Raw genomic sequence first — 56789 nt, forward strand, 5'->3', positions numbered from 1 at the left:
GCGGGGCCGGAGTCAGGAGCGGGGCCGGGGCTGGGGTTGGGGCGGGCGGGGGCGGCGGTCGGCGTGGGGTGGCGGGGCTGGGGTTGCGGGTGCTGCCCGGCGGGGGCCCCGCGAACACGGCCGTGGCGCTGGCGCGGCTCGGCACGCCGACCCGGTTCCTGGGCCGCGTCTCCGGCGACGTGTTCGGCGCGCTGTTCCGCGAGCACCTCGCCTCCTCCGGCGTGGACCTGTCGCACTCCGTCGTGGCCGGCGAGCCCAGCACCCTGGCCGTGGCCGCGCTGGACGCCCAAGGCCAGGCCGAGTACACCTTCTACGCCGAGGGCACCGCCGACTGGCAGTGGACCCCGCAGGAGCTGACCCGGGAGCGGCTCGGCCCGGTCTCGTGCCTGCACACCGGCTCGCTGGCGCTGGTCAAGCGGCCGGGGCGGACGGCGGTGGAGCAGTTCGCCCGCGCCGCCGCCGGGCACGCCACGATCTCGGTCGACCCGAACGTCCGCCCCAGCCTCGCCACGATCGACGACTACCAGGTGGCCCGGTGGTGCGAGTGGGCCGACGTCCTCAGGCTCAGCACCGACGACCTGGCGTTCCTGCTGCCCGGCGTGCCGATGGAACGCGCCTGCGACACCTGGCACGCCGCCGGCGCCCGCCTCATCGTCATCACCAGGGGCGCGGCGGGCGCGCTGGTGTCCCTGGACGGTGAACGGGCCACCGTACGGGCGCCGGAGGTGGAGGTCGTGGACACGGTCGGCGCGGGCGACGCCTTCACGGCGGGCCTGCTGCACCACCTCGACGAGCAGGGCCTGCTCGGCGGCCGCCTGGACGGCCTGGACCTGGCGACGGCGGTGGCAGCGGCGGAGTTCGCGGCCCAGGTGGCGGCGCTGACCTGCACCGTCCCTGGCGCCGACCCACCCTGGGCCGCCGAGCTCACGAACCGGCCGGCCGGCGGATCTGCCGAAAGCGGTAGTGGCTGATCCCATGCTCGTGATGTCCCGGGCACCGACGTACGCGACGATCTCCTGCTACGGGGTGTGACCTCCCCGCCGGGGCTTCACGGGCCGCACGCCAGGTCGTCGAGCAGCCGCTCCGCGACCACTTCCTCCGGGACCGCCAGCCCGCGCGACCGCATGGCCGGACCCAGCTCGGGATCCCACGGCGCGTCGGTCACCCGCCCCACCCCCGGCCCGCCGGCCGGGCCGGTGGGAGCCCGGTCGTCGAGGGCCCCCAGGTAGTCGGCGGTGGACATACGCCACGGCTCGGCGCCCGTCTTGGCCATCGTGTAGGCGGCGATCCGCAGCCCCTCCCCGTCGAAGTCCCCGTGATAGCGCAGCCGGGTGCCCGGCAGCGAGCGGAGCAGGCGGATGACGGCGCTGTTCGGCCAGCCGGAGGTGCACACCACGGGCGGGCACGCCGTGCCGTACCGCTGCCAGGCGAGCGCCAGCACGGTCGGGTTCTCCACCACGAACACCTCCGGCTCGGGCAGCCGCAGCTCGGGCACGTCCCCCAGCTGTGCGAGCGTGATCACGCTCGGTCGCCCGTCCCAGACGCGCAGCACCCGGGCCAGCGCCTCCTCCCCCGCCGGCCGTAACCCGGCGGTCAGCACGGTCGTGGACAGGGCGTCGCAGGCCACCCCCGCCCGCTCCCACAGGGCCCGGCGCGCCTGCGCCCCCTCCGGGGCCGGCACATCGTAGAGCACCGACAGGGCCTTCATGACCAGCGACGACAACCGGGTGCCGTCGTCGAGGGCGTGCGGGTCGCCGGTGACGCCGGCCGCCAGCGCCGCGAGCGGGCGGCCGGCGGCGGGCAGCGCGGCGAGCACGTCCAAAGCCTGCCCGAGCAGGTCACGGCCGGCCCGTGCCGCGAACAGCGCCAGCAGCGCGGGCTCGGCCACGACCACCGGGTGGGAGGCGAACCACTCGGCCAGCTCCTCGCGTTCGACCTGCCGCTCCGCCCGCCTGCGCCGCCGGTCGTCGAGCGGCCCGGCGATCCGCTCGGTGACGGTACGTACGTCGAGCCCGCCCAGCACCCCTTCGAGCCGGGCCACGTCGAGCGTGACCGACGGCCCGGGATAGCGGTCGAGCCCGAGCAGGTCGGCCACGGCGGCCTGCTCCTCCTCCCCCAGCCCGGTCACCCGGACGCGGCTGACCGGGTGCCCGGAGGACAGCCGCTCGTGCAGCGCCCGCCACACCGGCCGCAACCCCGCCACCCGCAACCGCTCGGGAACGCCTGTCCCGCTGCCCGGGGGCGGCGGCTCCGGTGCGCTCATTCCGTGGGGACCGTTCGGTAGCCGTTCCACACGAACCGCGCCGTCGTCACGGCGTCGTCCCCGTCCCCCGTGATGAGCTGGTGGATGGCGATGCCGTCCAGCTCGCGGTATTCGCACCATTCGTGATCGGAGGTCAGCACGAGATCCAGCCCCAGGTCCACCAGCAGGTCGAACACCTGCCCCCGGTTGGTCCTGTCCACCCCCACGAACACCTCGTCCAGCAGGATGAACCGCGGGCACCCCGGATCGGTCTGGTAGTGCGCGGCCACGGCAGCGAACAACGGCAGGTGCAGCGCGATCGCCTTCTCCCCGCCCGACAGCGCCCCGTGCAGCTTCCTGGTGAGGTCCTGCCAGCCCTGCCCGTCCCCGCGGTCCAGCTTGACCGTGAACCGGTGCCAGGACGTGTAGTCGAGCACCTTCATCAGCTGGTCCTCCCAGCTGGCGGAGGAGTTGTCGGCACGGGCCTCCTCCACCCGGTCCCGGAAGAAGACGTAGAGCGCCTCCTTGTCGGCCGCGCTCAGCCCCGCCGGGTCGCGCAGCAGCAGGTCGCGGGCCGCGCGGGTGCCCGGCGACTGGGTGGCGTCCACCTGCCACACCAGCCGTACCGCCACCCGGGAGGCGGTACGGACCCGTTCGAGGCGCTGGTTCATGCCCTCCACCAGAGCCGTCGCCTGCCTGATCCGGTCGGCGAGATGCCGCCGCGTGTCCCCCGCCAGCGTCCGGTCGAACAGGTCCCGCTCCGCCTCCGTGATGTCAGAACGCCGGTCGTCGCGCTCCTTGCGCAGCGCCGCGCTGAGCGCCGCCGCCCCCGCCCGGACGCCGTTGACGGTGGCGGTCAGCACCTGCACGTCCTCATCGGGCGCCAGCTCCAGGTCCGCCCGGTCGGCCAGCACCTCCCTGGCGTGGTGGAAGGCGTCCTGCAGCCGCGCCTCGGCCTCCCTGACGTTCTTGTGCTCGTACGGCACCGCCGCCAGCTGCTCGGCGACGGCCCTGGCCGACTCCAGCACGGCCCGCACCCCGGCCCCGGCGGCCAGCTCCACCGTGACCCGGGCGTCGACCGGCAGGTATCCGGCCGCCAGGCGGCGGAACCGGTCGGACACCTCGTCCCGCACCCGCCCCGCCTCGGCGTGCCTGTCCTCGGCGATGCCGAGCTCGCCCTTGAGCTGGCCGAGCTGGGCGTTGAGCCGGGCCAGGCCGTCGTTGACCGACTTGATGAGGCGGCGGCAGGCCTGGTAGGCGCTCTGGGCCTGCTGGAGTCGTTCGAGGACGCGCAGGTGCTCGACGCCGACCGTGGACTCGACGGCGGCCAGCTTCTCGGCCAGTACGACGGCGGCGGAGGCGGCCTCCTCGGCGCGTTCGACGGCCGAGACGGCGAGCTCCTGGTATTCCAGGGCGGTCTCGGCGGCGTGTCCGGCGCGCTCGGCGGCGGCCCGGGCGTCGGCGCGCCGGTCGTGCCAGACGGTGCCGGTCGTCTCGGCGGTGCGCAGGGCCTCGTCCAGGTTGTCGAGGGCGGTGTGCGCGGTGGGCAGCGCGTGGGCGGCCGCCAGCTCGGTGAGCCGCCGCAGCGACCGGCCGACCGCCTTCTCCCGCTCGTGCAGCCGTTGCTCGCACACCCTGAGCTGGTCGTCGAGCAGCGCGACCCGCTTCACCGCGCTGTCGAGCGCCCGCACCGCCTCGGCGTACGGCTTCCTGTCGGGTCTGCGCCGCAGCTCGGCGGCCAGCGTGTCGCGGTCGCCCGCGGCTACGGCGAGCAGGTGGTCGCACTCGGCGATCCGGCCGGCCAGCTCGCCGAGCAGGTCGTCCAGCTCGGCGATGCGGCGCCGCCTGGCGCGTTCGCGGGCGGTGGCGCCGATGTAGGAGGGCTCGGCCTTGACCCAGCGGCCCGCGGCGGGACCGAGCCGCCAGGTGCCGTCGGCGCCGATGGCGGCGGGGTGGTCGACACCGATCGCGGAGGGCGCGAAGGCGATCCCGGACAGCACCGCGTCGGCGTCGACCGGCGCGTCCGCCTCCGTGAACAGCACATGGGCCAGGCTGTAGCCGGGCGCGGGCCTGGACAGCGCGGCCACGGCGAACGCGTCGTGCTCGCCAGGGTCGAACCCGCCGTCCGGGCGCAGCCACAGGTCCAGCAGCCCGGCGGCTTCGAGCGCGGCCTCCACCCCGGCCTGGGCGACGGGGTCGAGCCCGGACCTGAACGCCACCGACCGCCACAGCGGCGCTCCCGGGCGGCCCTGCCGGGCGGCGGGGTCACGGGTGTGCGAGGCGGGGGGTTCGAGCAGGGTCTGGTCGTTGAGGCCCTCGCGTTCGCCCGCCAGCTCGGCGCGCTCGGCCAGCAGGCTCTCGCGCAGGCCGGTCAGGTGCTGCTCCCGGGCGGCCAGCTGGACGGCGGCGGCCGTACGGGCGTTGCCCACCAGTTCGTCGGCCTCCTCGAACCGGTCCGCCGCACCCGCCAGCTCCTCCGGGTCGAGCCGCAGCTGGACGCACCCGGCGGCCCACTCCTCCAGGGCCGCGGCCAGGTTCCGCAGCTGCTCGTCACGGAGGCGCTCGGCCTGGTCGTGGGCGGTCTGAGCGGCGGCGAGGTCATCGCGGGCGCGGTCGCGGTCCTGCTCGGCGACGGTACGACGGTCGATCGCCTCGTCGTGCGCCACCGCCGCGACCCTGACCTCCCTGACCTGGGCGGCGCGGCTGATGACGGCGGCCCGCAACAACTCCCGCGCCCGGTGCACGCCCTCCTCACCACCACGCCCGCCCCCAGCCGCGTTCCTCCCGGCGTCACGCCCACCGTTGGCAGCGTTCTTCCCGGAGTCACGCCCGCCATCGGCAGCGTTCCTGCCGGCGTCACGCCCGCCGTCGGCCGTGTCTCCGGTGCCGTCCTGTCCGTCCGCGGTCGTGTCCGGGGCCGGGGCGGAGGCGGCTCGTTCGCTCTCCTCGTGCACGCCGAGCAGCCCCGCGCGTTCTGCCGCCTGGCGAGCTTCGGTCCTGGCGCGGTCGGCGAGCCGGGCGGCCGTGCGGGCGTCGGCGGCGGCGTGGGCGGACAGCTCCTGCTTGGCGCCGGCCGACCGGGCCGCGACCCCGGCCTGGTCACGCAGCCGGGCGGCCCCCTCGTGTGCGGTGGCGGCCTCGGTGCGGAGCCGGTGCAGCTCGCCGCCCGCCCGGTAGGCGTCGCTCTCCTTCAGCCCGTCGATCTGCGCGGCCAGGGCCAGCTCCTGCGCCTCCTCCTCGCCCAGCCGTACGGTGGCCTCCTGGAGCTCCTCGTCGGCCTCCTTGAGCGCCTCCCGCTTGGCCTTGGCCTCGGCGGCCAGCGAGTCCATGGTGTATCCCGCGGACGTCACAGCCGCGGCGGCTGCCCGCAGGACGCGCTGGGCGTAACCCCGCTGCCGGGTGGCGAGCCGCTCGGCCTCCTCCACGTCGCGGTCGAGCAGGCGCAGCTCCTCGCGCTGCCGGTCGAGGCGTTCGAAGCCCTCGGCGATCTCGTGGATCTCGCCCTCGCCGAGCGGCGGCAGGGCGCTGGACAGCAGGTCGGACAGCAGGCCGGGGTCGAGCCGCTCGGACAGTTTGGGAGTGCGGAGCTGGCGCAGGGCGGTCAGGAGCGAGTCGTAGCGCTGCTCGTTGAGCGCCCGGTAGAGCGTCTGGCGTACGACCGTGCGGTAGGCCTCGGCCGACTCGTGGACCTTGCCGGACGCGCCGAGCTCGTCGATGAGCTGGGCCTTGCTCAGCGGCTGGCCGCCATCGCCGCTGAGCCGGATGCCGTCGGGGGCGTCCACGCGGCATTCGGTCGTGAAGTAGGTGGCGGTGACCGTCTTGGTGTGAATGGTGGCCTGGAGCCGGGCACCGCAGGTGAACCAGCGGCCGTCGGCGTGCCGGAACTCCAGCCACACGTATCCGACCCGGGTGGTGCCGCCGGCGCCGTCGCCCATCAGGTTCCAGTGCATGGTGCGCTCGGTGCCGCCGAACGTGGACAACCTGCTGGGTTTGAGGCTGGCGTCGAGCACGTACGGCAGCAGCAGCTCCAGGACCTTGGACTTGCCGCTGCCGTTGGGACCGCGCAGCAGCAGCCTGCCCCGGTGGAACTCGAACACCTCGTCGTAGTAGCGCCACACGTTCATGATCCCCGCGCGTACGGGCGTCCAGCGCTGGTCCATCCCCTGCGCGGCGCGGGTGGGGGACGGCTCGGTAACGGTCATGCATCCTCCTCGACGGCCGTGCCGCGCTCGACCCGGTAGCGGGCCGCGGCGGGCAGGGCGGCGACCTGGTCACCCGTACGGCGGGCCAGCCCGAACAACGCGAGCACCTCCAGCGCGTCGGCCGCCAGCCGCGGCCCGCCGCCGTCCGACTGGTAGGCCTTGGCCCACTGCGGGAACCGGCGCAGCAGCTCGGCCGCCTCGGCGTCGAGCCGGGCGGCGGTCACCGGCCCGGCCGAGACGAGCAGGTCGAGCAGGAGCAGCGCGGCCACCTTGGCGTGGCTGCCGTCGTCGGGGAACTTGGTGTCCGTGGCGGTGGCTTCGGCGTCGATGAGCAGGAGCCCCTCGGCGCGTTCTTCGAGCACGAACCCGGCCTCCTCTGCGGCCCTCCGGATGATCTGGCGGCCGGTGAGCGAGGCGGCGTAGGCGGCCTGGGCCGGGGTCAGCTCGTCGCGGTAGACCACCGGCTCGTCCAGCAGGCGGCGGATGAGGGAGTGGCGGGCCCACAGGTTGCGCTGGGTCTCGGTGGGCTCGTCACCGCCGTAACGGGCCTCCACGGTGAGCGCGGCGAGCAGCCCGGGGCTGGCCGGGTCGACAAGATCCACCGCATCGGCGGAGGCGCCTGGCTCGGTGGTGGCGGCGATCCGGGACGGGGGCACGGGGGCGGCCAGCAGCCGGATCACGCGGGTGGTGTCCACCCGGTAGAGCACCTTGGCGTCCTCGTCGGCGAGGTAGGAGTCGGTGGCGCCGTCCATGGCGGTGACGGCGCCGTAGTGTTCGAGCAGCTTGAGCGCGTCGACGAAGGCCGCCCGCTCGTCGGCTCGTACGGGGTCGAACCCGGGCACCCCGGCCTCCACCGCGGCCGCCTGGACCACGCGCTGGGCCAGCATGCCGATCGTGGTGACCGGCGAGGTGAGCAGCTCGGCCGCGCACAGGCACAGCAGCGTGTAGCGGCGGCGGTCGAACGGCGCCCTGGTGCTGCGGCGGCGCCGGGCGGGCCGGGTGGCGACGGGCTCAGACCTGATCTTGACGAGCCGGGCGTAGCCCTGGCGCGGCTCCACGACCAGCCGCCAGCCGCAGAAGTAGTCGAACCACTGCGTCAGCGGCTGCCGCCGTTTCCTGATCAGGTCGAAGACGGCGGGGTCGTCGTGCAGGGAGACGAGCGGCTGCCCGAGCAGGGTCCTGATCGCCCGCGCGATCTCCTCCTTCTCGGCCCTGACGAGCTGGTTGGCCAGAGTGCTCATGCGCCCGCCGCCTCCTCGCGCACGGCGCCCAGCGAGCGCACGTCGATGAGGTAGTCGGGACCTCGGAACCACCCCTCCGAGGTGCGCAGCACCGCCACCGTGCCGTCGTCGGGGGGCCGCAGCACGATCTCCACCCGGCCGTCCGAGGTGACGGCCCGGCGGAACCCGGTCGAGTCGGGGCGCTCGGCCAGCGCCCGCCCGAGCAGGTCGAGCAGCCGCCCGAACGCTTCGTGATCGAGCTCGCCGAACTGCGACAACCGGGTGGCCCCGGTCGTGGCCAGCGCGGCCCAGGCCGCCTCCAGCTCGGCGCGCTCCTTCTCGGCGCGGGCCCGGCGCTCGGCGCGCAGCGCCACCACGTCGCGGACCTTCCCCGTACGTCCCATCCGCTCGGTGCGCCCCCGGGAACGCAGCAGGGCCGACACCGCGACGGGCTCGGCCTCCGCCCATGGCATCCCGGCCGGGATCAGCTCGGCGTCGGCGTGCCCGAGATGCGCGTGCCGGGCAGGCCCGAGCCCGAAGGCCGCGTCCCACAACCGGTGCGCGTCGTCCTCACCGGGCGCGGTGGCGAACCACCGGGCCAGCGTGCGGAAGTCGGCGGCGGCGCTGGAGGAGCGGCGGCGCGAGTCGGTGATGCGGTCGAGCACCTGCAGCAACGCCACGATGGCGCGGCGCGCCACGTCGTGGAGCTGCCGCACCCGCGGCACGCCGCCATGCTCCAGGCCGTCCTGCGGGGCGAACCAGAGCAGCAGCCCCTCCCAGCGGGCCGCCCGGGCCGCGAGCCAGGGGGTGGCGTGGTCGGCGCCGGGCACCCTGGGCAGGTCGGCCCCGTCGAGCGCCCGCGCGTGCAGCACGCTCACCCCGTGCCCGGCCACCCCGTCCAGCGCGGCGGCGATGGTCTCGCCCCGCTGCTCCAGGTTGGTCACGAACTCCTGCAGGTAGGCCACCGTGGCGGCCTTGACCTCGTGGAAGGTGGTCAGGTCGGTGCCCTCGACGCGCAGGAGCCGTTGCAGCTCGCCGTTGAACTGCTTGGTGTTGCCACGCAGCCCGTCGAGGTGCCCCTCCAGCTCCTGGAGGCTGGTGAAGATCCGCCGGTTGCGGCCGGGGTCGGGATCGCGCAGCAGCTCCTCCAGCTCCCCCAGCCGGTCGGCGATCGCGTCGAGCACCGCGGTCTGGAGCGCCCCGGCCGAGGCCAGCATGGCCATCGCGTGCTGTACCCCGGCGAAGGCCGCCTCGCCCCGCTTGGTCAGCGAATATTGCAGGTTTTTCCGCTCGTATTCCTCGGCGGTGGCGAAGCTGCCGGCGTGGTTGAAGATCACGTCGAGCAGGCCCCAGCCGACGAGCTGCTTGAGCGTGCCGGCCAGCTCCTGCTCGGCGGCCGGCGCGTACCATCCCACGGCGCGCAGCCGCTCGCGCACCTCCTCCACGGTCAGCGCCGTCTCAAGCCGCTCGTTGGCCTCGCCGAAGGCATAGAGGACAGCGGTGTGCAGATCTGCCCGGTCTGTGGTGGTGAACCGGAACATTTCCGGCGGCACACGCGGCAGCTCCGCCATCGCCTCGCTCCCCTCGGCGCACGACTAACGACAACCGCCACGGTAGCGGGAGACTCCGGCGTCCCGGCCCCAGTTTGCGAGCGGATCACCCGGGTACTGCGGGCAACGGGAGAACGGGGGCTGGGATGGCGGAGTTCGAGGCGACGCGGGGAATGCCGGCGAGCAGCACGATCGTGTACGGCGTCGCGTCCGATGTGGACATCATGGACCGGTGGCTGCCGCAGGGCCTGTCGGTGCACGACAGCGGGCCGGGCCGGTTGGAGGCCGGGGGCGAGTTGATCCCCGGCGGCGGGCGGCACGAGGGCCTGTTCCGCGCCTCCCCCGACCAGCTCAGGGTCGAGTGGGGCGGCCGGGACCACCCCGGCTACGCGGGCTGGCTGCAGGTGTCGGACGCGACCGCCGGGACGAGCGAGGTGACGGTGCACCTCTCCCTGCTCGACGAGCCGGACACGGGTGCGCGGGCGGACGAGGTACGCGGCCTGCTCGACCGCTCCCTCGACCGCCTGGCCGACGAGGTGGCCGCCCGTTCCACCTGAGAGCCCTACCGGTGACCGTCGCGGGGCACGGCCAGGGGCAGGCCGTGCTCCAGGTAGAGCGTCCGTCCCGAGTCGCGGGCCTCGGCGGCGGCCTTGATCCGGCGGGCCAGCCGCTCGGTCAGCAGCCCGTCCAGCTCCTCGACGGCGCGGAACTCGTACGCGCTGAGCTCGGCGTCGGGGAACGTGATCCGCCCGAGCGTCCCGGCGTCGAGAATCCCGCCGTCGAACACGAACAGCACCATGTCCCCCCGCCCGGGATATGGCGCCCAGTCGACGACGAGCAGCCGGCCGACGGGCGGCCGGATGCCCAGTTCCTCGCCCACCTCACGCACGCACGCCTCATACGGCGTCTCCGCCGGCTCGACGAGCCCGCCCGGGATGTCCAGTTCAGGCTTGTACGTGGGCCGCACGACCATCACACGCCCGCCATCGTCGGAGAACAGCGCCCCGGCGGCGACTCCGGGCCGCGCGACCGGCGGCCATGCTTGATCACTCACGGCCTCGACCCTACGCGAGCGGCCCCCGCCCGCGGGACCGCCGCGCAGAGCCGTCACCCGAACGCCCGCCGCTCGTAACCGGCCGACCAGCGTCCCCGGCCTTAACCGGCCCCCGACCGGCATCCCCGGGGCTCAACCGGCCCCCGACCGGCATCCCCGGGGCTCAACCGACCCCCGACCGGCGTCCCCCGGGCTCAACCGACCCCCGATCGGCCCCCGGCCTTAACCGGCGCTCAACCGGCGCTCGCGACCGGCGTGCACGGTTGCACCGGCGCGCCCGCGCGGGCCAGGAAGGCGCCGAGCGTCCAGGGCACGTCCGAGTTCTGGTTCTCGCGGAACTCCAGCACGAGCGTCTCGTTCGGCTGGATGTGCTCCGGGTGGATGCCGATCGTCCGGACGGAGATCGGCCGGGTGGCCTTGGCCGAGCGCCAGCCCTCGTGGGCTCGCCGCATCTCCTCCGGCGTGTCGAAGGGCGGCCCGTCGTACTTGCCGTCCACGCTGGCGAACCGGGGCCCCTCGCACCGCGTGTTCGGTGCCAGGTAGGTCACGTCGGCCTTGATGCCGGCCGCCTCCAGGTCGGCTTCCAGCCCCTCGGGGTCACGCAGTTCGTTGACGGTCACCGTGATCGTGCCGTCGGGGTTCTCACCCACCGCGTACGCGGGCGTCCCGGGGGTGATGACCGCCGACGCGACGCTCACCGCCGCCACCACGCCAGCGGCGACCACCAGCCGCGGGACGGTGACGACGCGCCGGCGGGCGGTCCCGGCGCCCGGGCGGGCGCGCATCCCGTCGAGAAGCCGCTGCCTGGCTCCGGCGAGGTCGTCCGGGGTGGCCGGCGGCACGGTCGCCCACATGGCCTTCAGGGAATCCATCGTCATTCTCCTCTTTCCAGTGCTTGCCGGATCTGGGCACGGGCCCGGTTGAGCCGCGAGGCGACGGTGCCCGGCGGGATGGCGAGCGCGCCGGCGACCTCCTGGTAGCTGAGCTCGGCCCAGGCGACGAGGAGCAGCACGTCGCGATCGGCCGGTTTGAGCCTCAGCAGCGCCCGCGCCAGCGGCCGGTTGACGGCCAGGGTGTTGAGCCCGTCCTCGACCTGCGGGCCGTCCGCCGGGTGCACGCCGCTGCGGACGTAGGCGCGGTAGAGGGCCGCCTCGGCCCGCCGCCGCTTGCCGATCAGGTTGGAGGCGATGCCGTACAGCCACGGGCGGGCGTCGGAGCGGCCGCTGTCATAGCCGCCCCGATGCTGGAAGGCGGCCAGGAACGTGTCGGCCACGACGTCCTCGGCCTCGCTCGGGCCCAGCCGCCTGGTCACGTAGCGGTGCAGCAGCGGCGCGTGCCGGTCGAACAGCAGGGCGAAGGTCTCGGGCTCGCGCAGCGACCGCTCGATGAGGGTCGCGTCGTCGAGTTCGACATCGCGCGGGGTTGTCATGCATGCCGGCCTTTCTTGGCGAACGCGGTCATCTGTACTTACCGCGCCGGCTCGAAAAGCTTCATGGGCGAGCCAGGACCGCTCAGGGACGGGCCGCCGGGCGGGCGGCCCGGGCACCGGGTTCTCGCTGGTAGCCTTCCTGATCCCCGGCCATTCCCCCGGTCCGTCGCGCACCCCGCCGGGCTCCTTGCAGACGATCTATTCCAGCGCACTTAAAGGACGCCGCAAGGTTTTTCCCTTGTATTTTCGATATGCGACGATTTATCACGATCATTTGCCCCGTCATCGCAGGCGTGATCGCCGCTGCCGGTCTGACCGGCACGGCTCGGGCCGCGGCGCCTGAACAGGTCTCCGACTATTACGGCCAGCGGCTGTCCTGGTCGGCCTGCGGCAACGGGTACGAGTGCACCACGTTGAACGTTCCGCTGAACTATACGAAGCCCGCCGGAAAGCGGATTAAGATCGCCATGATTCGGCTTCCCGCGACCGGAAAGCGAATCGGCTCGATCGTTCTCAATTTCGGTGGCCCCGGCGCGTCGGGGATCGACAGGCTGGCGGCCGACAAGACCTTCATGTCCGACTCCATCCGCCGGCGGTTCGACGTCGTGAGCTTCGATCCGCGCGGCGTGGGCCGTTCGTCCCCCGTACGGTGCCTGGACACCCTCCGCATGGACGCGATGCTCTCCAGCGACCGGACGCCCGACGACCGCGCCGAGGTCGCGCTGCGGAAGCTCTGGGACAAGGAGTTCGCCAAGGCGTGCAAGGCCAACTCGGGCAAGGAACTGCTCGCGCACGTCGGCACGTACGAGGCCGCCCGCGACATGGACGTGATGCGCTCCGCGCTGGGCGACCGGGGCCTGACCTACCTGGGCCTGTCGTACGGCACCTACCTCGGCGCCAGGTACGCCGACCTGTTCCCGACCAGGATCCGCGCCATGGTCCTCGACGGCGCCATGGACCCGTCCCTGACCAGTTCCGAGGAGAGCCGGGCGCAGACCACCGGCTTCGGGGTGGCGACCGAGTCCTTCCTGCGCGACTGCTTCAAGGCCGACGACTGCCCGTTCGGGAAGCACTCGGTCAGCGCAGCGGAGAAGCGGCTGGCCGCCCTCCTCAAGCGGGCCGACCGGGCGCCGCTGCGCAACACCTACGACGGCCGCCAGGTCACCGAGGCCGTGGTGCGCACCGGCCTGAACGCGGCGCTGTACTCGACGGCCGGATGGCCGCACCTGCGCGCGGCGCTGACCGACGCGTTCAAGGGTGACGGCACGAAGCTGCTACTGCTGGCCGACGGGTACAACGGGCGCCTGCCGGACGGCACCTACGTCAACGAGACCGAGGCGTTCCTGGCCATCAACTGCGTCGACCACCCGGAGATGCGCTGCCCGCACTGGCCGGTCAAGGGCACCACGTTCGCCAGGAAGGTGCACGCCAAGGGCTCGCCGCCGATCGTCGTGGTGGGCACGACCCGTGACCCGGCGACCCCGTACAAGCAGGCCCGGGCGCTGGCGGCCCAGCTCTCGAAGGGTGTGCTGCTCACCAACGACGCCGACGGCCACACCGCCTACAGCGGCGGCGCCTCCTGCCTGGACCGGCAGATCGACCGCTACCTGATCACCGCCAAGGCGCCGAGGCCAGGCGCCTGCGCCGGGCGCGGCGGCAGGGCCTGAGAGCACCGTCACCAGTCCCGCCCCAGGGACTGGTGACGTTCGGGTCAACCCGGGCCGTGCCTGCGTGGCGGCGCCGCCGCGGCGGGAGAGATTGGGCGGGCGTAGCCGGAAATACCCGCCCGAGAAGCCGTGGAGCTCATGGAGTCGCTGCTGGTCCTGCACGCGGTGGCGGCGATCAGCGCTCCCTGGCTGGCCCGGCGCCTCGGGCGCGTCTGCCTCGTGCTGCTCGCCCTGCCCCCGGCCGCCGCGTTCCTCGCCACCGGCTGGGTGGCGGCGGGCGGACTGCCCTGGCGGGAGAGCAACCCGTGGGCGCCCGTACTGGGCATCGAGCTGTCCTTCCGCGCCGACCCGCTCGCCGTGCTCATGATGGCGCTGGTGAGCGGGATCGGCGTGCTCGTGCTCTGCTACAGCGCCCGCTACTTCCCCGCGGGCGAGGCCGGGCTCGGCCGCTACGGCGGCGCGATGGTGGCCTTCGCCGGGTCGATGCTGGGGCTGGTGACGGCCGACGACCTGCTCCTGCTCTACATGTTCTGGGAGCTGACCACCGTCTTCTCCTACCTGCTCATCGGGTACGACCCGGACAGCCGGACGAGCAGGCAGGCGGCGCTCAAGGCGCTGTCGGTCACCACGTCCGGAGGCCTGGCCATGCTGGCGGGATTCGTCCTGATCGGCCAGGGCGCGGGCACGTACCGGATCTCGGAGATCGTCGCGGACCCGCCGCGGAGCCCCGCCGCCGTCGCGCTGGTGCTGGCCGGGGCGCTGGCGAAGTCGGCGATCTTCCCGTTCAGCACGTGGCTGCCGGCCGCGATGGCCGCGCCCACCCCCGTCTCCGCCTACCTGCACGCGGCGGCCATGGTCAAGGCGGGGGTCTACCTGATGGCCAGGCTGGGGCCGGCGTTCGGCGACGGGGCGCTCTGGCGGGCGGTGGCGCTGCCGCTGGGCGTCGTGACGATCCTGCTGGGCGGCTGGCGGGCGCTGCGCGAGACGGACCTGAAGCGGCTGCTGGCCTATGGCACGGTCAGCCAGCTCGGCCTGCTGGTCGTGCTGTTCGGCGCGGGCGAGCGGGGCGCGGCGCTGGCGGGGGCGGCCATGCTGCTCGCGCACGCGCTGTTCAAGGCCGCGCTGTTCCTGGTGGTGGGAATCGTCGACCGCGCGGCCGGCAGCCGGGAGGTGGGCGAGCTCAGCGGCGTGGGCCGGGCGATGCCGTGGGTGTGCGCGGTGGCGGTGGTGGCGGGCGCGTCGATGGCGGGGCTGCCGCCGCTGGCCGGGTTCGCGGCCAAGGAGGCGGCGCTGGAGTCGCTGCTGGGCAGGCCGGTCGTGCTGGCGGGCGTGGCGCTGGGGTCGGCGCTGACGGCGGCGTACACGCTGCGGTTCCTGTGGGGGGCCTTCGCCGCCAAGCCCGGGCTCGCCGGGCGGCGGACGGAGCCGGTGCCCGCGACCCTGTTCTGGCCGGCCGTGCTGCTGTCGGCGCTCGGCCTGCTCACGCCCCTGGCCTCCTGGTACGCGGGCGCGATGACCGGCTACACCCGCACCTTCCGCGAGCCCGGCCACGACGCCCACCTGGCGTTCTGGACCGGCTTCACCCCGGCGCTGGCGCTGTCGGCGGGGGCGCTGGCGGCGGGCGCGCTGCTGTTCCTGGCCAGGGAGCCGGTGGCGCGGGCCGGCGCGGCCCTGCACCTGGTCGACTCCGGCCAGGTCTTCTGGTCGATCGTACGGCGGCTGGACCGCTTCGCCGTCCGGGTCACCGCTCTCCTCCAGCGCGGCTCCGTGCCCGACTACCTGATGGTGGCGCTGCTGGCCACGGTCGGCGTCGGCGTGTTCGCCGTCGTCTACGGCGGCCCGCCCCGCCTGGACCTGCGGCTCGTCGCCTGGCAGCGCCCCGAGCAGCCGGTCGTGGCGGTCCTGGTCGCGGCGACGGCCGTGCTGGCGCTGTTCGCCCGCGCGTACATCCTCACGGCCGTCGTCGTCGGCCTCACCGGGTACGGCACCGCGCTGCTGTTCCTCGCCCACGGCTCGCCCGACCTGGCGCTCACCCAGTTCCTGGCGGAGACGCTGAGCCTGGTGGTGTTCGCGCTGGTGCTGCGGCGGCTGCCGCTCGGCCCGGTCCGCGGGCGGCTGCCGCTGGCGCTGCGGCTGGCGCTGGGGCTCGCCGTGGGCGTGGTGGCCACCGGCGCGGGCATGCTGGCGATGAGCGCCCGCGACAGCGTGCCGGTCGGCGCGCTCATGGGGCCGGCGGCCACGGAGGCGGGGGCCCGTAACATCGTCAGCGCGCTGATCCTCGACATCCGGGCCTGGGACACGATGGGCGAGAGCGCCGTGCTGATCGTGCTGACCCTGGGCGTGACGAGCCTGGTGTTCCTGCGGCGCCGGGCGTTCCACATCGAACCGGCCGAGATCCGGCATCCGCCCGGGCGGCAGCGCTGGCTGGCGGCCACGCTGCCGCGCGGGCAGCGGGCGCTGGCGTTCGAGGTGGCGGCCCGGCTGACGTTCCACACGGTGCTGGTGCTGTCGGTGTTCCTGCTGTTCATCGGGCACAGCGCGGTGGGCGGCGGGTTCGCCGGCGGCATCGTGGCCGGGCTGGCGATCACGGTGCGCTACCTGGCGGGCGGGCGGAACGAGCTGGCCGTGGCCGTGCCCGTCCACGCGGGCGTGCTGATGGGGGTGGGGCTGACGCTGTCGGCGGGCACGGCGCTGGCCGGGCTGCTGTCCGGCGGCGCGGCGCTGGAGATGCTCGCCACCGACGTGGACGTGCCGCTGGTGGGGCACCTGCACGTGTCCACCGGGCTGGTGTTCGACCTCGGCATCTACGTGTCGGTGGTCGGCATGGTGCAGGACGTGCTGCGCGGCCTCGGCGCCGAGCTGGACCGGCAGGTCGACGCCGAGGAGGGCGCGTGACCCTCTCCCTGCCGCCGTTCCTGGCCTGCTGCGTGCTGATCACGGTCGGCGTGACGCTGCTGCTCGAACGCAGCCTGGTACGCGCGCTCGCCGGCGTCGTCGTCCTGAGCAACGGGGTCAACCTGCTGATCGTCACCGCGAGCGGCGCGCCGGGCCGCCCGCCCTTCACCGGGACCGCCGCGCCGGCCGACCCGCTGCCGCAGGCCATGGTGCTGACCGCCATCGTGATCACGCTGGGCGTGACGGCGTTCGTCCTGGCCCTGGTGCACCGCTCCTGGCAGCTCACCGGCAGCGACGAGGTGCGGGACGACACCGAGGACCGGCGGGTGCGGCTGCGCTCCCGGCGCGGCGCGGACTGAGCCCATGGACCGCCTGGTCTGCGTGCCCGTGCTGCTGCCGCTGCTGGCCGCCGGCGTCAAGCTGGCCATCGGCGCCCGGCTGCGGCACCTGCAGTCGGTCATCAGCCTGGTCACCCTGGGCCTCACGCTCGCCGTGTCGGTGCTGCTGCTGCTTGCCGCCGACGCCCGTGGGCCGCTGGTGACCGACCTGGGCGGGTGGCCGTCGCCGCTCGGCATCTGCCTGGTGGCCGACCGGCTGTCCACGCTGGTGCTGGTGGTGTCGTCGGCGGTGACGCTCTGCGTGATGGTGTACTCGGTCGCCAGCGCCTACGCCGAGCAGGAGCACGACGCTCCCATGGCGATCTTCCATCCGGCGTTCCTGGTGATGGTGGCGGGGGTGGCGGACGCGTTCCTGTCCGGGGACCTGTTCAACCTGTTCGTGGCGTTCGAGCTGCTGCTGAGCGGCTCGTACGTGCTGCTCACGTTCGGCGGCACCGAGTCCAGGATCCGGGCGGGGGCCACGTACACGCTGATGGCGCTGGCGTCCTCGATGTTGTTCCTGATCGCGCTGGCCGTCACCTACGCGGCGGCGGGGACGCTGTCGATGGCGCAGCTCGCCCTGCGCTTCACCACGCTGCCCGGTCACGTGAAGCTGCTGGTGGAGCTGACGCTGCTGCTGGCGTTCGCGATCAAGGCGGCGATCTTCCCGATGTCGGCCTGGCTGCCCGACTCCTACCCCACCGCGCCCGCCCCGGCCACGGCCGTGTTCGCCGGGCTGCTCACCAAGGTCGGGGTGTACTCGATCATCCGGCTGGAGGCGCTGCTGTTCCCCGGTGGGCCGGTGGGCACGCTGCTGATGTGGGTGGCGCTGGCGACCATGCTGACGGGGGTGCTCGGCGCGGTGGCGCAGACCGATCTCAAGCGCATGCTCTCGTTCACGCTGGTCAGCCATATCGGGTACATGGTGTTCGGGGTGGGCCTGGCCACGGTGGCCGGGATGGCGGGCGCGATCTTCTACGTGGTGCACCACATCACCGTGCAGACGAGCCTGTTCCTGGTGGCGGGGCTGGTCGAGCGGCGCACCGGGACCACGTCGGTGACCAGGCTCGGCGGCCTGATGCGGGCCGCGCCGCTGCTCGCCGTGCTGTTCTTCGTGCCCGCCATGAACCTGTCGGGCGTGCCGCCCATGTCGGGCTTCCTGGGCAAGCTGATGCTGGTGCAGGCGGGCCTGGCGGCGGGCGGCCGGCTGCCGGCCATGCTCGTGGCGGCGGGCCTGGTGACGAGCCTGCTCACCCTGTACGCCGTCGCGAAGGCGTGGAGCGCGGCGTTCTGGCGCGGCCCGCGGGCCGTCCTGCCGGGCACGGTCGTGGAGAGCGAGGAGTACACCGGCGAGGACCCGACCGTGACCACGACGGCGATGCCGGTGGCGCTGCCGGTGTCGGTGGCGGCGCTGGTGGCGCTCGGGTTGTCGTTCACGGTGCTGGCCGGGCCGCTGTCGGCGCTGGCGCAGCGGGCGGCCGGCGAGCTGATGGCCCGCGAGCCGTACGTCGTGGCCGTGCTCGGGAGGCCGGCGTGAGCCGGGGGCAGCCGGCGCCGCGGCTGTTCGGCCGGCGGGTGCCGCTGTCACTGGTGTGCTGGCTGGCGCTGGTGTGGGTGGCGCTGTGGGGCGAGCTGAGCGTGGGCAACGTGCTGGGCGGGCTCGCGGCCGGGCTGGTGGTGACGTGGCTGATGCCGCTGCCGATCCTCGATCCGGGCATCCGGCTCCGGCCGGTGGCGCTGCCGCGGTTCCTGCTGTGGTTCGGCCGGGACCTGGTGGTCTCGACCGCGCGGGTGGTGGTCTACGTGGTGCGGCCGGGCCCGCCGCCGACGCGGATCGTCCGCGTGCGACTGCGTACGTCGTCGGAGTCGATGACGGTGATGATCATGATCACGCTGTCCACCGTGCCGGGGAGCCTGGTCGTCGAGGTCGACTCCGAGCGGCGGGAACTGATCGTGCACGTGCTGGGCCGGCCGGGCGAGATCACCGAGGCGGTCCGGGCGGACGTGGCCGGGCTGGAGTCGCGGATCGTGGCGGCGTTCGGCACCCGGCGGGACCGGGAGGAGCTCTCGTGACGGCGGTCTACCTCGTGGCACTCGGGCTGCTCGGGTGCGCGGCGGCGGCCACCCTCTACCGGGTGGCACGCGGGCCGTCGATGCTGGACCGCGCGGTGGCGGTGGACGTGCTGACGTCGTTGTCGATGTGCGGGGCGGGGGCGTTCGCCATGGTCACGGACGACTACTCGGACCTGCCGGTCCTGCTGGTGCTGTCGCTGCTGGGGTTCGTCGGCTCGGTGTCGCTGGCCAGGTTCTTCGCGGGCCGGGCCCCGTGAGTGCCCCGTGAGTGCCCCGTGAGCGCCGCGGTGGTGTCACGGTGAGTGCGCTGGACGTGGCGGCGTCCGGCTGCCTGCTGCTGGGCGCGGCGCTGGCGCTGTCGGCCGGGGTCGGGCTCGTCCGGTTCCGCACGACGCTGGACCGGATGCACGCGGGCACCAAACCGCAGGTCCTGGGCGTGCTGCTGGTGCTGCTGGCCATGTGGTTGCACCGGCCGACCTGGGCGAACGCCGGGCCGCTGCTGCTGGTGGGCTGTTCGCAGGTGATCACCGTGTCGGTGGCCGCCTACATGGTGGCGCGGGCGGCCTACTCGCGGGCCTCGCGAGCCGGCGACGACGGCACGGCGCTCCCGGCCGAGACGGGGTCCGGGGAATCGGCGGAGTCTCCGGAGTCCGATGAGTCCGCGGAGTCGGGCGGGGACTGACCGTCCGAGCGGCTGAGGGCCGCCTGGCCGAACCACGTCCACAGGGCCAGCGCGGCGAGCACGCCCGCGGTGACGACCGCCAGCGTGGCGTGGAAGAGGTAGTCGATCACGAGCATGGTGGCCGTCGTCATCGACACGGCCAGGGCGAGCGCGCCCAGGAGGCCGTAGGAGTTGGAGCGGCGTACCAGGGTCTCCTTACGGCCTTGGCGGAACAGCACGCGGTGCTGCGCGGTCGGCGCGATGTAGCAGATCGACGCGATCGCGGCGCTGACCAGCGCCACGAAGAACAGCCACCGGTCCGTCAGGTCGAGCCGGCCGAAGCCCGAGGAGAACGGCACGGTCAGCAGGAACGCGAACAGCACCTGCACCCCGGTGACCGCCACCCTGGCGCCCTGCAGTAACTCCACGAAGTTACGGTCCGCCCGCTGCTGATCCGACTCGTTCTTCAATGTGGCCTCCCAACTTGAGAGACTCCTCCTTCCTCGTCAAGGGAGGCTAAAACCTCGGCATGAGGATCTTGGCGGGCGTGATGGGCAGGTCGCGTACGCGGTGGCCGGCGGCGTGGAAGACGGCGTTGCCGATGGCGGCGGCCGTGCCGACGATGCCGATCTCGCCGATGCCCTTGCTGCCCATCGGGTTGAGCTCCTCGTCCTCCTCCTCCAGCCAGACGGCCTCGAGGTTGGGCACGTCGGCGTTGGCGGGGATGTGGTATTGCGCCAGGTCGCGACGGAGGAACCCGCCGAACTCCTCGTCGGTGTACGTCTCCTCCATCAGCGCCATCCCCAGCCCCATCGTCATGCCGCCGATGAACTGCGACCGGGCGAGCGTGGCGTCCATGATGTGCCCGGCGGCGAACACCCCGAGCAGGCGGGACACCCGCACCTCGCCGGTGACGGCGTTGACCCGAACCTCCGCGAACTGGGCGCCGAAGGCGTGCCGGGCCAGCTCGGCGTCCTTGGCGATCTCCTCGGCGGTGTCGGCGTGGCCCTCCTTGCCGTCGCGCTGGAAGTCCTCGCAGGCCCGGAAGACGGCCGAGCCCCACGAGGCGGTGCCCATGGAGCCGCCGGCGAGGAAGGCGTCCGGCAGGTCGCTGTCGCCGATCTCGACGTGCACCTGGTCGGGGGCGACGCCGAGCGTCTCGGCGGCGATCTTGGTGAGCACGGTGCGGGCGCCGGTGCCGATGTCGGCGGCGGCGATCTGGACGAGGAACTCGCCGTCCTGCGCGGCGACCACGGCCTTGGAGGGCATGCGCCTGGCCGGGTAGGTGGAGGCCGCGACCCCGGTGCCGATCAGCCACTCCCCGTCGCGGCGCACGCCGGGCTGCGGGTCGCGGCGCTCCCAGTCGAAGCGGCGGGCGCCCTCGCGCAGGCAGCCGACCAGGTTGCGGGAGCTGAACGGCCGGCCGCTGCCGGGCTCGGTCTCCGGGTCGTTGAGCACGCGCAGCTCGACGGGGTCGAGGCCGGCGGCGTAGGCCAGCTCGTCCATGGCGGACTCCAGCGCGTACATGCCGGGGCACTCCCCCGGGGCGCGCATCCACGAGGGGGTGGCCACGTCCAGCCGGACCAGCCGGTGCGCGGTGCGCAGCGCGGGCGTGCCGTACATGACGCGGCCCGGGACCGCGGTCTGCTCGGCGAACTCCTCCACCGTGGAGCTCTGCTCGTAGGCCACGTGTTCCAGCGCGGTGAGCCGGCCGTCGGCGTCCGCGCCGAGCCGCAGCCGCTGGATGGTGGGCGTGCGGTAGCCGGTGACGTCGTACATCTGATGCCTGGTCAGCGCGATCTTGACGGGCCGGCCGACCTCCCGGGCTGCCATGGCGGCCAGCACGGCCTGCGGCCTGGTGGTGCCCTTGGAGCCGAAGCCGCCGCCGACGTGCCTGGCCACCACCCGGACCGCGTCGCGCGGCAGGCCGAACGTCCTGGCGATGATGTCGCGGCCGCTCGTGGCGCCCTGTGACGCGTCGTAGACCATCAGCCTGCCCAGGTCGTCCCAGTAGGCCAGGCTGGCGTGCGGCTCCATCGGGTTGTTGTGCAGGACCGGGGTGGTGTAGGTGACGTCGATGGTGGTCGCGGCGGCGGCCAGTCCGGCTTCGACGTCGCCGTGCCCGGTGTCGGTGGGGAAGCCGGGGTTGACGGTCTTGGGCCGGTAGAGGCCAGGGTGCTCGGTGCTGAGGTGCACGTCGTGGGCCTGCGGCTGGTATTCGACGCGCACCACCGCGGCGGCGGCGCGGGCGTTCTCGTAGGTGTCGGCGACGACGGCGGCGACGATCTGGCCGCGGTAGGCGACCTCGCGGCTCTGGAACAGCGCCAGCTCGCCCTCGGCCTCCGGGGCCAGCTCGGGCGGCCGCTCGCTGGACAGCACGGCCAGCACGCCGGGCATGGCCAGCGCCTCGCGGTCGTCCACGCGGGCGATGCGGCCCTTGGCCACCTGCGACTGCACGGGGTAGGCGTACGTGACGCCCTCGACCGGGTACTCGGCCGCGTACGTCGCCAGCCCGGTGACCTTGACGCGGCCCTCGATGCGGTTCACGAGGCCAGCTCCTCCAGCGTCCGGACTATCAGGTTGCGGGCCAGCGGCACCTTGAAGGCGTTGCGCGGCAGCGGCCGGGCGAGCTCCAGCTCGGCCTCGGCGGCGGCCAGGAACGCCTCGCCGGTCGCCTGCCCGCCGATCAGCGCCTGCTCGGCGCGTTCGGCCCGCCAGGGGACGTGGGCCACCCCGCCGAGCGCGATGCGGCAGTCGCGGACGACGCCGTCGCGCAGGTCCAGCGCCGCGGCGATGGAGACCAGCGCGAACGCGAACGACGCCCGCTCGCGCACCTTGCGGTAGATGGACGGCCCCGGCGGCGGCGCGGGCAGCTCCACGGCGGTGATCAGGTCGCCGGGTTCCAGCACCGTGTCGCGCTCGGGCGTGTCGCCGGGCAGGCGGTGCAGGCCGGGCATCGGGATGACGCGGTCGCCGCCGGGGCCTGTCACGTGCACCTCGGCGCCCAGCGCGGCCAGCGCGACGGCCATGTCCGAGGGGTGGGTGGCCACGCAGGAGTCGGAGGCGCCGAGGATGGCGAGGTTGCCGTGGTCGCCCTCGATCGCCGGGCAGCCGCTGCCGGGCCGCCGCTTGTTGCACGGCCTGGTGACGTCCTGGTAGTAGCCGCAGCGGGTGCGTTGCAGCAGGTTGCCGCCGATCGTCGCCATGTTCCTGACCTGGCCCGAGGCGCCGGCCAGGACCGCGCGAGCGAGCATCGGGTAGCGGACGCGGACCAGCGGGTGGGCGGCCAGGTCGGTGTTGCGCACGGCGGCCCCGATGCGCAGCCGGTCGCCGTCCTGCTCGATCGCGTCGAGCGGGAGGTGGCTGACGTCCACCAGGCGGTCGGGCTGGGCCACGCCCAGCCGCATGAGGTCCACCAGGTTGGTGCCGCCGCCCAGGTACATGGTGCCCGGCTCGAAACGGCGCACCGCGTCGGCCGGGCTGGCCGCGCGGGCGTACTCGAACTGCTTCACGCCGCCACCTCTCTCCCGCCCGGCCGGTCCGCGGAGCGCGGGGTCACGGCGCGACCTCGGCGATCGCGGTCACGATGTTGGGGTAGGCGCCGCATCTGCACAGGTTGCCGCTCATGCGCTCCCTGATCTCGGCGGGCGTCAGCTCGGGGTCGGCGCGCAGGTCCTCGGTGACGGCGCTCGGCCCCGGCTCGCCGAGCATCCCGGCCGCCGAGCAGAGCTGTCCCGGCGTGCAGTAGCCGCACTGGAAGGCGTCGTGCTCGATGAAGGCGGCCTGCAGCGGGTGCAGCGCCTCACCCTCGGCCAGCCCCTCGACGGTGACGATCTCCGAGCCGTCCATCGCCACGGCCAGCGCCAGGCAGGAGTTGGCGCGCCGCCCGTCGATCAGGACCGTGCAGGCCCCGCACTGTCCGTGGTCGCAGCCCTTCTTCGGACCGATCAGCGCCAGCCGTTCGCGGAGCAGATCGAGCAGCGACATCCGGGGATCCACGTCGACCGCGCGGGACACGCCGTTCACCTGCAGGGTGATGTCCATAGGCGCTCGCCTACCCGACCTGCCGGTGGCACAACCTCTGAGCAGGGTAAAGCCCGGCCAGTCTGTTCGTACGGATACGTCCGTTTTGCGAAGTCGGTGGGGGGTAGCGATGCCGCGGAGGAGGGCCATGAGCCGAGCGATGGACGAGCAGGTGACGGAGTCGGCGGCGATACTCACCGTCAACGCGGGCTCGTCCAGCCTGCGCCTCGATCTCGTCCAGGGCGGCTGCGTGCTGGACAGCGCCCGCGCCGAGCGCGCCATGGACCCGGGGGCGGCCGGGGAGGAGCTGTCGGCGTTCCTCGGCGGCCACTTCGACCGCGACATCAGGGCCGTGGCGCACCGGATCGTGCACGGCGGCGACGTCGTACGCGTGCCGACCGTGGCCGACGACGAGACCGCCGCGGCGCTGCGCGGCGTCACCGATCTCGCGCCGCTGCACCTGCCGCCGGCGCTGGCGCTGCTGGCGGCGGCCCGCGAGCAGCTGCCCGCCGTGCCGCACGTGCTCTGCCCCGACACCGCCTTCCACGCCGGGCTGCCGGACGTGGCGGCCGTCTACGCCCTGCCGCAGGAGTGGCGCGAGCGGTACGGCCTGCGCCGCTACGGCTTCCACGGCCTGTCCTACGCCTGGGCCGTCGACCGGGTGGCCGAGCTGCTCGGCCGACCGGCCACCGAGCTGAACCTGGTGCTGGCCCACCTGGGCGGCGGCTGCTCGGTGTGCGCGGTGTCGGGCGGGCGCAGCCTGGACACGTCGATGGGGTTCACGCCGCTGGACGGGGTGCCCATGAGCAAGCGCTCGGGCAGCGTGGACCCGGGGATGCTGCTGTGGCTGCTCACTCGGGGCCACCTGTCGGCCGCGGAGCTGGCCGAGGGCCTGGAACGGCGGTCGGGGCTGCTCGGCCTGTCGGGCGGCCGTTCGGGGGACACGCGCGAGCTGGTCGAGGCCGTACGGGCCGGGGACGCGGCCGCCGGACTGGCGCTGGAGGTGTTCAGCCACCGGGTGGCCCGCGAGATCGCCGCCGCGGCCACCTCGCTGGCCCGGCTGGACGCGCTGGTGTTCACCGGGGAGATCGGCTGGGACCAGGCCGAGGTACGCGAGGCCGTCTGCCGCCGGCTCGGCCTGCTCGGCGTCCGTCCTCCCGTGCACGGCAACCGGGCCGACGACGGCCCGGTCAGCGCGTACGACGCCGCCGTCCCCGTACTCGTGGTCCAGGTGCGGGAGGAGCTCCAGCTCGCCCGCGAATGCCTGCTGATGCTCGCGGAGGAGGACGAATGACCGATCTCGACGTCCGGCGGTCCGCCCTGCCGCTCAACGGGGTCAAGGACCTCGACCCGCTGCTCGAACGCGCCGCGGACGCGGAGTTCGTACTGATCGGCGAGGCCAGCCACGGGACCCACGACTTCTACGCCTGGCGGGCGGAGCTGACCCGCCGGCTGATCGCCGAGCGGGGGTTCGGGTTCGTGGGGGTCGAAGGTGACTGGCCCGACTGCGAGCGCGTGCACCGGGCCGTCACCTCCGACGTCGACCCCTTCGAGGCGATCTACGACTTCCGCCGCTGGCCCACGTTCATGTGGGCGAACGAGGAGGTCGTCGAGTTCTGCCGGTGGCTGCGCCGGTGGAACGCCGAACGGCCGCCGGCCGAGCGCTGCGGCTTCCATGGCCTGGACGTCTACAGCCTGTGGGACTCCCTGCGCGCCGTACGCCGCTACGCCACCGCCAACCTGCCGGGCGAGATGGAGGCGGTGCTGGAGGCTTTGTACTGCTTCGAGGCCCACGGCCACGACCCGCAGCAGTACGGCCCGGCCACCCGGCTCGTCCCGGAGTCCTGCGAGGACGAGGTGGTCAACCTGCTCTCCTGCGTCGCCAGGACCGCGCCCGCCGACGAGGGCGGCTTCGGCGTACGGCAGAACGCCGAGGTCGTGGCCGGGGCCGAGCGCTACTACCGGGCCCTGGTGCGCGGCGGCCCGGAATCGTGGAACGTCCGGGACGTCCACATGGCCGACACCATGGCCAGGCTGGCCGCCTTCCACGGGACCAAGGGCGTGGTGTGGGCGCACAACTCGCACGTCGGCGACGCCCGCGCCACCGACATGGCCGCCGCGGGCATGACCACGCTCGGGCAGCTCGCCCGCGAGCGGCACGGCCGGGACACGATGCTGGTGGGGTTCGCCTCCTACCGGGGCAGCGTGGTGGCGGCCGAGCGGTGGGGCGGGCAGCACCACGTCATGCGGGTGCCGCCGGCCCGCCCGGCGTCGCTGGAGTCGCTGCTGCACGAGGCGCTGCCCGGCCGCGCGTCGCTGTTCCTGGTCCCGCCGCCCGGTCTGCGGCCCGACTGGTACGACGAGCCGCTCGGGCACCGCGCGATCGGCGTGGTCTACCACCCGGAACGGGATCGCACGGCCAACTACGTGCCCACGGTCGTGGGCCGCCGCTACGACGCGCTCATCTGGGTGGACGAGTCCAGGGCGCTGCATCCGCTGCACGGCGAGCCCTGGGACGACGCCGAGCCGGCGACCTACCCGACCGCGATGTGACCGTTTGTCGGTCGCGAGTGGTTGGATCTCTGCTGTGGAGGCGTCCGTCGAGCAGCTCGTCTACGTCCGGGAGGACGAATACACCGTCGCGCGCATGAGCGCCGAGGGGATGGCCGACTTCGTGGCCACCGGGCGCGCCCTGGCAGGGGTGCAGCCGGGTGAGACGTTGCGGCTGTTCGGCGAGTGGAGCAGGCATCCGCGGCACGGCAGGCGGTTCGCGGCGACCGGATGCGAGCGGGTGACGCCGTCCTCGGTGCGAGCGATCCGGATCTACCTGGGGTCGGGGCTGGTCAGGGGGATCGGGCCGCGGCTGGCGTACGCGATCGTCGACCACTTCGGCGAGGCCACCCTCAAGGTCATCGACGCCGAGCCGCAGCGGCTCACCGAGGTCGTCAACATCGGGCCGCTGCGGCAGGCGCAGATCGTGCAGGCGTGGCAGGAGCAGAAGTCGATCGCCGCGCTGATGGTGACGCTGCAGGGGCTCGGGGTCAGCCCGCTGCTGGCGGCGAAGATCTACCAGGTGTTCGGCCAGGACGCCGACGAGGTGCTGGCCACCGACCCCTACCGGCTGATCGGCCGGGTCAGGGGGATCGCCTTCCGCATCGCCGACCGGATCGCGCTGCAGGCCGGAGTGCCCGAGCGCAGCCCCGAACGGGTCAAGGCGGCGCTGCTCGACCGGCTGGAGACGGCCGGCAGCCGCGACGGGCACTGCTTCGTGCCGGTGTCCACCCTGGTCAGGGAGGCGGCCGAGCTGATCGAGCAGGAGCAGGACCTGGTGCGGCCGATGGTCGACGCGCTCGTCGCCGACCGCCGCGTGGTCCTCGAAACCGCCCCTTCGGGACATCCGGCCGCCTCGGGGCAGGCCGAGCAGATCGTGGCCTACGCCAAGCACGTGCACAGCCGGGAGGTGGCGCTCACCGCCGAGCTGACCAGGCTGGCGCGGGCCCGCTCGACGCTGCCGCTGCGGGTCTTCCGCGACGACCCCACGCTCCACGACGACCAGCGCGCGGCCGTCAACATGGCGCTGACCAGCACCGTCTCCATCCTCACCGGCGGGCCGGGGGTGGGCAAGAGCCACACGGTCAGGGCCATCGCGACCACCGTCAGGGCCGCGGGCGGCACGGTCACGCTCGCCGCGCCCACGGGCAAGGCGGCCAAGCGGCTGTCCGAGCTGACGGGGCTGCCCGCGATGACCGTGCACCGCATGCTCGCCCAGCCGCCCGATCCCGACCCCGAGACGTTGTTCGACGAGCGGCCCTCGCAGGCCGACCTGATCGTGGTGGACGAGGCGTCCATGCTCGACCTGCACCTGGCCACCCGGCTCGCCGCGGCCGTGCCGTCGGGCAGCCACCTGCTGTTCATCGGCGACAGCGACCAGCTCCCCAGCATCGGGTCCGGCGACGTGCTGGCCGACCTGCTGCGGGTGGAGCGGATCCCGCGGGTCCAGCTCACCCACGTCTTCCGGCAGTCCGACGGCAGCGGCATCGTCGAGGCCGCCCACCGCATCCGCGCCGGTCGCATGCCGGTGACGCCGGGGCGGGGCGGGTTCTGGTTCGAGGAGCTCGACGACCCCGAGCAGGTGGCCAGGCGGGTGGCCCACCTGGCGATGGTGGCGATCCCGCGCAAGCAGCAGGTCGATCCCGACCAGGTGCAGGTGCTGTGCCCGATGCGCAAGGGCGACACGGGCGCCACCGCGCTGGGGCGGCTGATCCAGGACCGGCTCAACCCGGCCGCCGACGACAAGCCCGAGCACTGGTCGGGGGCGTCGGTGTTCCGGGTGGGCGACCGGGTGATGCCGATCCGCAACAACTACGACAAGGGGGTCTTCAACGGGGAGACGGCCACGGTGACGGCGGTCGATCGGACGGAGCGTACGATCGAGATCCGCACCGACGACGGGGAGACCGTCGCCTACGGGTTCGACGAGCTCGACGACCTGACGCACGCCTACGCGATCAGCGTGCACCGCTCGCAGGGCAGCGAATACCCGTTCGTGGTGGCGCCGATCGTGGCCGAGTCCGGCGGGATCATGCTGCGCCGCAAGCTGCTCTACACGCTGGTGACCCGGGCCAAGGCGTGGGTCGTGCTGGTGGGGCAGCGGGAGGCGCTGGAGGTGGCGGTGCACCGGCTGGGTCACCGCCGCAACACGGGCCTCGCCCGCCGCCTGGCCCTCAGCCTCGACTCCTGACCGCCCCGAAAGCAGGTCGCCGGGCGGGCCTAGACCCCGAGGAGGTCGGTGAGGTCGTCGGCGTGTTCCTCCTCCTCTTCCAGGATCGACTCCATGAGCCGCCGCGTGGTCGGGTCGCCGCTGCCCAGCCAGCGGATGATCTCCTGGTAGGTCGAGATGACGATGCGCTCGGCCCAGAGGTTCGCCTCCAGCAGGGCGCGCAGGTCGGTGTCGGCGGGGGCCTGATAGTCGGTGTGGGAGCGCTGAACGAGGCTCGCCGGGTCGAAGTCCGGCTCCCCGCCGAGCTGGCTCACCCGCTCGGCCGCCCGCAGCGCGTGGTTGAGCTCCTCCCTGGCGTGCTCGGTGAACTCCTGGGACACTTGCGCCCGGTCGATGCCCTTGGCGGAGATGGCGTGCCTGGTATATCGCAGCCAGCACACCACCTCGGTCGCGATCACGTCGTTGAGCACCTCGATGACCTTCCGCGGGTCGTGCCCGAACGTCTGCGTGATCGGCCCCTCATCCATCTTCTGCCGCACCTGGTCGCGGATCCTGGTGACGTCCAGCACGAAGTCGTCGGCCTGAGTCATGTGTCCCTCCCTTTCCCCGGAGAGGAGTTCTCCCTGGTCAACCGTAACTTTGAGGCGCCTTCCAACCGGGCTGCGACACCCGGGACGGTCTCGCGGCCGGGCCGGCGTGCCGGCCGCCCGGTAATCGGCTGGAAAGCGGGCCGGCGGGTGCGGGACCATGGCGGCGATGGACGAACGTCGGATGATACGGATCTCCAAATACCTCGCCCGGCACCTGCGGCACGACCCGCGGCGCATCGGGATCACGCTCGACGCCAACGGCTGGGTGCCGGTGGACGTGCTGCTGCGGGCCGCCGCCGCGCACGGGTTCCCGATCACGGCCGCCGAGCTGTGGCACGTCGTGGAGCACAACGACAAACGGCGTTACGCGCTTGAGAACGGCAGGATCCGGGCCAGTCAGGGGCATTCGGTGCCGGTGGAGCTCGGCCTGCCCGCGGTCGAGCCGCCCGAGGTCCTCTTCCACGGCACCGTGGCGCGGTCCCTGGGGGCGATCAGGCAGGAGGGGCTGCGGCCGATGTCCCGGCAGCACGTGCACCTGTCGCCGGACCGCGAGACGGCGACCCGGGTGGGGGCACGCCGGGGCGTCCCCGTGGTGCTGACGGTCAGGGCGGCGGCGATGCACCGCGACGGGCACCCGTTCCGGCTCAGCGCGAACGGCGTCTGGCTGGCCGCCCACGTCCCGCCCGCCTACCTGCGCTTCCCCGCCTGAGGCGGCCGTTCGCCGACGCGGAGTTCGAGCAGGGCCCGGCCGCCCTGCTCGCCGGGCACGAGCGGTGATCGGGTTCGGGCCCTCTACCGGGCGGCCAGTGTGTCGCGGGCGGCCATCAGGGCGAAGCCGAGCAGGTTGAGTCCGCGCCAGGTGACGGGCGAGGCGGCCCGCTCGTCGTCGGCGGCCAGGCCGATGCCCCACACCCGGTCCACCGGGCTGGCCTCCACCAGCACCCGGTTGGAGGTCCCCAGCAGGAACTCCGCGAGCTCGGCATGCTGCCCGAACTTGGCGAGGCTCCCCCGCACCACGATGTCGAAGCGGCGCGCCTGCCACACCGCCTCGTCGAAGCCCCGCACGACGCGGCCGAGCTTCTTGGCCTCACCCGGATGCCCGGCCGCGAGAATCTCGCCCGCGCACTCCTCGTCCCCGAACAGCCATGCCTTGTGCGCCATCATGTAGTGCTCGGCCGAGGCGAACGTGTGTCCGTCCGCCTCGAAGGTGACCGGCCACCACTGGCTGAGGCAGCCCGGCCCGACCCCGCCGGCCCGCGGAGGCTGATGCCCCCAGAAGTACAGATATTTCAGCCTTTGTCCCGCTTTTTCCGCCGCGATGGCCTCGTCAACCGCCATGGGCAGGGGGAGTTCGTCGGACATGCCCCCTATGGTGCCCGCAGGAAGGCCCACGCCGGAACCCGGACGCGGGCGGTGCCAGATGGCAAAGAAAACCATGCCCGGTCCGGCGGCTGTGCGGGAGGCCGGCGGGTAGCGCGGTCGCATGGGCAAGAAGAAACGTGAGCCGTCCGAAGGCGACGAGGTGAGCTGGCAGAGTCACGGCTCCACCGCGAAGGGCAAGGTGGAGAAGAAGGTCACCAAGCGGCAGCAGGAGGCCGGCCGTACCGTGGCGGCCTCCCCCGAGGAGCCCCAGTACGTCGTACGCAGCGAGAAGAGCGGCCGCAAGGCCGTGCACAAGCCGTCGGCGCTGCGCAAGGAGCGTAAGTGAACGACGACAGGCACGCGGTCGCCGCCGAGTTCGGCGACGCCGTGAACATGAGCGCCAAGGAGCTGGAGCGCTGGCTGACCAGCGACGAGTCCAGGTCGGTCGGCCAGAAGGACGGGGGCGGCGAGTCGGTCGGGCACGAGTCCGGCAGGAAGATCGTCGACCTGCTCCGGACGCGGAAGTCCGACTGGACGGACGGGGACTACGCCCACATGCGTAAGGTGGTCGGCTACATCCGGCGGCACCTGGCCCAGCGTCCCTCCGGGGACGTCACCGAGACGCGGTGGCGTTACTCGCTGATGAACTGGGGTCATGACCCGCTCAAGTGAGCGCGACAGGGTGGGACCCACTCGGGGAGCCGGAGCGGGCCTGGGGCTGAGCGCCCGTCCGGGGTTCAGCGCATTCGGGCCCAGCCGTCGAGCCCCGGAGCTGAGCGCGGGCTCGGATCAGGGCGTTGAGGACCAGGTGCGGGCGTCAAGGGCGCGTGGCTTTCGCGTCAAGACGGCGTAAGTGCACTGGCACGCCCCGAGGCTGTTACGGTAGTGCGCGGTGCGCCGGGAAGTCGGGTCGGCAAGGGTTGTCGGCCGCGGGTTCCGGGAGGCGTTCTTGTTGCGTGTGCCGAGTGGCGGAGCCTGTTGATGAGCGTGCTACCCCCGTTCTTCGCCAGGTTCCGGCATCCCGCCCAGGTCGTGGCCGTGGGGTTCGGCCTGGCCATCGCGATCGGCACCGGCCTGCTGTCGCTGCCGATCGCCACCGCGGCCGGCGAGCGCGCGGACTGGGTGGTCGCCTTGTTCACCGCCACCTCGGCCGTCTCGGTGACCGGGCTGGTGGTGGTGGACACCGAGTCGCACTGGTCGGGGTTCGGCGAGGTGGTGCTGGCCGGGCTGGTCCAGATGGGCGGCCTGGGGATCATGACGATGGCCACCCTGTTCACCCTGCTGATCTCGGGCCGCTTAGGTCTGCGGGCCAGGATCGCGGCCCAGGCGGAGACCAAGACGCTGAGCATGAGCGACGTGCGCCGGGTCGTGACCAAGGTGGTGAAGTTCAGCCTGGTGTGCGAGACGGTGACCGCCGCCGTGCTCACCGCCCGGTTCGTCATCGGCTACGGCGAACCGTTCGGCCGCGCCGCCTACTTGGGCGCCTTCCACTCGATCATGGCCTTCAACAACGCCGGGTTCGCGCTGTGGCCGGACAGCCTCGTCCGGTTCGTCGCGGACCCGTGGATATGCCTGACCATCGCGGCCGCGGTCATCGTCGGCGGACTGGGCTTCCCCGTGGTGTTCGAGCTGGCCCGCTCCTGGCGGCACCCGAGAAAGTGGACGGTGCTGACCAAGGTCACCGTGGGCATGACCGTGACGCTGCTGGCGCTGGGCACCCTGGTCTTCCTGCTGACCGAGTGGCGCAACCCCCGGACGCTGGGGGCGCTCGACGACTCCGGCAAGCTGCTGGCGGCGTTCTTCACCTCGGTCATGCCGCGCTCGGCCGGGTTCAACAGCCTGGACATCTCCCAGATGCACCCGTCGAGCTGGCTGGCCACCGACCTGCTCATGTTCATCGGCGGCGGCAGCGCGGGCACCGCGGGCGGGCTCAAGGTGACCACGTTCGGGCTGCTGGCCTTCGTCGTGTGGGCCGAGATGCGCGGCGAGAGCCGGGTGAACATCGGCCACCGCAGGCTCCCCGAGGCCACACAGCGCCAGGCCGTCACGATCACGGTGCTGGGCGTGACGCTGGTGGCCGTCTCCACGTACGTACTGCTCGCGATCACCCCGCACGGGCTGGACCAGGTGCTGTTCGAGGTGGTGGCGGCGTTCGGCACGGCGGGGCTGTCCACCGGCATCACCGCGAGCCTGGGCACGGCCGGGCACCTGCTGCTGGCGGTGCTGATGTTCGTCGGGCGGATCGGCCCGCTCACGGTGGGCTCGGCCCTGGCGCTCAACAGACGCAGCCGCCATTACGAACTACCCGAGGAGCGAGTGATCGTTGGCTGAGCACAATCCCGTCGTCGTGATCGGCCTGGGCCGGTTCGGCACGTCACTGGCCCTGGAGCTGGTCAGGCGCGGCACCGAGGTCCTGGCCATCGACCACCGGCCCAAGATCACACAGGCGCTGGCGGGACAGATCACCCAGATCGCGACCGCGGACGCCACCGACATGGAGGCGCTGCGCCAGCTCGGCGTGCCCGACTTCTACCGGGCGGTGGTGGCCGTGGGCAGCGACATCGAGGCCAGCATCCTGACCACGTCGCTGCTGACCGAGCTGGAGATCAACGACATCTGGGCCAAGGCCGTGAGCACCCAGCACGGCCGCATCCTGAGCCGTATCGGCGCCCACCACGTCGTCTTCCCCGAGCACGACATGGGCGAGCGGGTGGCCCACCTGGTGAGCGGGCGGATGCTCGACTACATGCAGGTGGACGACAACTTCGCGCTGGTCAAGACGACTCCGCCGAAGGATTACGTGGGGGTCCCGCTCGGCCGCTCCAACCTGCGCCGCAAGTACGGCGTCACCATCGTGGCGGTCAAGCCGCCCGACGAGGAGTTCACGTACGCGACCGCCGACACCGAGCTGTCCTACGGCGACGTGATCATCGTCTCCGGCCGGACCACCGACGTCGAACGGTTCGCGGAGCTGCCCTGACAGGGCGCGGCGACCGCCATGACGCCCGCTCCGAGAGGTCGGTCGCTAGGCTTGCCCCGGAGGTCACTGATGCGCGCACGCGATCTCGCCGTCGAGTTCCCGACGGTCACCCTGGACACCCCCGCGCTGGAGGCGGCCAAGCTGCTGGCCGAGCGGGACCTGCCCGGGCTCATCCTGGTCGACGGCGACGGCCGGCCGCTGAGCATCCTGCCCGGCACCCAGGTGTTGCGGCTGGCGGTGCCCACCTACTGCCGGGACGATCCGGCGCTGGCCCGGGTGGTGGACGAGGCGCACGCGGACCAGTTCCTGCGGCGGCTGGGGGGCCGGACGGTGCGCGAGTGCCTGCCCGAGCAGCCCCGCGAGCTGCCGGTGGCCGACATGAAGGCGACCGTGCTGGAGCTCGCGGCGATGATGGCGCGCACCCGCAGCCCGCTGGTGGCCGTGGTCGACGATGGCCGCTTGGCCGGGGCGGTCACCCTGCAGTCGCTCCTGGACCACGCGCTGCCGCTCTGACGGCCGCTGCGGTGGATCTCGCGGGGGCGGCACGACCGTGACTTCCGCACCGATCTGCCCCTGCCCTGGCTGGTGACGACGTTCTTCTCGATCGTGCACAGCGCCGCGCAGGAGCGGGAGGCGGGCCGGCCGGCGCCGGAGGACGTCGAGCCGGTGCTGGTCGAGACGGTGTCGTCCCTCCTCGCCCGCCCGGGGACGTGATCGCGGCCCGGCGGCTCCGCGGGACACGCCTTTCCGGCGGCTTACCGGGCTTGTGAAAGCGGGATATCGCCGAGGACTCCACCGGTCTATCCTTCATTGATGGTCACGTTCCCCTGTCGAGAGCGGTGAGGTCATACATGCCGGCACTGACGCTGGCGCATCAGCGCCTGTCCGGCGTGATGGTGATCTCCGTGAGCGGCGAGCTCGACGCCACCAACCGCGCTCAGCTTGAGACCTACCTCCGCGGGATCCGGCCGGGGCACGGGGCGCGGCTGGTGTTCGATCTGTCGCAGGTGCCGTTCATGGACAGCTCGGGCCTGCACGTGCTGCTGATGTGCACCACCGACTGCCTCAAGAACGGCGGCACCGTGCACCTGGCGGGGGTGCAGCCGTTGCCTGCCCGTCTGTTCGAGATCACGGGCGTCCTGGCCCACGTGCCGGTGCACGACACGCTCGAAGAGGCCATCACCACCGCCACGGAACGCTCCATTTAGGCATCAAAGCGGCACAGAGATCTTCGACCGGCCACAGAACCCGAGCCGACCTCACAGCGTCAAACTAGGCATGCGCCTGATGACCTTCCCACCGTGAGCAGATCCCGTCCCGGCGAGGAGAGGAGCCCGGTGGCCGGGGCGAGCGACTGCGTGACCAAAACGGTGGACGCCGGCCATCTCATCGAACGGATCCAGCACTGGCCGTCCCCGGCCTGACGACCTCGTGAGGAGCGGCGACGTGCACATTCCTTCGGACGACGCGCCTTTCCAGGGCGGCACCCCTCGGAACGGCTCCCCCACCGTCGGGTCCAACACGGCCGAGTCCACCGCGGCCGAGTCCCCCACGGGGGAGTCCCCCATGGGCGAGTCCACCATGGGCGGATTCAGCACGGCCGGGGCCACGGATGGCGGGGGTCCCGGCGCGAGCGGGGGTCCCGGCGAGAATCCCGGTGCGGGCGAGGGGGCGGGTGCCGGCGAGGGTCTGGGTGCTGGCGAGGGTCTGGGTGCGGGCGAGGGTCTGGGTGCCGGCGGGGCGGACCTGGGCAGGCTGGTGGCAACCGTCGAGCGGCTGCGGCGGGAGGTGGTGGAGGCTCGCCGTGCCGCCGACGAGCGTGCCCTGGTCGAGCTGGCCAAGGGCATCCTGGTCGAGCGGCTGGGCTGCGGGCCCGCGCAGGCGGCCGAGCAACTCGCCTCGCTGGCCGCCCGCGCCGGGGTGTCCCGCCTCGAACTGGCCACCGACATCATCAACCAGAGCGCGCACGACGGCATCAGCGCCACCACCACCCAGCAACCACAGTCCCCCGGCCCAGAGGCGAGCCGCCCCCACCTGGGCACGGGCGTGGTCCCCGGCGAGGTGGCACGCCCGCACGCCACCGAAACCGCCCTCGACGCCATCCCTCCGGTGAGCCCGCAGGCCACCGGGAGCACTCTGGATGCCGTCTCCGGGGTGAGCCCGCAGGCCGCTGAGACCACCCTCGCCGCCGTCTCCCCGGTGAGGCTGCGCGCTGCCGAGAGCGCCGCGCTCGACGCCTCCGACACCCAGACCGTGGCCCGCTCCGTGCTGGAGCACGCGGTGGCCCCGCTGGGCGCGACGGCGGTTGCGGTGTGGGCGGCCGGGCCGGGGGGATCGTTGTCCCTGGCCGGATACGCCGGGTTCCCGGACGAGGAGGCCAGGCGGTGGCGGCACGTACCGCCGGGGGCGGTCACGGCCGCGGGCCGCACCCTCACCGAACGCCGGACGATCTGGCACGCCGGCACCGGCCTGCCCTCCATCGGCCGCCAGATCGCGGGCGGCGGCCGGGTCACCGCCCCCATGACCGTCGCCGGGCGGGTGCTCGGCGTGCTGGAGATCTGCTGGCCGCAGGCGCTGCCGTCGGCGATCGCCCGGCCGCCGCGGATCGAGCGGCAGATCGACGCCTTGGCCGAGCTGTGCGCGCACACGCTGGACGCTCCCTTTGAGCCGTTCGAGCCGACCAGGACGACCAGGCAGACGGGGCCTTTTGAGTCGGCCGGGGCGACCAGGCAGCCCAGGGCCACCGAGTCGACCGGGCGAACCAGGCCAACCGGGCCAACCGCGCCGACCACTCCGGCCGCTCCGACCGCGCCGACCGGGCCGACCGCTTCGGCCGCTTCGGCCGGGTCGGCCAGGTCGGCTGAGTCGGCCGGGGCGGAGATCGTGGACTTGGCCGACACGCTGGCCGATCCCGCCCTGGTGTTGCGGGCGCACCTGGACGCCCGGGGCGAGCTGGTCGATTTCCGGATCGAGCACGCCAACAGCCTGCTCAGTGACGGTAACCGGCCCTACCCGCTGGAGGCGGGCCGGCTGCTGTTGGAGGCGTATCCGGCGGCGGCGGGCGGGCTGTTCGCGCGGATCGAGGACGTACTGGCCACCGGCAGGCCGTTCCGGGCCGAGCGGATGCCGCTGGGCCTGAGCGCGACGGGCGTGGCCGACGTCGGCATCACCCGGCACGCCGACAACGTGCTGCTCGTGTGGCGCGACCACGACGAGGACGCGCGGCTGGCCGGGCTGCTGGAGCACGCCCAGCGGCTGGGCCGCATCGGCGGTTTCGAGGAGAACGCCGTGACCGGGAAGATCACCTGGAACGCGCAGCTCTACGCCCTGTACGGCCTGTCGCCAGGCGACCCGCCGATCCCGCTGGAACGACTACGCGACCACGCCCACCGCGACGACGAGATCGCCGTCGGCCGCTTCCTGCGCACGGTGCTGCACCATCGGCGCGTCGCCGCCACGGCGTTCCGGCTGAGGCGCCCCGACGGGGTGGCCCGGCACATGCGGGTGGTGGCCGAGCCGGTGTTCGGGCCCGACGGGCAACTGATGGCGATTCGTGGGGCGTACCAGGACATCTCCTCGCAGCACTGGACAGAGGTCGCGCTGTCCGTCACCCGCGACCAGCTCGCCCACACCGAGCAGCAGTCCGCCGAACGCAATCGCCTCGCCCTGCAGTTGCAGCATGCGATCATGCCGCCCTCGCATGGCACGATGGACTCCTTCGGCCTGCACATCGCCGTGCGCTACCGGCCGGCCCAGAAGGAGCACCTGGTGGGCGGCGACTGGTACGACGCCGTCGCGCTCCCCTCCGACCAGGTGCTGCTGTCGGTGGGCGACGTGGCCGGGCACGGCGTCGAGGCGGCCACCGGCATGGTCATCCTGCGCAACGCGCTGCGCGGCCTGGCCACCACCGGCGCGGGCCCCGCCGAGCTCATGACCTGGCTGAACCTGGTCGCCCACCACCTCGCCGACCGCATGACCGCCACCGCCATCTGCGGCCTGTACGACCCGCCCACCCGGGTCCTGCGCTGGGCCAGGGCCGGCCACCTGCCGCCCATCCTGCTGCGCGAGGCGGAGGGCTCGGAGCTGCCGATGATCAAGGGGCCGCTGCTGGGCGCGTTCACCGACGCCCACTACGAGGAGGGGCGGTTCCAGCTACAGGCCAGGGACACGCTGCTGCTCTACACCGACGGGCTGATCGAACGCCGCGACCACAACCTGCGCCACGCCCAGGACCGCCTGCTGGACATCGCCACCCGCGGCGGGGCCAGCCTCGACCACCGACTCGACGACCTGCTCATCCACTGCAACTCCGACACCGACGACGACACCTGCCTCATCGGCGTCCATCTCCGCTGACCGTGTCACAGGGCGAGGGCGGGAGCCACCCGGGCGGATCCGATCTTGCGGTCGGGCCGGCCGAGCCGGAAGCGTACCTTGCCCCTGAGCACCGTGCCGGACTCGGCCATGCCGGCGATCAGTCCCTCGCCGGGGAACAACGTGAACGTCCAGCGTGCGTTCACCTCGCTGTCGGGCAGCTCGGAGCCGCACTGCAGGAGCCGCGCCCCCCAGAGCTGGCGGATCATCAGCGTCCTGGTGTCGGCGCCGGCGACCGTGAACTCCTCCGCCGGGGCGTTGACGATCTCGTTGTGGCTCCCCAGCGACGGCCCGTAGCGGCCGATGACGGTGGCCACCGGGGTCCAGGGCGCCCCGCCGCGCACGCCGAGGACGCCGGCGGGCAGGCGGTCGTCGAACACGTCGGCGGTCGGCGTGCCGAGCTGGTCCCTCCGGGTGCCGGGGGGCACCGGCCGCCGGGTGTCCAGGTTGTGCGGGTCGGGCACGAGGAGGAGGCCGTAGTCCGTCTCGTCGGCGAAGCGCGCCGAGGCGAAGTGCTCGCGCAGGGCGCGCACCGCGTGCTCGGCACGCGCCCAGAGGTCGTCGCCGAAGGCCTGCTCCAGGTAAACGTGCGAGATCGCGGGGAGCCCCGCGGCCCGCACCGCCGCGGCCACCGACGCGCACCGGGCCCAACCGGACGCGGCCAGCCGCGCGATCTCCTCGTCCTTGAACGACATCCGATCCCCCCGCTCGGTCGCCTTCAACGGACCTTACCGACCGTCACCGACCATAAACGCGCAGATCAGTCACGAGCCGACAGCCCAGGCGCGACCATGAAGCACCGGACGCGAGCCGGCCGATCGGAAGCGAACCGGCCCGATCGGAAGCGAACCGGCGGGATCGGGCATAGGTCGGCCGCCCGGGCGTGGCCGTGCTGCCCGAGCGGGGGCGTGCTGCCCGAGCGGGGGCGTGCTGCCCGAGCGGGGGCGGATCGGTGGTCAGCCTGCGCCGAAGCACACGAACGCGGCGGCGGGTTCGTCCGCCGAGGCCGCCGCCAGGGCGTCGGCCGGGCGCGCGCCCGCGGCGACGTTCCTGTGGTAGGTCATCATGATCCGCCCGGCGGTCTCGTCGGGCACCCGGGTCAGGCTGGAGATGACGGTGGACGTGCCCAGATAGAGCAGCGCCGCGGTGAACCCGAGCAGCTCGTCCCCCGCCCGTACGACCGCCTGGCCCACGTCGCACGCCGACAGGACGACGTGTCCCGGCGCCCGGCCGAGCCGCTGCAGGTCGTAGGCCATGAGCGGGCCGTCTGCCAGGTCGAGGCGGGAGAAAAAGACGTTCTCGCGCTCGTGGTGCCCGTGCGTGGCGAAGTGGGCGAAGGACGCGCCGTCGAGTGCGTCGAGTGTGGCCGACACGGTGGCCAGCCCGCCCCTGAGCTGCTTCGCCTTGGGGTGTACGGCTCCGAGCTGCTCGATCTCCGCCTCCGCGTGCTCAAGGTCGGGCCCGGCGACCAGCACCGCGGACCCCGCGTCCGGCTCGTACGACGAGCGCGCCCGCCGCGCCGACGACCAGGCCAGCGCGGACGGCGCCACCATTAGCGGCCGGCCGCGCAGACCCGGCAGCAGTCCCCAGGGCACCGCCGACAGGCCCCTGGTGGGCACGATCACGATCCCGCGCGCCCCGGCCAGCTCCGCCCGCAGGGGCGTGACCACCGCGTCGGCGATGATCCCGAGCTGCCGCCGGGCGGAGGCCTCGATCACCGCCCGCATCGCCGGCCGCAGGATACGCCCGGCCTGCGCGTTGAGGTCTCCCGCCAGCCGCCGAGCGGCCTCGGCCACCGGCTCGTACGCGCTGAGCTCGTGCAGGCGGCACCGCCCGTTCCCGAGTGTCAGGGCCAGCAGCCGGCCGTCCACGGCGAAGAGGCTGACCATGACGCAGTCGTCGGCCGCCAGCTCCCCCTCGACCTCGCGGGTGGAGGCCAGGGCGAGGCCGGGACCGGCACCGGAGAGCTGCCAGCCCCGCTCCCTGATCACCTGTTCGAGTTCGAGGCAGCGTTTGCGCAGCTCGGGCCGGCGCTGCCCGGCGGCCTCGTCGGCGTGCATGCGCTGGGCGAGCTGGCGCAGCTCGGCCAGGGCCTCGGCGGTCCGCTCGTCCTCGGGGGCGTGCGGCGGGCGGTAGCGGAAGGCCTGCGCGCGGCACCGTTCCGACCAGGTGAAGACGTGCCGCGCCGAGCCGCCGGACAGGGCTGTCGTCAGGCCGCGGGCGGCCAGGTCGGCGCCGAGTGCGGTGACGCCGGTGAGCATGTCGAGACTGCCCAGCGTGCCGCGGTGGGAGTGGATGAGGGCCAGGCCCGCCCGCACCCTGCGCAGGTCGAGGCCGCGCTTCCCGTGCGCGCCCGCCAGTTCGGCCGCCGTGAGGTGGCGCATCAGGCGCACGTCGAGCGGCGCGCCGCGGGCGGCGGGGCTCGCGGCCGCGGCGGCGACCGCCTCGGGCAGGCGGCCGGCGGCGACGAGCGCCCGGATCGCGACCAACCTGGCCATCTCGGCCTCGCCCGGCATGCCCAGCCCCTCGAACCGGCCGGACAGGTCGGCCGCCCGCCGGGCGACGGAGCCGGGCCTGGCCGTCCGCGCGAACTCGCCGCGCAGGCGCATGAGGACCGCCCGCAGCGCCCAGGCGGTGCTGTCGCGGCGCCAGAAGTGCAGCTCCGCGCGCCGGGCCCAGGTCCGCGCCTCGGCGACCCGGCCGGCGTCCAGCGCGCACTGCGCGCGGGCCAACTCGGCCTCGGCGTAGTCCTGCATGAGCCGCTGCTTGCGGAAGCCGTCGATGGCCCGGTCGAGGGTACGGCCGGCCTCGTCGGTCAGCCCCACGGCCAGCAGCGCACGGGCCCGGTCGAGCGCGAGCACCGGCAGGAAGCCGGGGCTGACGTCCCGGTAGAGCGGCTCGACCCGGGCGAACCCGGCCAGCGCCGCAGGCACGTCGCCGAGCAGCAGGTCGCAGTAGCCGTCGTTGTGCAGGGCCTTGGCCGCGAGCACCTCGTGGCCGTGGGCGTGGGCGATCTGCGCGCTCTGGCGGGCGTCGTCCCTGGCCAGGCGGACGCGCCCGGTCATGAGGTGGATGACGGAGCGGTTGAGCAGGACCCTGGCCAGCTCGACGCGGTCATGGTCGACCAGCATCGGGGCGGCCAGGTCCAGCTCCCGCAGCGCCAGCGCGTTCGACCCGGTACGCAGGTGCAGCAGACCGCGCTGGGCGTGCACGATGGCCAGCTCGGCAGGGGGCGCGCAGCGCTGGGCCTGCTCCAGCAGGTCCATGCCGAGCCCGGTACGGCCCTGCTCGGCCTCGGCGTGCGCCAGGCTGGTCAGCAGCCGGGCGAGCAGCCCGTCCTGCCCGGACAAGCCAGACCCGGACACGCCAGACCCGGACGTGACGGACCCGGGCGTGACGGACCCGGGCGTGACGGACCCCGGCGTGGGGGCGCTCCAGCCGAGCAGCGTCAGGCCCTGCCGTAACCTGCGGGCGGCCAGCGCCGGGCGGCCGTTGTCGGTCGCCTCGACGCTGAGCTTGTGCAGGCGCTCCACCCGCTCCCGGAGCGGCGCGACCCGCCCGGTGTCCTGCAATCCCGCCTCGCGGTGGTCAGAGGATGAGTGAGGGCGTCACCGCCAGTATCGTCGCCCGGGCCGGATCATCAAGCCCCTGCCGCACCACGAGTTGCGACAGGCCCCGAGGGACCGCGTCGAGGACGAACCTGCCCTGGTCGTCGGCCCTGACGGTGGTCGCGCCCCCGCTGGTGCGCAGCTCCACCAGGTGGTCGCCGGGCGGGGCCAGCCAGCCGTCCACGCGCACGATGTCCTCGTCACGTTCGCTCACGCTGATCATGATGGTGAGGATGTCGCTGTCGAAGGTGATCGTCCGGCTCTCCTCCCCGCCGCGGACGCCGGCCGGGAGCACCGCCTCCTCGTACGGGCGCAGGATCTCGAAGTCCGGCGATTCGAGGGCCAGGGCGAACTGCAGGCGTTCGACCAGGGTGGCCGGGACAGGATCGACGTGTTCGTAGACGGCGGCGATCTCCTCGACGAGAAGTTGGTCCTCGGGGGTGAAGTGGGGCGACCTGCTCCCATCTTCCGTGTTCATCAGGAGCTCCAATCCGGGTCCTCCGCGAGCAGGCGGCGTAGCTTCGCGAAGCAACGTCCCCGCGTGGGCCCGATGCTGCCCATCGGCATGCCCAGTGCGGCGGCGACGTCGTCGTAGTGCGGACGAGGCACGAAGGCGACGATCCTGAGCAGCTCGCCACACCGTTTGGGCAGCCTCTCGACCGCGTTCCACAGGGCACGGCGCCGTTCGTCGTCCACCAGGAGCTCGTCGGGGGTGAGCACGCCGTCCGGCAGCTCGTCGAACGTGTCGTCGCCCGGGAGGTCGTCCTTGCGGGAGGCGGCACTGACCCGCCACGCCTCGCGGCGGGTCGTGGTGACGAGCCATTCGATCAGCGCGCCGGGCGCGGCGATGGTGTGCAGGTGACGTAGCAGGGTCAGCCAGGTCGTCTGGATCACGTCCTCGGCCGCCTGGGGGTTCAGGCCCTGGTTCCTGGCGGTGTGCCAGAGCACGGGGGTGAGCTCGGCGACGATCGTGTCCAGGGCGTCCCGCTTGCCGTGGCGCGCCTCGACGAGCAGGGCGGCGAGCCGGTCGCGGCGCTGGCCGCGACCGGTGGGCGCGTTGTCCACCACGGGGTCGCCGGTCATCAGATGGGGACGACTTCCGGGCGGACGAGCTTGTCGTTGATCATCATGTCGACCACCGACCTGGCCCGCTCGACGGGATCGACGCCCACCTGGCCGATGGTCCTGGTCAGCTCGGCGGCGATGCAGCCGGCGACGATCGGCGCGGCGAACGACGTGCCGCTCCAGGCGCAGAACGGCCCCACGGCGTCCACGTCCAGCGAGGCGCGTTCGCCGGTGGTGAGCGCCGCGTTCTGGGCGCCCTGGAACTGGGGCGGGAAGGTGCTGACCACCATCGCGCCGGGAGCGCGCCACCGCACGGCGGGATGTTCGTTGCTGAAGATCGCGATCGTGCCGTCGGGGTTCTTGGCGGCGACGCCGATCATGGGGGCCAGCGGCGGGCCGGACACGGCGGTCTCGGACAGGGCGGCCAGGTAGAAGGGCCTGGTGGTGGCGTAGTTGCCGGCGGCGTTGACCACGATGACGCCGCGCGCCCGCAACTGGTTGACCTTGTCGAACAGCGCCTGCATGGCCGCGTCGCCCGCTTCCGAGAAGCCGCCGAAGGCGCAGCACAGCACGTCCACCGGCTCCCCGTGGTCCAGGCGCCACAGCAGGCGGTCGAGGGCGGCGTGCAGGGCCTCGCCGGGCACGATGCCGTCGCTGTGCATGACCTTGTACATGAGGACCCGGGCGTCGGGCGCGATCTGGGCGACGAGACCGGCCAGCATGAGGCCGTGCCCGGCGTGCGTGTTCAGCATGCCGAGCAGCGGGTTGGCCGGCAGGCCCAGGTCCTCGTAGCCGACGAGCCGGGCGATGTCGCGGTCGGCGTAGGCCGGGTGGGTGTCCTCGATCTGCCGCTGCCCGTCGGGATCGACGGACAGGAACGCGTCGTGGTCCGTCACCGGCCGGAACCAGGGGTGGTGCTTGGCCACGCCGGTGTCCAGCGTCACCACCGTGATCCTGGGCCCGCCGAGGTCTTCCAGCGGCCTGCGGGGCGGCGGCCCCGCCACCACGGTCACGGGCATGCGGCCGTATTCCGGCCTGGACCTCGTACCCGGCTGGTCGGTCATGGCGTGCCCGCTGGTGGCGGGCTCGCCGCCGAGGTCGAGGGAGCCGATCCCGCTGGTGGCCGACCCCACGAACAGGTGGTCCAGCGAGATCATGGCCAGCTCCGCCCGGCCCGCCCGGTCGTCCGGCTCCCTGCTGAGCGCCCTGCGCAGGGCCCGCAGGGCCCGCCAAGCGTCCACGTCGACGTCCTGGCGGCTGCCGTCGATCTCCAGCACGGCCGGCATCCACACGTTCTCGGAGCCGTAGTCCCTGCCGCGGGCGCGCTCGACGCTCACCGGCGACAGCCGCAGTCCCAGCTCGGACAGCGCGCCGTCGATCCAGCCGACCGATTCGTCGGAGATCAGCGCCTGACCGGGGACCAGCAGTACGTTCGAGCGGTAGACCGTGGAATCCGGCCGGCGCTCGCCCTGGTCCAGTGGCCCGGACCAGGGATCGAGGATCCTGGCGCCGTGCCGGTCCAGGATCTCGCGGGGAAGGGTGATGCCCTGCCAGGTCAGCCCGAACTCTTCGGTGCCGCCCCGGGTCTGTGGTTCGGGGATGTACTCGATGGTCATTGCGCCGTCTCCGTTCGTCCCTCTGCGGCCTACGAGGGCGGGCAACCGGCCGAGATACCCGAAGTTGGTAACGGAAACATCACGACCATCTGGACCTTGCGCTGCCGATCTCTGCGGTCAGTCCAGGGCGGTCGGGTCCACGCCGCGCAGCATCATCCCCTGCCCCCTGGACCGGTGCACGTTGTCGGCCGGCCGGTCCTCGGGGTCGCGGAACTGGATGAGCAGGGTCGTCCGCGCCTCGTCCGCCCGGTTGACGCCGGACCCGTGCACGGTGAGGTAGGTCATGAACAGCACGTCCCCCGCCTCGGCCGCCACGGGGACGGCCGACTCCAGCGGCCACCGCGATGTCGGCAGGTGCCAGCCGCCCTCCTCGACGTGCGGCAGCGGCCCCTGCCGGTGGCTGCCCGGCACAATCCGTACGCAGCCCTTCTCCTCGGGCGCGTCGTCGAAGTGGAAGATGGCCGCGCCCACGGTGTGCCTGGTGTGCGGGAAGTGCGCGGCGTCCTGGTGCATGGGGAAGGGGGAGCCCTTCTCGGCCGGCTTCACGAAGATCTTGGTGTGGTGCAGCTGGACGTTCTCCGTCCCCATCAGGGCCGCGGCCACGTCGGTGAAGCGCGGATCGAGCATGAGCCGGGCGAACGCGGCCGAGTAGAACTGCGCGTCGTGGCAGTGCCGCAGCTCGGTCGCGCCGCCGCCCAGCTCGCGCGCGCTCCCCCAGGTCGGGTCGACCGGACGCAACCGCGCCAGCACCTCATGGCACTCCCGCCGGTACGCCAGCGCCTCCTCGCGGCTCAGCAGTCCTTTGACCAGCAGGTAGCCGTTGTCCTGGTAGAACCGCACCATCGACGGGTCGATCATCCCGCCCTCCTTCGCCTCGCCGCGACATGCCCCATGGCCGTTCTACCCGCCGATCGGTTCATCAGAATTCGAAGCGTTCTTCGCCGGGGCCGAGCGGTTGCTAGCGTTCCGCCCTGAACATGGCGTATGTGACGAGGGAAGACACCAGATGACGCAGTGGTCGGGGGGACCGAACGAGCATCACCGGTACGGCGGCCCGCCCGGTCCGCCGCCGGCCCCCTACCCCGGGCCTCCCCCGCCACCGCACCGGCGGCGCGGGCGGGGCCGAGTGGGGGTGATCGCGGCGGTGGTGGTGTTCGTCGTGCTGCTCGCGGCCGGCGCGGCAGGTCTGCTGGTGTGGCAGCGGTTCGGCGGGGGCGGCGGACCGGCGGCCGCGGCGGTCGACACCTCCAGCCTCGACGTGCTGAAGAAGAGCCCGCTCACCACGGCGGACCTGAGCAAGGTCGATCCCGGGGCGCTGTTCTACGCGAGCTTCAGGAAGGCGGTCACGCAGCCGGTGCTGCACATCACCGAGGAGTCCTACAGCGAGGCCGAGGACTTCGAGGAGGGCAAGCCCGGCTACGTCTGGGAGAGCGGGTTCGACTACCGCACCAAGAAGTGGCGGATGGCGTGGGGCTCGGCCCGGCCGGACGATCCGCTCTCGTACTGCCGCGACGGCAAGGAGCGCATCTACAGCTTCTACTCCAAGGACTGGCGGGACCCCGAACCCGGCTGGGACGACCTCTGCCTGGCCAAGCGCGCCTACCGCTACATCACCGACGGCATACTGACGGGCGGGTTGACCGGCGCGCAGGCGGACGCCTGGATCAAGGAGCTCCGGGAGGAGTATCAGGGCTTCGTCCACCCCGGCGCCCCGCGGCTCGCCGAGGTCAAGGGCAGGCAGTACGTCCGGATGGTGGTGGACTACAAGCCGGTGCCGCGCTCCGGCCTCTACGTCGGCGCGCAGGTTCTCATGTGGTCGTTCAAGACCTCGGGCGTGGACCCGGACACGCACCCCTACAGCTACAACGGCGCGATGGGCACCGGCTACCACGTGGTCACCTACCTGGACCCGGCCACCCTGCTGCCCGCCTACTCCGAGGTCGAGCAGACTCCGGTGCTGGACGAGAACGGGAAGCCGCGCACGGACAGCGGCTACTCCAAGTTGCGTGTCGAATACCACCAGCCCGGCAGGCTGCCCGAGCTGAAGGAGACGAGGAAGCCGGCCCGGCCGAAGCTCACCTGGCCGCGCGACAAGGGGTGACCCGCCGACGAACGGCCGCGCCCGGCGGTGCGGGAGACTGGGGAGATGACCGACGACCGTCCCGGCCCGCCCGTGACCAGCGCCTCCATCATCCTGCTCACACTGGCGCGCAGGATCGAGACCGAACTCGGCGCCGCGCTGGCGCCGCTCGATCTCACGGTCAGCAAGCTCGGGCTGCTCGGTCACATCGCGAGCGTGCCCGGGGTGTCGTTCAGCGATCTGGCCCGGATGTCGGGCACTACGGTCCAGAGCGTGCACACGGCGGTGAAGGCGCTGGTCGCCGCCGGGCTGGTGCGTGACAGCACCGCCCGGGCCGGCTCCGCGTCCCGCATCGAGACCACGCCCGCGGGCGCGCGCCTGCTCGACGCGGCGAAAGACGTGCTGTCGGAGGTGGACGAGCGGCTGTTCGGCCCGGAGGCGGATCCGATCCCGCGGCGCATCGCCGCCGCCGCCCGAGCCGCCTTCGAGGACGAGACCACCCGCTGAGAGCCCGTCTCCCCCTCCCTTCAGGCAGACTGAAGCTTGTCTGCTAGGCTTCAGGCTGCCTGAAGGTATGGATGACGGGAGGACCGATGGAAAAGGCGTTGTTGTCGGTGCATGTGCTGGCCGCGATCGTGTTCGTCGGAGGGTCGGCCGTGGCGACGAGCCTGTTCCCTCGCTACGCGCCCGTCGCGGCCCCGGCCGGAACCGCCGCCGGTGACAGCGGCGAGCGCGACCGGGCCGTGGCCGTCCTGCTGCACCGCGTCAGCCGGGGCTACGGCATCGCCGGGCTCGTCGTGCCGGCGGCCGGGATCGTGCTGGGCGTCGTTCAGGGCCGGATGGGCGAGCTCTGGCTCAACGTCTCCATGGTTCTGACCATCGTCGCGGGCGGCCTGCTGGCCCTGCTGATCTGCCCGCGCCAGCGGGAGGCGCTGGCCACGCCCGGCAGCGCCGAGCGGCTGCGCTCGCTGAGCATGCTCGCCGGAATCTACAACCTGCTCTGGGCGATCGTCGTCGTCCTGATGATCGCCCGCCCGGAGGCCGGGACCTGACCCCGGAGGCCGGGACCCCGGAGGCCGAGCCCACGGCCCCGGCCTGCGCAGCGGCGCCTCCGCCCTGGCACGCGCGCCTCCGTCTGTGGCGGGCGGCGGGAAGCTGCTTTACTGGGGTCCGGTCAATTTAATTCCGTGGGAAGGTATTTCTTGAACTACGAACGCCAGCCATACAGAAGATGTGGCCGCAGCGGTCTGCTCCTGCCCGCCGTGTCGCTCGGCCTGTGGCACAACTTCGGCGGCGGCAAGCCGCTCGACAGCCAGCGGGACATCTTCCACAAGGCGCTCGACCTCGGCATCACCCACTTCGACATCGCCGACCGGTACGGCCCGCCCCTGGGCGCCGCCGAGTCCGCCTTCGGCCGGCTGCTGCCCCGGTCGTTGCGCGACGAGGTCGTGGTGACCACCAAGGGCAGCAATCCCATGTGGGACGGCCCGTACGGCAAGGGCAACTCGCGCAAGCACCTGCTGGCCACCCTCGACCGTTCGCTGGCCCGGCTCGGCCTGGACTACGTGGACATCTACTACCTGCACCGCGAGGACCCGGAGACGCCCCTGGAGGAGCAGGTCGCCACCCTGGACCACATGGTCCGCGCCGGCAAGGTGCTCTACGTCGGCGTGTCCAACTTCTCCCCCGAGCGCACCGCGGAGGCCGCCCGCCTGCTGCGCGAGCTCGGCACCCCGCTGCTGGTCCACCAGCCCTCCTACTCGCTGCTCAACCGCCGCATCGAGCAGTCCCTGCTGGGCGTGCTGGAGCAGGAGGGCGTGGGCTGCGTCGTCTACTCCCCGCTGGCGCAGGGCCTGCTCACCGACCGCTACCTGGACGGCATCCCCGCCGACTCTCGCGCCGCTGAGGGCCGCTTCCTCACCGCGGACCGGGTCACGCCGCAGGTGCTGGACTTCGTACGGGCGCTCTCGCGGGTGGCCGAGGCGCGCGGCCAGTCGGTGGCCCAGCTCGCCCTGGCCTGGGCGCTGCGGGACTCCCGGATCACCTCGGTTCTCGTCGGCGCCTCCAGCCCTGAGCAGCTGGAGGCCAACGTGGCCGCCGTCGACCGCCTGGACTTCACCGACGACGAGCTGGCGGCCATCGACCGGGCCGCCAAGGAGTCGGGCGTCGAGGTCTGAGGACTCGGCCCGTGGCACGAGCCCCGCGTCACGGGCACCCCGCCAGTGGCGCTGGTCCCGTGTGCTGAAGCACACCGCCCGTGGCGCGCGTCCCGCGTCACGGGCGTCCCTTGAATGGCTTCGCAAGCCGTCACGGCCCGGATGTCAGCGGCCGGGGCCCGGCGTCGGCCTGCCTAGCGTGGGCACATGCGTGAATGGTGGGCGGCCTTCCGGCGGTCGCCGTACTTCCCCGCGACCGTCCTGGTGCTGATCCTGGCGGCGGGGGCGGGGGCGTTCGCCGGGTCGTACACGTACGCCATGGCCGCCCCGGCCCCGCACCACATCCCCGTGGCGGTGGTCGGCGCCAGCCACGAGACCGCGCAGGGCAAGGCGTTCACCCTCGGGCTGGAGCGGGCCATGGCCGCCTCGCTCGACCTGAGGTATCTGGCGACCCGCGCCGATGCCATGCGGGCCATCGAGCGGCAGCAGGTCTACGCCGCCGTGTTCGTACGGGGGCAGACGATCGAGATGGACGTGTCGAGCGCCTCGGGCGCGTCGGTGGCCCAGTTGCTCACCGAGCAGGCCCCGAAGGTCGCCGCGCGGGCGGGCAGGCCGCTCACGATCCGGGACGTCAAGCCGCTCCAGCATGCGGACCCGCGCGGCCTGGCGCTGTTCTACATCACGGTCGCCGCCGTGGTCATCGGGTACACCGGGGCCGCGCAGCTCAGCCGTAACGCCGCCGGGTTGGAAGCCGGTGAGCGCATCGCGTTCACCGTGGCGTACGCGGCGCTGGGCGCGTTCGCCATCGTCGCGATCGTGGACTGGATCCTCGGCGCGCTGCGGCTGCCGGTGCTGGAGTCGTGGTTCATCCTGACGCTGACCATGTTCACCTCGGGGATGGTGTTCACGATGTTCAACACCTTCATGGGGCGCTGGTCGCTGGTGCCCACGTGGGCGCTGATGGTGCTGCTCGGCAACCCGTCCTCGGGCGGGGCCGTGGCCTGGCCGCTGCTGCCCTCGCCGCTGAGCTTCATCGGGCGCTGGCTGCCGCCGGGAGCCTCGGTCAACGCCCAGCACACCGCCGTCTACTTCCCCGGGCACCAGTCTGCGACGCCGTTCCTGGTGCTGGGCGCGTGGGCGCTGACGTCGTGCGCCGTGTTCTGGGCCTGGCGCCATCGGCACCCCGGCGGCCGTCCGGAGGAGACTGCGAGCGGGCCGGGCTGATCGCGTACGTGACGGTCACGGCTCGACTTGGAGTACAACGGCCGCACCGGCACACCGGCGCCGGCGCGCGGGGCGCCCGCTCAGCTCAGGCCGGTGAAGAACGCGCGGACGTCGGTGACGAACGTCTCCGGCACCTCCAGGGCGGCGAACGTGCCGCCGCGCTCGTGCTCCACCCAGCCGACGATGTTGTTGTCGCGTTCGGCGAAGCGGCGGATCGGCCGCAGGATGTCCTTGGGGAAGACCGAGATCGACGTGGGCACGGTGGCGGGCTTGAGCTCCCACTCGACGCTGGTGTCCTGGTCGGTGTCGGGGGTCTCGACGAACGAGCGGGCGGCCGAGCCGGCGGTGTTGGTCAGCCAGTAGAGCATGACCGTGGTGAGCAGCCGGTCGGTGTCGATCTCCGCGTCGCTCCACTCGTGGTAGACGCCGGCGAACCAGGCCAGCAGCGCCACCGGGGAGTCGGCCATGCCGTAGGCGAAGGTCTGCGGCCGGGTCGACTGGATGAGCTTGTAGCCGTACTGCTCGGTCATATACCGCTCGCGGAAGGCCAGGCGCTCCCGCTCGGCCTCGCTCAGGTCGTCGAGCTCGCCGGGGGCGCCGATGGGGAAGCAGATGATGCCGTTGCCGTGCATGCCCGCCACCCGTTCGGGGGCCAGCACGCCGACCTCGCGTGAGATCCAGGTGCCCCAGTCGCCGCCCTGCACGCCGAAGCGGGCGTAGCCGAGCCGGGTCATGAGCTCCAGCCAGGCGCGGGCGACGCGGGTGGAGCCCCAGCCGGTCTCGTGGGTGGGGCCGGACAGGCCGAAGCCGGGCAGGGACGGGATGACCAGGTGGAAGTCGCGGCTGAGCGGCTCGATCACGTCTAGGTATTCCGCCGGCGAGCTGGGCCAGCCGTGGGTGATCAGCAGCGGCAGGGCGTCGGGGCGGGCGGAGCGGACGTGCAGGAAGTGCACCCGCTGCCCGTCGATCTCGGTGAGGAACTGGTCGTGCCGGTTGAGAGCGGCCTGCGCGGCGGGCCAGTCGTATTCGGTGCGCCAGTGCTCGACCAGGTGCTTGAGGTGGGCCAGCGGAACGCCGTATCGCCAGCCGAGGCCGGGCACCTCGTCCGGCCAGCGCACCCGGTCGAGCCGCGCGTGCAGGTCGTCCAGGTCGGTCTGGGCGATCTCCAGGTGGAAGGGCCGGATGTCAAGAGAAGTCATGATCTCTCCCTGATAGGCGACACCGTACAACGTACCGTACAGCATACGGCACGCGCGCCATGCGGAGAATGAGCATATGCTCATAGCAGATGAGCACATGCTCATACTTAGTCCGTGAAGGGGAATGATCATGGTGAAGAGAGCCGTCATCGTCGGGGCGGGCATCGCCGGACTGGCCGCCGCGCTGCGACTGCACCGGATCGGCTGGGAGCCGGTGCTGGTCGAGCGGGCCCCGGCCCGCAGGACCGGCGGATACGTGGTCGCGTTCTTCGGCCGCGGCTACGACGCCGCCGAGCGCATGGGCGTCCTGCCCGCGCTGCGCGAGCGCCACTCCGGCCCCGTCGGCATGACCTACCTGAAACCCGACGGCCGCCACCGCTACACCGTCCCGAGCCGCACCGTAAGCGCCCTGCTCGGCGAGCGCGGCCTGACGCTGATGCGCGGCGACATCGAGGCGGCGCTGTACGAGCAGGTGGACGGCAGGGTGCCGATCAGGTTCGGCACCACGCTCACCGCCGTGCGGCAGCACCCCGGCGGCGTACACATCGAGCTCGACGACGGCGCCACCATCGACGCCGACTTACTGGTGGGCGCCGACGGGCTGCACTCGAAGGTACGCGAGCTCGTCTTCGGCCCCGAAGAGGGCTTCCGCCGCGACCTCGGCCACATGATCGCCGCCACCACGCTGGACCACCAGCCGCCCGGTGCCCCCGAACACGCCTTCACCACCGTCTCCCGGATCGGGCACCTGTTCACGATCGCGAACCTCGGCCCCGGCCGCACGGCGGCCTTCTTCACCTGGGGCACCCCCGACCCGGCCGCCGAGCTGGCCAAGGACCCCCGCCAGGCGCTGGCGGAGGTCTTCCACGACATCCCGTGGACCGCCGCCGGCCTGATCGCGAGCCTGCCCGCCGGTGGCCTCTACTACGACTCCGTCAGCCAGATCGTCAGCGACCGCTGGAGCGAGGGGCGGGTGGTGCTGCTCGGCGACGCCGCCTGGTGCGTCACGCTGTTCGCCGGCTACGGCTCCTCGCTGGCCGTCGCCGGCGCCGAGTCGCTGGGCACGTTCCTGGAGAGCCGGCCGGACGACGTCCCCGCGGCCCTGCGCGCCTGGGAGGCCGACCTGCGCCCGGAGGCGGAGAAACGCCAGGCCCTGGGCCGCCGCAACAGCGGCACCCACTCCCCGGCCAGCCGCCTGGACCTGCTCAAGCGGGACCTGCCGCTGCGCCTGGCCGCCCTGCCGCCGGTCACCCGCTTGCTGGGCAGGCGGCTGCGGATCCACGGCTGACGAGACGGACCGGGGGCTCTAGCCACGAGATAACGCCGGCGTAACCGGAACCGGTGACGCCGGGGTTAGGCGCCGGTCGCTGGACTGCTCTCACCACGGCCGGGATCCGCCCGGCCCCCGGACGGGAGCACCACCGTGGCAGTCCGTGAAAGCATCGCACCACCCGCCGTCCTCGCGGGACCGCGCCCGGCGGGTCACCGGCTGTTCGCCGCCGTACTCGTCCTGGCCGCCGCCCTGCGCGCGCTGGTCATGCTGGGTTACGACACCGCGACGGTCTACTGGTACGACTCCTTCACCTACCTGGACACCGCCGTCCACCTGCGCCCGCAGGGGGCCTTCCACCCGGCGGGCTACCCGGCCTTCCTGTGGCTGTTCCGGCCCTTCCAGAGCGTGGAACTGGTCGCAGGGGTGCAGCACGCGCTGGGCCTCGGCGTCGGCGTGCTGATCTACGTGTTGCTGCGCCGCCGCTCGCTGCCCGGCTGGGGGGCCACGCTGGCCGCGCTGCCGCCGCTGTTCGACCCCTCGTTGGTGCGGGTGGAACACGCGATCCTGTCGGACACGCAGATGATCTTCCTGGTGATGGCCGCCCTGCTGGCCCTCATGTGGCGCGAGGAGGTCTCGGTGCGGGCGGCGGCGGTAGCGGGGCTGCTGCTGGCGCTGGCGGGCCTCACCCGGACGACCGCCGTGCCGCTGGTCGGCCTGGCCGCGCTGTTCCTGCTGCTGCGCCGGACGCCGTGGCGGCCGGTCGTGGCCCTGGTGCTGGCGGGCGTGGTGCCGCTGCTCGGCTACGCCGGCTGGTACGCCCATCACCACGGCAGGTTCGCGCTCAGCGGCTCCGACGGCGTTGCCCTGTGGGCCCGTACCATGACGTTCGCCGACTGCTCGATCGTCCGGCCGCCGCCCGAGGAGGCCCGGCTCTGCCCGAACGGCACCGTCGTGGACGCCGCCTCCGAATACGTCTGGGCGCCCGGCTCCTCACTCAACCTGCTGCCCGGCGACCGCTTCTCCCACAACGACCTGGCCAGGTCCTTCGCGCTGCGGACCATCGCCGCCCAGCCGCTGGACTACCTGCGCGAGGTCGCCGCGAACACCGCGCTCGCCTTCACCTGGGAGCCGGTGCCGCATCCGGACCGGCTGCGGCCGACCTCCACCTTCCCGCGCGGGGCCTGGACGGTGCCGGCGGACCAGCCGCTCGTCGCCAAGGTCCGCGCCGAGTACGACCGGGACATCCGTGGCATGCGCTCCGTCGAGCCGTACGCGTCCGTGCTGGCCGCCTACCCCTATCCGTGGTTCCTGCACGGCACGCTGTTCGGGGTCCTGCTGCTGGTCGGCGGGGTGGGGGCGATCGGGCGGCGGCGGGCGGCGGCGCTGCCGTGGGCGTTCGCGGTGTTCCTGCTCGTGGCCCCGGTCGCGGTGCTCGACTTCGACCACCGTTACGTGCTGCCCGCCATTCCCGTCGCCTGCGTCGCGGCGGCGCTGGGCGCGTACCGGCCGCGGCGAGCCCGCTGACCGGCCCGTGCCGCCCCCGGGGCGGGCAGCGAGCGGGCGCCCGTCATCGGGTTCAGGCGCTCTTGGGCGCGTAGTGCAGAGCCGTGATCCCGCACTCGAACGCCCGCGCGCTGACGAGGCGCAGCCGCTGGTTCGCGCCGGTGTTCGGGAAGACGGGCATGCCGGTGCCGATCGCGACCGGGTTGACGAACAGGTGGAGCTCGTCGAGCAGGCCCCGGGCGATCAGGTTGGCGACGAACGTGCCGCCGCCGTACGCGATCATCTCGCCGCCCGGCTCGGCCTTGAGCTTGTTCACCGTCTCGGTCAGGTCGCCCCCGGCCACGGTGGCGTTGTCCCACGGCGACTCGGTGAGGGAGTTGGAGATCACGACCTTCGGCGTCTGGTTCATCCAGTCGATGGAGGACTGGTCCTCGCCCTCGGGCCCGGACGCCCAGGCCGGGATGAACCCCTCGGCCAGCTTGCGGCCCAGCACGATCAGGTCGACCTTCTTGGTGAGCGCGTCGATGTAGGTGCTGAGGTCGTCGGTCCACGGCGTCCCTCCCGCCCAGTCCATCTCGCCGTTCGGACCGGCCATGTAGCCGTCGGCGGTGACCTGGACCTGGAGCTTGAACGTACGCATGAAATTTCCCTTCGGGGTTCTGCCCTCGCGTTGTGTTGGTTCTACTGTGCCGGGCGGGGCTTACGATCCTCTTCAACCGGTCTTAAGGTCGCGCCTCGATGAGCGCGCCGGCGCGGAGAGAGGCGGCCAGCGCCCCCGGATGACCGGTACGGGTGTAGACCTCGGCGGCGGTGTCGGTGAACTTGATGACGTGCTCGTCCGCGTGGGCGACGGCCCGTTCCAGCACGTCGGCGACGCCGTCGGAGGCGGCCGGCGGAGTGGGCAGCGCCTCGGCCGGCGCGGCCAGCGGCGGCGCGTAGGCGGAGAAGATGGCGGCCGTGGTGGTCCAGATCGCGGTCAGGCTCGGCGCCCACAGCTCGTACGGCAGCGCGGGCAGCGTGTGCAGCACCGCGTTCGGCGCCGTCGCGGTGTGCACCAGCAGGACGGGCGAGCCGTGCCCGTGGGTGAGGTAGCGCAGCGTGGCCGCGGCCACCAGATCCTCCAGCCTGGTACGGATCTCCTGCGGGGTGGCGGCGGCCCGCAGCCCGGTCACCGTCGTGTCCCAGCCGGGCAGCCCGGGCAGCTGGCCGAGCCGGTTGGCCACGTTGCCCTGCTGCTCGGGCACGCGGGGCAGGGCGTCCATCGCCGCGTGCGGGTCGAGCCGGCCGCCGGGGTCGCCCACGATGGGCACGCCCCGCGACCTGGCGGCCCAGAAGGCCAGGCCGTGCGCGAGCTCGTCCAGCGTGGCCGGGTTCTCGGCGCCGGCCAGGAGCGCGCGCACCACGTGGCCGACCCTGATCACGCCGTGCGTGGTGCCGGCCAGCACGCCCGGCAGCAGGCGTTCCCACCAGGTGGCCAGCACCTGCCGCCATGGCCGCTCGGCCAGCTGCCGGGTGAAGAAGGCGGTCCAGTCGCCGATCCGCCGGCCGTCGCCGAGCGCCTCGGCCCAGTCCGCCTCGCCGATCTCGCCGGTACGGCCCGGGAGGTCGTCCAGCCGGGCCACGTACCGGTCCACCCAGCGGTCCACCCGATCGGCGTGGCCCCGGCGGACCAGCACCTCGACCGCCATCGGGCCGTGGTTGGTCAGCTGGTCCTCGCCCCATTCGGGTCCTGTGCGGTGGAAGCGTTCGTAGGCCACGTTCAGCACTCCGCCGGCCACGGTCATCACCCCGTTCTTGTCGTTCGGCGGTGATCATTATGGGTACGGCCCGCCGTCCGGGACATGCGTGCCGGCCACTCATGCACCACTCAAAGTCCACCTATAATGAGATATGCAGGTGAGTCCGGAGTCGGTATCGCCGCGCGAGGCCGAGGTCCTGGCCCTGCTCGCCGCGCACCTGTCGAACGCCCAGATCGCGGGCCGCCTGCACATCTCCGTCCGTACGGTCGAGAACCACGTGGCCGCACTCCTGCGCAAGCACGGCGTCGCCGATCGGCGGGCGCTGGCCGCCATCGCGGGGCGGGAGATTCCGGCGCATCCGGCCGGGGTGACCGGCGCCCCCACCTGGCGCACCGGATTCACCGGGCGAGCACACGAACGCGACGCCATACTGGCCCTGTTGCGCCCCGGGACGCTGGTCACCCTGGCGGGGCCCGGCGGGGTCGGCAAGACCCGGCTGGCCGCCGTCGTGGCCGAGGCCGCCACGGCGGACTTCCCGGGCGGCGGGGCGTTCGTGGACCTCGTACCGGTGCGGGAGGGCCAGGTCGCCGGGGCGGTGGCCAGGGCACTCGACGTGAACGAGACCCCCGGCCAGTCACTGGAGGACGCCGTGACGACCGCGCTCGGCGTCAGCGGCGCCGAGCAGGGGCACGGTCGGCCCGTACGTCTACAGCCCGGACGAGCGGAGGGCGACTCCCGCCGGCTGCTGATCCTGGACAACTGCGAGCACCTGCTCGACGATGCCGCGGCCCTGGCCGACCTGGTGTTGTCCCGGTGCCCGGACGTCACGGTCCTGGCCACCAGCCGCGAGCGGCTCGGCGTGCCGGGTGAGCGTGTGGTGCCGATCTCGCCGCTGCCGCTGGCCTCCGACGCGGAAGCGCTGTTCGCGGACCGGGCCGCCGCGGGCGACCCCGGCTTCGTGGCCGACCCGGCGACGGTGGCCGAGATCTGCGCCCGGCTGGACGGCATGCCGCTCGCCATCGAGCTGGCCGCGGCCCGCTGCGCCTCGCTGGGGGCCGCGGGGCTGCTGGCCGCGCTGGACGACACGCTGCGGCTGCTGGCGGGCAGCCGCCACCCGGACGAGCGGCATCGCTCCCTGCGAGCGGTGATCGGCTGGAGCCATGACCTGCTCGCCGACGACGAACGGACCCTCTTCCCCCGGCTGGCCGTCTTCGCCGGCGCCTTCGACCTCGACGCCGCCTGCCACATCGCCCCCTTCGCCACCCGGAGCGCGGTCGCCGACGTGCTGGGCAGGCTGGTGGACAAGAGCCTGGTGGTCCGCGGGCATGAAGAGGGCTCCTGGCGGCTCCTCGAAACGGTCCGCGCGTACGCCCTGGACCGGCTGACCACCGCCGGCGACCTGGCCGATGTCCGCGACCTGCACCTGTGCTGGGCGGCCGACACGGCACACGCGCTGGCCGAGCAACTGCACGGGCCAGCCGAGTGGTCCGACGGGCGGGCAGACGGGCGGCGACTGCCCGGCTCCGGGCAGCCTGACGAGCGACAGCCCGACTCCGGGCAGCCTGGCAAGCGACAGCCCGACTCCGGGCGGCCCGGCGAGCGACAGCCCGACTCCGGGCGGCCTGGCGAGCGACGACCGCCTGACGCCGGGCAGCCGGACGGGCGGCGACCGCCCGGCGCTGGGCCGACGGACGGGCGGAAGCGGTTCGATGCCGTGTGCGGCGATCTGCGGGCGGCGCTGCGCAACGCTCCGCCGGGGCCCGGGGTGCTGCCGCACCGGCTCGCCCGCTCCCTCGGCCACCTCGCCTACGACCGCCGGCTGGTCAGCGAGTCCCTGGAGCACTTCAAGGAGGCGGCCCGGCGTGCCCCCACCGCCTCGGCCGCCGCCGCGGACCTGCGTACCGCCG

51 protein-coding genes and 1 pseudogene (1 of these 52 running past the window's edge) are annotated in these 56789 nt (G+C 73.1%); 30 read left to right on the forward strand and 22 right to left on the reverse strand.

The window, feature by feature from the left end:
• Positions 1-971: carbohydrate kinase family protein (locus tag BLS95_RS25450; RefSeq protein ID WP_245765273.1), on the forward strand; the 971-nt coding region annotated here is incomplete at its 5' end.
• A 77-nt stretch (positions 972-1048) separates the two neighbouring features.
• Here BLS95_RS25450 and BLS95_RS25455 read toward each other — a convergent pair.
• From BLS95_RS25455 to BLS95_RS25470, 4 genes are read right to left on the reverse strand one after another with little or no spacing between them, the layout of a single operon-like run.
• Positions 1049-2263 carry a TIGR02679 family protein gene (locus BLS95_RS25455; RefSeq protein WP_090936093.1) on the reverse strand — a complete coding sequence of 405 codons (1215 nt, stop codon included), beginning with the start codon at positions 2261-2263 and terminating at the stop codon, positions 1049-1051.
• Positions 2260-6444 carry a TIGR02680 family protein gene (locus BLS95_RS25460; protein WP_090936096.1) on the reverse strand — a complete coding sequence of 1395 codons (4185 nt, stop codon included), beginning with the start codon at positions 6442-6444 and terminating at the stop codon, positions 2260-2262. The genes BLS95_RS25455 and BLS95_RS25460 overlap by 4 nt, the downstream gene beginning before the upstream one ends.
• Positions 6441-7685 carry a TIGR02678 family protein gene (locus BLS95_RS25465; RefSeq protein ID WP_090936099.1) on the reverse strand — a complete coding sequence of 415 codons (1245 nt, stop codon included), beginning with the start codon at positions 7683-7685 and terminating at the stop codon, positions 6441-6443. The genes BLS95_RS25460 and BLS95_RS25465 overlap by 4 nt, the downstream gene beginning before the upstream one ends.
• On the reverse strand, positions 7682-9235 hold the full coding sequence (locus BLS95_RS25470) for a TIGR02677 family protein (protein ID WP_090936102.1): 1554 nt from the start codon (positions 9233-9235) through the stop codon (positions 7682-7684). Before BLS95_RS25470 ends, BLS95_RS25465 begins: the two co-directional genes overlap by 4 nt.
• A gap of 125 nt (positions 9236-9360) precedes the next feature.
• Between BLS95_RS25470 and BLS95_RS25475 the strand changes: the two genes are divergently transcribed.
• On the forward strand, positions 9361-9771 hold the full coding sequence (locus BLS95_RS25475) for an SRPBCC family protein (RefSeq protein ID WP_090936105.1): 411 nt from the start codon (positions 9361-9363) through the stop codon (positions 9769-9771).
• A 5-nt stretch (positions 9772-9776) separates the two neighbouring features.
• Here the strand turns inward: BLS95_RS25475 and BLS95_RS25480 are convergent, their stop codons facing one another.
• The 3 genes from BLS95_RS25480 to BLS95_RS25490 form a co-directional block, all read right to left on the reverse strand.
• Entirely contained in the window at positions 9777-10268 is a 492-nt protein-coding gene (locus BLS95_RS25480; protein ID WP_245765274.1) for an NUDIX domain-containing protein, read from the reverse strand.
• Between the two features lie 233 nt (positions 10269-10501).
• Positions 10502-11140: a hypothetical protein gene (locus tag BLS95_RS25485; protein ID WP_090936110.1), complete on the reverse strand. Its 639-nt coding sequence runs from the start codon at positions 11138-11140 to the stop codon at positions 10502-10504.
• Positions 11141-11142: 2 nt separating this feature from the next.
• Positions 11143-11697, reverse strand: a complete 555-nt coding sequence (locus BLS95_RS25490) for an RNA polymerase sigma factor (RefSeq protein ID WP_090936113.1) — start codon at positions 11695-11697, stop codon at positions 11143-11145.
• A 251-nt stretch (positions 11698-11948) separates the two neighbouring features.
• Between BLS95_RS25490 and BLS95_RS25495 the strand changes: the two genes are divergently transcribed.
• From BLS95_RS25495 to BLS95_RS25525, 7 genes and pseudogenes are all read left to right on the forward strand, one after another.
• Positions 11949-13364 carry an alpha/beta hydrolase gene (locus BLS95_RS25495; RefSeq protein WP_090936116.1) on the forward strand — a complete coding sequence of 472 codons (1416 nt, stop codon included), beginning with the start codon at positions 11949-11951 and terminating at the stop codon, positions 13362-13364.
• Positions 13365-13502: 138 nt separating this feature from the next.
• The gene (locus BLS95_RS25500) at positions 13503-16259 is read left to right on the forward strand and encodes a Na+/H+ antiporter subunit A (protein ID WP_090937076.1); all 2757 of its coding nucleotides are present in this window, start codon (positions 13503-13505) and stop codon (positions 16257-16259) included.
• A pseudogene (locus tag BLS95_RS25505) lies at positions 16256-16606 on the forward strand (Na(+)/H(+) antiporter subunit C); the annotation flags it as partial. The gene BLS95_RS25500 and the pseudogene BLS95_RS25505, both read left to right, overlap by 4 nt.
• A 16-nt stretch (positions 16607-16622) precedes the next feature.
• Positions 16623-18173 (forward strand): Na+/H+ antiporter subunit D, encoded by a 1551-nt coding sequence (locus BLS95_RS25510; RefSeq protein ID WP_090936121.1) that lies wholly within the window; start codon positions 16623-16625, stop codon positions 18171-18173.
• A complete protein-coding gene (locus BLS95_RS25515) occupies positions 18170-18709 on the forward strand; it encodes a Na+/H+ antiporter subunit E (RefSeq protein ID WP_090936124.1) in 540 nt (179 codons plus the stop codon). The genes BLS95_RS25510 and BLS95_RS25515 overlap by 4 nt, the downstream gene beginning before the upstream one ends.
• Positions 18706-18966: an MrpF/PhaF family protein gene (locus BLS95_RS25520; RefSeq protein WP_090936127.1), complete on the forward strand. Its 261-nt coding sequence runs from the start codon at positions 18706-18708 to the stop codon at positions 18964-18966. The genes BLS95_RS25515 and BLS95_RS25520 overlap by 4 nt, the downstream gene beginning before the upstream one ends.
• Before the next feature lie 41 nt (positions 18967-19007).
• Positions 19008-19391 (forward strand): cation:proton antiporter, encoded by a 384-nt coding sequence (locus BLS95_RS25525; RefSeq protein ID WP_090936129.1) that lies wholly within the window; start codon positions 19008-19010, stop codon positions 19389-19391.
• Here the strand turns inward: BLS95_RS25525 and BLS95_RS25530 are convergent.
• From BLS95_RS25530 to BLS95_RS25545, 4 genes are read right to left on the reverse strand one after another with little or no spacing between them, the layout of a single operon-like run.
• Positions 19274-19840 (reverse strand): DUF6328 family protein, encoded by a 567-nt coding sequence (locus BLS95_RS25530; protein ID WP_245765275.1) that lies wholly within the window; start codon positions 19838-19840, stop codon positions 19274-19276. The genes BLS95_RS25525 and BLS95_RS25530 overlap by 118 nt on opposite strands.
• 46 nt (positions 19841-19886) lie before the next feature.
• Entirely contained in the window at positions 19887-21917 is a 2031-nt protein-coding gene (locus BLS95_RS25535; RefSeq protein ID WP_090936132.1) for a xanthine dehydrogenase family protein molybdopterin-binding subunit, read from the reverse strand.
• Complete coding sequence (locus BLS95_RS25540; protein ID WP_090936135.1) at positions 21914-22882, reverse strand: FAD binding domain-containing protein; 969 nt, start codon at positions 22880-22882, stop codon at positions 21914-21916. Before BLS95_RS25540 ends, BLS95_RS25535 begins: the two co-directional genes overlap by 4 nt.
• Positions 22883-22925: 43 nt before the next feature.
• Positions 22926-23414 (reverse strand): (2Fe-2S)-binding protein, encoded by a 489-nt coding sequence (locus tag BLS95_RS25545; protein WP_090936138.1) that lies wholly within the window; start codon positions 23412-23414, stop codon positions 22926-22928.
• Between the two features lie 127 nt (positions 23415-23541).
• Between BLS95_RS25545 and BLS95_RS25550 the strand changes: the two genes are divergently transcribed.
• The 3 genes from BLS95_RS25550 to recD2 are packed head-to-tail and all read left to right on the forward strand — an operon-like array spanning position 23542 to position 28134.
• Entirely contained in the window at positions 23542-24687 is a 1146-nt protein-coding gene (locus BLS95_RS25550; protein WP_090936141.1) for an acetate/propionate family kinase, read from the forward strand.
• Positions 24684-25946 (forward strand): erythromycin esterase family protein, encoded by a 1263-nt coding sequence (locus BLS95_RS25555; protein ID WP_090936144.1) that lies wholly within the window; start codon positions 24684-24686, stop codon positions 25944-25946. The genes BLS95_RS25550 and BLS95_RS25555 overlap by 4 nt, the downstream gene beginning before the upstream one ends.
• Before the next feature lie 34 nt (positions 25947-25980).
• On the forward strand, positions 25981-28134 hold the full coding sequence (gene recD2, locus BLS95_RS25560) for an SF1B family DNA helicase RecD2 (RefSeq protein ID WP_090936147.1): 2154 nt from the start codon (positions 25981-25983) through the stop codon (positions 28132-28134).
• Positions 28135-28163: 29 nt separating this feature from the next.
• Here the strand turns inward: recD2 and BLS95_RS25565 are convergent, their stop codons facing one another.
• Entirely contained in the window at positions 28164-28703 is a 540-nt protein-coding gene (locus tag BLS95_RS25565; RefSeq protein ID WP_090936150.1) for a DUF892 family protein, read from the reverse strand.
• A 166-nt stretch (positions 28704-28869) separates the two neighbouring features.
• Here BLS95_RS25565 and BLS95_RS25570 point away from each other — a divergent pair, with 166 nt between their 5' ends.
• Complete coding sequence (locus BLS95_RS25570; RefSeq protein WP_090937079.1) at positions 28870-29412, forward strand: RNA 2'-phosphotransferase; 543 nt, start codon at positions 28870-28872, stop codon at positions 29410-29412.
• Between the two features lie 83 nt (positions 29413-29495).
• Here BLS95_RS25570 and BLS95_RS25575 read toward each other — a convergent pair whose 3' ends face one another.
• Positions 29496-30065: a riboflavin biosynthesis intermediates N-glycosidase gene (locus tag BLS95_RS25575; protein ID WP_090936153.1), complete on the reverse strand. Its 570-nt coding sequence runs from the start codon at positions 30063-30065 to the stop codon at positions 29496-29498.
• Between the two features lie 121 nt (positions 30066-30186).
• On the opposite strand from BLS95_RS25575, the gene BLS95_RS25580 reads away from it, so the two are divergent.
• The 9 genes from BLS95_RS25580 to BLS95_RS58075 all read left to right on the forward strand — a co-directional run bounded on the left by BLS95_RS25580 (position 30187) and on the right by BLS95_RS58075 (position 37401).
• Positions 30187-30411 carry a hypervirulence associated TUDOR domain-containing protein gene (locus BLS95_RS25580; protein WP_090936156.1) on the forward strand — a complete coding sequence of 75 codons (225 nt, stop codon included), beginning with the start codon at positions 30187-30189 and terminating at the stop codon, positions 30409-30411.
• Positions 30408-30737, forward strand: coding sequence for a DUF3140 domain-containing protein (locus tag BLS95_RS25585; RefSeq protein ID WP_090936159.1), 330 nt, complete (start codon positions 30408-30410; stop codon positions 30735-30737). Before BLS95_RS25580 ends, BLS95_RS25585 begins: the two co-directional genes overlap by 4 nt.
• A 309-nt stretch (positions 30738-31046) precedes the next feature.
• A complete protein-coding gene (locus BLS95_RS25590; RefSeq protein ID WP_090936162.1) occupies positions 31047-32396 on the forward strand; it encodes a TrkH family potassium uptake protein in 1350 nt (449 codons plus the stop codon).
• Positions 32389-33045 (forward strand): potassium channel family protein, encoded by a 657-nt coding sequence (locus BLS95_RS25595; RefSeq protein WP_090936165.1) that lies wholly within the window; start codon positions 32389-32391, stop codon positions 33043-33045. The genes BLS95_RS25590 and BLS95_RS25595 overlap by 8 nt, the downstream gene beginning before the upstream one ends.
• A gap of 69 nt (positions 33046-33114) precedes the next feature.
• Positions 33115-33558, forward strand: a complete 444-nt coding sequence (locus BLS95_RS25600; protein WP_090936168.1) for a CBS domain-containing protein — start codon at positions 33115-33117, stop codon at positions 33556-33558.
• A gap of 72 nt (positions 33559-33630) precedes the next feature.
• On the forward strand, positions 33631-33759 hold the full coding sequence (locus BLS95_RS59115) for a hypothetical protein (RefSeq protein WP_281250040.1): 129 nt from the start codon (positions 33631-33633) through the stop codon (positions 33757-33759).
• 137 nt (positions 33760-33896) lie between these two features.
• Positions 33897-34253 carry an STAS domain-containing protein gene (locus BLS95_RS25605; RefSeq protein WP_090936171.1) on the forward strand — a complete coding sequence of 119 codons (357 nt, stop codon included), beginning with the start codon at positions 33897-33899 and terminating at the stop codon, positions 34251-34253.
• A 93-nt stretch (positions 34254-34346) separates the two neighbouring features.
• Positions 34347-34469: a hypothetical protein gene (locus BLS95_RS59120; protein WP_281250041.1), complete on the forward strand. Its 123-nt coding sequence runs from the start codon at positions 34347-34349 to the stop codon at positions 34467-34469.
• A gap of 22 nt (positions 34470-34491) precedes the next feature.
• The gene (locus BLS95_RS58075) at positions 34492-37401 is read left to right on the forward strand and encodes a SpoIIE family protein phosphatase (protein ID WP_245765276.1); all 2910 of its coding nucleotides are present in this window, start codon (positions 34492-34494) and stop codon (positions 37399-37401) included.
• Between the two features lie 5 nt (positions 37402-37406).
• Here the strand turns inward: BLS95_RS58075 and BLS95_RS25615 are convergent, their stop codons facing one another.
• The 6 genes from BLS95_RS25615 to BLS95_RS25640 all read right to left on the reverse strand — a co-directional run bounded on the left by BLS95_RS25615 (position 37407) and on the right by BLS95_RS25640 (position 44566).
• A complete protein-coding gene (locus BLS95_RS25615; protein WP_090936174.1) occupies positions 37407-38114 on the reverse strand; it encodes a hypothetical protein in 708 nt (235 codons plus the stop codon).
• Positions 38115-38375: 261 nt separating this feature from the next.
• Positions 38376-40991, reverse strand: a complete 2616-nt coding sequence (locus BLS95_RS25620; protein WP_090936177.1) for a CHAT domain-containing protein — start codon at positions 40989-40991, stop codon at positions 38376-38378.
• Between the two features lie 16 nt (positions 40992-41007).
• Positions 41008-41505 carry a hypothetical protein gene (locus BLS95_RS25625; RefSeq protein WP_090936180.1) on the reverse strand — a complete coding sequence of 166 codons (498 nt, stop codon included), beginning with the start codon at positions 41503-41505 and terminating at the stop codon, positions 41008-41010.
• Positions 41505-42110 carry an RNA polymerase sigma factor gene (locus tag BLS95_RS25630; RefSeq protein WP_090936183.1) on the reverse strand — a complete coding sequence of 202 codons (606 nt, stop codon included), beginning with the start codon at positions 42108-42110 and terminating at the stop codon, positions 41505-41507. The genes BLS95_RS25625 and BLS95_RS25630 overlap by 1 nt, the downstream gene beginning before the upstream one ends.
• Positions 42110-43708 (reverse strand): S8 family peptidase, encoded by a 1599-nt coding sequence (locus tag BLS95_RS25635; protein WP_090936186.1) that lies wholly within the window; start codon positions 43706-43708, stop codon positions 42110-42112. Before BLS95_RS25635 ends, BLS95_RS25630 begins: the two co-directional genes overlap by 1 nt.
• A 117-nt stretch (positions 43709-43825) precedes the next feature.
• The gene (locus tag BLS95_RS25640) at positions 43826-44566 is read right to left on the reverse strand and encodes a phytanoyl-CoA dioxygenase family protein (RefSeq protein ID WP_090936189.1); all 741 of its coding nucleotides are present in this window, start codon (positions 44564-44566) and stop codon (positions 43826-43828) included.
• 148 nt (positions 44567-44714) lie between these two features.
• On the opposite strand from BLS95_RS25640, the gene BLS95_RS25645 reads away from it, so the two are divergent.
• The 5 genes from BLS95_RS25645 (at position 44715) to BLS95_RS25665 (ending at position 49168) form a co-directional block, all read left to right on the forward strand.
• Complete coding sequence (locus tag BLS95_RS25645) at positions 44715-45809, forward strand: hypothetical protein (protein ID WP_143043864.1); 1095 nt, start codon at positions 44715-44717, stop codon at positions 45807-45809.
• 45 nt (positions 45810-45854) lie between these two features.
• A complete protein-coding gene (locus BLS95_RS25650) occupies positions 45855-46295 on the forward strand; it encodes a MarR family winged helix-turn-helix transcriptional regulator (protein WP_090936195.1) in 441 nt (146 codons plus the stop codon).
• Between the two features lie 86 nt (positions 46296-46381).
• Positions 46382-46840: a hypothetical protein gene (locus tag BLS95_RS25655; RefSeq protein ID WP_090936198.1), complete on the forward strand. Its 459-nt coding sequence runs from the start codon at positions 46382-46384 to the stop codon at positions 46838-46840.
• Between the two features lie 150 nt (positions 46841-46990).
• On the forward strand, positions 46991-47965 hold the full coding sequence (locus tag BLS95_RS25660; protein ID WP_090936201.1) for an aldo/keto reductase: 975 nt from the start codon (positions 46991-46993) through the stop codon (positions 47963-47965).
• A 186-nt stretch (positions 47966-48151) separates the two neighbouring features.
• Positions 48152-49168, forward strand: coding sequence for an ABC-2 transporter permease (locus BLS95_RS25665; RefSeq protein WP_090936204.1), 1017 nt, complete (start codon positions 48152-48154; stop codon positions 49166-49168).
• A gap of 80 nt (positions 49169-49248) precedes the next feature.
• On the opposite strand, the gene BLS95_RS25670 is transcribed toward BLS95_RS25665, so the two are convergent.
• The gene (locus BLS95_RS25670; protein ID WP_090937085.1) at positions 49249-50367 is read right to left on the reverse strand and encodes an epoxide hydrolase family protein; all 1119 of its coding nucleotides are present in this window, start codon (positions 50365-50367) and stop codon (positions 49249-49251) included.
• 130 nt (positions 50368-50497) lie between these two features.
• Between BLS95_RS25670 and BLS95_RS25675 the strand changes: the two genes are divergently transcribed.
• Entirely contained in the window at positions 50498-51655 is a 1158-nt protein-coding gene (locus BLS95_RS25675; RefSeq protein WP_090937088.1) for an FAD-dependent monooxygenase, read from the forward strand.
• Between the two features lie 135 nt (positions 51656-51790).
• Positions 51791-53164, forward strand: a complete 1374-nt coding sequence (locus BLS95_RS25680; protein ID WP_245765277.1) for a hypothetical protein — start codon at positions 51791-51793, stop codon at positions 53162-53164.
• Positions 53165-53216: 52 nt separating this feature from the next.
• Here the strand turns inward: BLS95_RS25680 and BLS95_RS25685 are convergent, their stop codons facing one another.
• A complete protein-coding gene (locus tag BLS95_RS25685; RefSeq protein ID WP_090936207.1) occupies positions 53217-53783 on the reverse strand; it encodes a dihydrofolate reductase family protein in 567 nt (188 codons plus the stop codon).
• An 82-nt stretch (positions 53784-53865) separates the two neighbouring features.
• Entirely contained in the window at positions 53866-54927 is a 1062-nt protein-coding gene (locus BLS95_RS25690; RefSeq protein WP_090936210.1) for a questin oxidase family protein, read from the reverse strand.
• Between the two features lie 106 nt (positions 54928-55033).
• Here BLS95_RS25690 and BLS95_RS25695 point away from each other — a divergent pair, with 106 nt between their 5' ends.
• Positions 55034-56789 carry the 5' portion of an ATP-binding protein gene (locus BLS95_RS25695; RefSeq protein ID WP_090936212.1) on the forward strand. 1265 nt of this gene lie beyond the right edge of the window, so the window shows 1756 of its 3021 coding nt (coding positions 1-1756); the start codon lies at positions 55034-55036; its stop codon lies off the right edge, out of view.

Source organism: Nonomuraea jiangxiensis (genome assembly GCF_900099965.1).
In the GTDB taxonomy this organism is placed as follows: Bacteria; Actinomycetota; Actinomycetes; order Streptosporangiales; family Streptosporangiaceae; genus Nonomuraea; species Nonomuraea jiangxiensis.

Bases quoted from the DNA above. Each gene is read 5' to 3' on its own strand.
- BLS95_RS25550 (WP_090936141.1), top strand. From the start codon at position 23,542: ATGAGCCGAGCGATGGACGAGCAGGTGACGGAGTCGGCGGCGATACTC.
- BLS95_RS25685 (WP_090936207.1), bottom strand. From the start codon at position 53,783: ATGCGTACGTTCAAGCTCCAGGTCCAGGTCACCGCCGACGGCTACATG.
- BLS95_RS25570 (WP_090937079.1), top strand. From the start codon at position 28,870: ATGGACGAACGTCGGATGATACGGATCTCCAAATACCTCGCCCGGCAC.
- BLS95_RS25575 (WP_090936153.1), bottom strand. From the start codon at position 30,065: ATGTCCGACGAACTCCCCCTGCCCATGGCGGTTGACGAGGCCATCGCG.
- BLS95_RS25485 (WP_090936110.1), bottom strand. From the start codon at position 11,140: ATGGATTCCCTGAAGGCCATGTGGGCGACCGTGCCGCCGGCCACCCCG.
- BLS95_RS25500 (WP_090937076.1), top strand. From the start codon at position 13,503: ATGGAGTCGCTGCTGGTCCTGCACGCGGTGGCGGCGATCAGCGCTCCC.
- BLS95_RS25640 (WP_090936189.1), bottom strand. From the start codon at position 44,566: ATGATCGACCCGTCGATGGTGCGGTTCTACCAGGACAACGGCTACCTG.
- BLS95_RS25630 (WP_090936183.1), bottom strand. From the start codon at position 42,110: ATGACCGGCGACCCCGTGGTGGACAACGCGCCCACCGGTCGCGGCCAG.
- BLS95_RS25465 (WP_090936099.1), bottom strand. From the start codon at position 7,685: ATGAGCACTCTGGCCAACCAGCTCGTCAGGGCCGAGAAGGAGGAGATC.
- BLS95_RS25455 (WP_090936093.1), bottom strand. From the start codon at position 2,263: ATGAGCGCACCGGAGCCGCCGCCCCCGGGCAGCGGGACAGGCGTTCCC.
- BLS95_RS25665 (WP_090936204.1), top strand. From the start codon at position 48,152: ATGCGTGAATGGTGGGCGGCCTTCCGGCGGTCGCCGTACTTCCCCGCG.
- BLS95_RS25605 (WP_090936171.1), top strand. From the start codon at position 33,897: ATGCCGGCACTGACGCTGGCGCATCAGCGCCTGTCCGGCGTGATGGTG.
- BLS95_RS25470 (WP_090936102.1), bottom strand. From the start codon at position 9,235: ATGGCGGAGCTGCCGCGTGTGCCGCCGGAAATGTTCCGGTTCACCACC.
- BLS95_RS25545 (WP_090936138.1), bottom strand. From the start codon at position 23,414: ATGGACATCACCCTGCAGGTGAACGGCGTGTCCCGCGCGGTCGACGTG.
- BLS95_RS25580 (WP_090936156.1), top strand. From the start codon at position 30,187: ATGGGCAAGAAGAAACGTGAGCCGTCCGAAGGCGACGAGGTGAGCTGG.
- BLS95_RS25625 (WP_090936180.1), bottom strand. From the start codon at position 41,505: ATGAACACGGAAGATGGGAGCAGGTCGCCCCACTTCACCCCCGAGGAC.
- BLS95_RS25475 (WP_090936105.1), top strand. From the start codon at position 9,361: ATGGCGGAGTTCGAGGCGACGCGGGGAATGCCGGCGAGCAGCACGATC.
- BLS95_RS25460 (WP_090936096.1), bottom strand. From the start codon at position 6,444: ATGACCGTTACCGAGCCGTCCCCCACCCGCGCCGCGCAGGGGATGGAC.
- BLS95_RS25590 (WP_090936162.1), top strand. From the start codon at position 31,047: ATGAGCGTGCTACCCCCGTTCTTCGCCAGGTTCCGGCATCCCGCCCAG.
- BLS95_RS25635 (WP_090936186.1), bottom strand. From the start codon at position 43,708: ATGACCATCGAGTACATCCCCGAACCACAGACCCGGGGCGGCACCGAA.
- BLS95_RS25675 (WP_090937088.1), top strand. From the start codon at position 50,498: ATGGTGAAGAGAGCCGTCATCGTCGGGGCGGGCATCGCCGGACTGGCC.
- BLS95_RS25670 (WP_090937085.1), bottom strand. From the start codon at position 50,367: ATGACTTCTCTTGACATCCGGCCCTTCCACCTGGAGATCGCCCAGACC.
- BLS95_RS25655 (WP_090936198.1), top strand. From the start codon at position 46,382: ATGGAAAAGGCGTTGTTGTCGGTGCATGTGCTGGCCGCGATCGTGTTC.
- BLS95_RS25565 (WP_090936150.1), bottom strand. From the start codon at position 28,703: ATGACTCAGGCCGACGACTTCGTGCTGGACGTCACCAGGATCCGCGAC.
- BLS95_RS25490 (WP_090936113.1), bottom strand. From the start codon at position 11,697: ATGACAACCCCGCGCGATGTCGAACTCGACGACGCGACCCTCATCGAG.
- BLS95_RS25615 (WP_090936174.1), bottom strand. From the start codon at position 38,114: ATGTCGTTCAAGGACGAGGAGATCGCGCGGCTGGCCGCGTCCGGTTGG.
- BLS95_RS25690 (WP_090936210.1), bottom strand. From the start codon at position 54,927: ATGACCGTGGCCGGCGGAGTGCTGAACGTGGCCTACGAACGCTTCCAC.
- BLS95_RS25645 (WP_143043864.1), top strand. From the start codon at position 44,715: ATGACGCAGTGGTCGGGGGGACCGAACGAGCATCACCGGTACGGCGGC.
- BLS95_RS25600 (WP_090936168.1), top strand. From the start codon at position 33,115: ATGCGCGCACGCGATCTCGCCGTCGAGTTCCCGACGGTCACCCTGGAC.
- BLS95_RS25495 (WP_090936116.1), top strand. From the start codon at position 11,949: ATGCGACGATTTATCACGATCATTTGCCCCGTCATCGCAGGCGTGATC.
- BLS95_RS25510 (WP_090936121.1), top strand. From the start codon at position 16,623: ATGGACCGCCTGGTCTGCGTGCCCGTGCTGCTGCCGCTGCTGGCCGCC.
- BLS95_RS25555 (WP_090936144.1), top strand. From the start codon at position 24,684: ATGACCGATCTCGACGTCCGGCGGTCCGCCCTGCCGCTCAACGGGGTC.
- BLS95_RS25650 (WP_090936195.1), top strand. From the start codon at position 45,855: ATGACCGACGACCGTCCCGGCCCGCCCGTGACCAGCGCCTCCATCATC.